The sequence below is a fragment of the Paraburkholderia diazotrophica genome (genome assembly GCF_900108945.1).
In the GTDB taxonomy this organism is placed as follows: domain Bacteria; phylum Pseudomonadota; class Gammaproteobacteria; order Burkholderiales; family Burkholderiaceae; genus Paraburkholderia; species Paraburkholderia diazotrophica.
In genome coordinates this window covers 173,014-229,476 of sequence record NZ_FNYE01000009.1, presented here as the reverse complement: position 1 = coordinate 229,476, position 56,463 = coordinate 173,014, and the positions used below count along the sequence as shown (strand labels likewise).

53 protein-coding genes (1 of these 53 only partly in view) are annotated in these 56,463 nt (G+C 63.7%); 18 read left to right on the top strand and 35 right to left on the bottom strand.

The window, feature by feature from the left end; translation table 11 throughout:
• Window positions 1-146: 146 nt before the first annotated feature.
• The 3 genes from BMW76_RS14690 to BMW76_RS14680 all read left to right on the top strand — a co-directional run bounded on the left by BMW76_RS14690 (window position 147) and on the right by BMW76_RS14680 (window position 4,775).
• On the top strand, window positions 147-2,888 hold the full coding sequence (locus tag BMW76_RS14690) for an MGH1-like glycoside hydrolase domain-containing protein (protein ID WP_090866068.1): 2,742 nt from the start codon (window positions 147-149) through the stop codon (window positions 2,886-2,888).
• 101 nt (window positions 2,889-2,989) lie between these two features.
• Window positions 2,990-3,541, top strand: a complete 552-nt coding sequence (locus BMW76_RS14685) for a thioredoxin family protein (protein WP_090866066.1) — start codon at window positions 2,990-2,992, stop codon at window positions 3,539-3,541.
• A 178-nt stretch (window positions 3,542-3,719) separates the two neighbouring features.
• Entirely contained in the window at window positions 3,720-4,775 is a 1,056-nt protein-coding gene (locus tag BMW76_RS14680; RefSeq protein WP_090866063.1) for an NAD(P)/FAD-dependent oxidoreductase, read from the top strand.
• Window positions 4,776-4,814: 39 nt separating this feature from the next.
• Here the strand turns inward: BMW76_RS14680 and BMW76_RS14675 are convergent, their stop codons facing one another.
• The 12 genes from BMW76_RS14675 to BMW76_RS14615 all read right to left on the bottom strand — a co-directional run bounded on the left by BMW76_RS14675 (window position 4,815) and on the right by BMW76_RS14615 (window position 18,588).
• Complete coding sequence (locus BMW76_RS14675) at window positions 4,815-5,768, bottom strand: dimethyl sulfoxide reductase anchor subunit family protein (RefSeq protein WP_090866062.1); 954 nt, start codon at window positions 5,766-5,768, stop codon at window positions 4,815-4,817.
• 28 nt (window positions 5,769-5,796) lie between these two features.
• The gene (locus tag BMW76_RS14670) at window positions 5,797-6,528 is read right to left on the bottom strand and encodes a 4Fe-4S dicluster domain-containing protein (protein WP_090866061.1); all 732 of its coding nucleotides are present in this window, start codon (window positions 6,526-6,528) and stop codon (window positions 5,797-5,799) included.
• A gap of 43 nt (window positions 6,529-6,571) precedes the next feature.
• Entirely contained in the window at window positions 6,572-9,508 is a 2,937-nt protein-coding gene (locus tag BMW76_RS14665) for a molybdopterin oxidoreductase family protein (protein WP_090866059.1), read from the bottom strand.
• 233 nt (window positions 9,509-9,741) lie between these two features.
• Entirely contained in the window at window positions 9,742-10,722 is a 981-nt protein-coding gene (gnd, locus tag BMW76_RS14660; protein WP_090866057.1) for a phosphogluconate dehydrogenase (NAD(+)-dependent, decarboxylating), read from the bottom strand.
• A 6-nt stretch (window positions 10,723-10,728) separates the two neighbouring features.
• Window positions 10,729-12,828 carry a transketolase gene (gene tkt, locus BMW76_RS14655; protein ID WP_090866055.1) on the bottom strand — a complete coding sequence of 700 codons (2,100 nt, stop codon included), beginning with the start codon at window positions 12,826-12,828 and terminating at the stop codon, window positions 10,729-10,731.
• Between the two features lie 326 nt (window positions 12,829-13,154).
• The gene (locus tag BMW76_RS14650) at window positions 13,155-14,027 is read right to left on the bottom strand and encodes a LytR/AlgR family response regulator transcription factor (RefSeq protein ID WP_245763232.1); all 873 of its coding nucleotides are present in this window, start codon (window positions 14,025-14,027) and stop codon (window positions 13,155-13,157) included.
• 64 nt (window positions 14,028-14,091) lie between these two features.
• Window positions 14,092-15,213, bottom strand: a complete 1,122-nt coding sequence (locus tag BMW76_RS14645; RefSeq protein WP_177200384.1) for a sensor histidine kinase — start codon at window positions 15,211-15,213, stop codon at window positions 14,092-14,094.
• Window positions 15,210-15,587, bottom strand: a complete 378-nt coding sequence (locus tag BMW76_RS14640; RefSeq protein WP_177200383.1) for a DUF2306 domain-containing protein — start codon at window positions 15,585-15,587, stop codon at window positions 15,210-15,212. Before BMW76_RS14640 ends, BMW76_RS14645 begins: the two co-directional genes overlap by 4 nt.
• A 219-nt stretch (window positions 15,588-15,806) precedes the next feature.
• Complete coding sequence (locus tag BMW76_RS14635) at window positions 15,807-15,998, bottom strand: hypothetical protein (protein WP_090866047.1); 192 nt, start codon at window positions 15,996-15,998, stop codon at window positions 15,807-15,809.
• A 151-nt stretch (window positions 15,999-16,149) separates the two neighbouring features.
• Window positions 16,150-16,599, bottom strand: coding sequence for an ester cyclase (locus BMW76_RS14630; RefSeq protein ID WP_090866045.1), 450 nt, complete (start codon window positions 16,597-16,599; stop codon window positions 16,150-16,152).
• Between the two features lie 363 nt (window positions 16,600-16,962).
• Window positions 16,963-17,709 carry an SDR family NAD(P)-dependent oxidoreductase gene (locus tag BMW76_RS14620; RefSeq protein ID WP_090866132.1) on the bottom strand — a complete coding sequence of 249 codons (747 nt, stop codon included), beginning with the start codon at window positions 17,707-17,709 and terminating at the stop codon, window positions 16,963-16,965.
• Window positions 17,710-17,898: 189 nt separating this feature from the next.
• A complete protein-coding gene (locus tag BMW76_RS14615) occupies window positions 17,899-18,588 on the bottom strand; it encodes a CBS domain-containing protein (protein ID WP_090866040.1) in 690 nt (229 codons plus the stop codon).
• Between the two features lie 185 nt (window positions 18,589-18,773).
• On the opposite strand from BMW76_RS14615, the gene BMW76_RS14610 reads away from it, so the two are divergent.
• A complete protein-coding gene (locus BMW76_RS14610) occupies window positions 18,774-19,733 on the top strand; it encodes a universal stress protein (RefSeq protein ID WP_090866038.1) in 960 nt (319 codons plus the stop codon).
• Between the two features lie 69 nt (window positions 19,734-19,802).
• Here BMW76_RS14610 and BMW76_RS14605 read toward each other — a convergent pair whose 3' ends face one another.
• The 3 genes from BMW76_RS14605 to BMW76_RS14595 form a co-directional block, all read right to left on the bottom strand.
• Window positions 19,803-20,267 (bottom strand): universal stress protein, encoded by a 465-nt coding sequence (locus tag BMW76_RS14605; protein WP_090866036.1) that lies wholly within the window; start codon window positions 20,265-20,267, stop codon window positions 19,803-19,805.
• A gap of 117 nt (window positions 20,268-20,384) precedes the next feature.
• On the bottom strand, window positions 20,385-20,912 hold the full coding sequence (locus BMW76_RS14600) for a flavodoxin family protein (protein ID WP_090866033.1): 528 nt from the start codon (window positions 20,910-20,912) through the stop codon (window positions 20,385-20,387).
• Between the two features lie 147 nt (window positions 20,913-21,059).
• Window positions 21,060-21,530, bottom strand: coding sequence for a universal stress protein (locus tag BMW76_RS14595; RefSeq protein WP_090866031.1), 471 nt, complete (start codon window positions 21,528-21,530; stop codon window positions 21,060-21,062).
• Window positions 21,531-21,803: 273 nt separating this feature from the next.
• Here BMW76_RS14595 and BMW76_RS14590 point away from each other — a divergent pair, with 273 nt between their 5' ends.
• The 3 genes from BMW76_RS14590 to BMW76_RS14580 all read left to right on the top strand — a co-directional run bounded on the left by BMW76_RS14590 (window position 21,804) and on the right by BMW76_RS14580 (window position 24,154).
• The gene (locus BMW76_RS14590) at window positions 21,804-22,208 is read left to right on the top strand and encodes a response regulator (protein ID WP_090866029.1); all 405 of its coding nucleotides are present in this window, start codon (window positions 21,804-21,806) and stop codon (window positions 22,206-22,208) included.
• Window positions 22,209-22,225: 17 nt separating this feature from the next.
• Complete coding sequence (gene fnr, locus BMW76_RS14585) at window positions 22,226-22,999, top strand: fumarate/nitrate reduction transcriptional regulator Fnr (protein WP_090866027.1); 774 nt, start codon at window positions 22,226-22,228, stop codon at window positions 22,997-22,999.
• 474 nt (window positions 23,000-23,473) lie between these two features.
• Window positions 23,474-24,154 carry a hypothetical protein gene (locus BMW76_RS14580; protein WP_090866025.1) on the top strand — a complete coding sequence of 227 codons (681 nt, stop codon included), beginning with the start codon at window positions 23,474-23,476 and terminating at the stop codon, window positions 24,152-24,154.
• Between the two features lie 83 nt (window positions 24,155-24,237).
• Here the strand turns inward: BMW76_RS14580 and BMW76_RS14575 are convergent, their stop codons facing one another.
• The 3 genes from BMW76_RS14575 to BMW76_RS14565 form a co-directional block, all read right to left on the bottom strand.
• Entirely contained in the window at window positions 24,238-24,723 is a 486-nt protein-coding gene (locus BMW76_RS14575; RefSeq protein WP_090866023.1) for an aminoacyl-tRNA deacylase, read from the bottom strand.
• A gap of 211 nt (window positions 24,724-24,934) precedes the next feature.
• Entirely contained in the window at window positions 24,935-25,909 is a 975-nt protein-coding gene (locus tag BMW76_RS14570; protein WP_090866021.1) for a cysteine synthase A, read from the bottom strand.
• An 89-nt stretch (window positions 25,910-25,998) separates the two neighbouring features.
• Window positions 25,999-26,847, bottom strand: a complete 849-nt coding sequence (locus BMW76_RS14565) for a LysR family transcriptional regulator (RefSeq protein ID WP_090866019.1) — start codon at window positions 26,845-26,847, stop codon at window positions 25,999-26,001.
• A gap of 143 nt (window positions 26,848-26,990) precedes the next feature.
• Here BMW76_RS14565 and BMW76_RS14560 point away from each other — a divergent pair, with 143 nt between their 5' ends.
• Window positions 26,991-27,695, top strand: coding sequence for a haloacid dehalogenase type II (locus tag BMW76_RS14560; protein WP_090866018.1), 705 nt, complete (start codon window positions 26,991-26,993; stop codon window positions 27,693-27,695).
• Between the two features lie 40 nt (window positions 27,696-27,735).
• On the top strand, window positions 27,736-28,530 hold the full coding sequence (locus BMW76_RS14555) for an aldolase (RefSeq protein ID WP_090866130.1): 795 nt from the start codon (window positions 27,736-27,738) through the stop codon (window positions 28,528-28,530).
• A gap of 54 nt (window positions 28,531-28,584) precedes the next feature.
• On the opposite strand, the gene BMW76_RS14550 is transcribed toward BMW76_RS14555, so the two are convergent.
• The 5 genes from BMW76_RS14550 to BMW76_RS14530 form a co-directional block, all read right to left on the bottom strand.
• The gene (locus BMW76_RS14550; RefSeq protein WP_090866017.1) at window positions 28,585-29,352 is read right to left on the bottom strand and encodes a DeoR/GlpR family DNA-binding transcription regulator; all 768 of its coding nucleotides are present in this window, start codon (window positions 29,350-29,352) and stop codon (window positions 28,585-28,587) included.
• Between the two features lie 114 nt (window positions 29,353-29,466).
• Window positions 29,467-30,465, bottom strand: coding sequence for a 4-hydroxythreonine-4-phosphate dehydrogenase PdxA (pdxA, locus tag BMW76_RS14545; protein WP_090866016.1), 999 nt, complete (start codon window positions 30,463-30,465; stop codon window positions 29,467-29,469).
• A gap of 50 nt (window positions 30,466-30,515) precedes the next feature.
• Window positions 30,516-31,787 carry a four-carbon acid sugar kinase family protein gene (locus BMW76_RS14540; protein ID WP_090866014.1) on the bottom strand — a complete coding sequence of 424 codons (1,272 nt, stop codon included), beginning with the start codon at window positions 31,785-31,787 and terminating at the stop codon, window positions 30,516-30,518.
• Window positions 31,784-32,782, bottom strand: coding sequence for a 2-keto-3-deoxygluconate permease (locus tag BMW76_RS14535; protein WP_090866012.1), 999 nt, complete (start codon window positions 32,780-32,782; stop codon window positions 31,784-31,786). The genes BMW76_RS14540 and BMW76_RS14535 overlap by 4 nt, the downstream gene beginning before the upstream one ends.
• Before the next feature lie 329 nt (window positions 32,783-33,111).
• Window positions 33,112-33,891: an alpha/beta fold hydrolase gene (locus BMW76_RS14530; RefSeq protein ID WP_090866010.1), complete on the bottom strand. Its 780-nt coding sequence runs from the start codon at window positions 33,889-33,891 to the stop codon at window positions 33,112-33,114.
• A 139-nt stretch (window positions 33,892-34,030) separates the two neighbouring features.
• On the opposite strand from BMW76_RS14530, the gene BMW76_RS14525 reads away from it, so the two are divergent.
• Complete coding sequence (locus BMW76_RS14525) at window positions 34,031-35,515, top strand: HD domain-containing phosphohydrolase (RefSeq protein WP_090866008.1); 1,485 nt, start codon at window positions 34,031-34,033, stop codon at window positions 35,513-35,515.
• 61 nt (window positions 35,516-35,576) lie between these two features.
• Here BMW76_RS14525 and BMW76_RS14520 read toward each other — a convergent pair whose 3' ends face one another.
• Window positions 35,577-35,909 carry a DUF2322 family protein gene (locus BMW76_RS14520; protein ID WP_090866006.1) on the bottom strand — a complete coding sequence of 111 codons (333 nt, stop codon included), beginning with the start codon at window positions 35,907-35,909 and terminating at the stop codon, window positions 35,577-35,579.
• 272 nt (window positions 35,910-36,181) lie between these two features.
• On the opposite strand from BMW76_RS14520, the gene BMW76_RS14515 reads away from it, so the two are divergent.
• Genes BMW76_RS14515 through BMW76_RS14505 form a run of 3 tightly spaced genes read left to right on the top strand, consistent with a single transcriptional unit; the run spans window position 36,182 to window position 39,030 of the window.
• On the top strand, window positions 36,182-37,972 hold the full coding sequence (locus tag BMW76_RS14515; protein ID WP_090866128.1) for a nitrite/sulfite reductase: 1,791 nt from the start codon (window positions 36,182-36,184) through the stop codon (window positions 37,970-37,972).
• Window positions 37,969-38,388 carry a DUF934 domain-containing protein gene (locus BMW76_RS14510; protein WP_090866004.1) on the top strand — a complete coding sequence of 140 codons (420 nt, stop codon included), beginning with the start codon at window positions 37,969-37,971 and terminating at the stop codon, window positions 38,386-38,388. The genes BMW76_RS14515 and BMW76_RS14510 overlap by 4 nt, the downstream gene beginning before the upstream one ends.
• A gap of 45 nt (window positions 38,389-38,433) precedes the next feature.
• The gene (locus tag BMW76_RS14505) at window positions 38,434-39,030 is read left to right on the top strand and encodes an aminotransferase-like domain-containing protein (protein ID WP_245763227.1); all 597 of its coding nucleotides are present in this window, start codon (window positions 38,434-38,436) and stop codon (window positions 39,028-39,030) included.
• Between the two features lie 225 nt (window positions 39,031-39,255).
• On the opposite strand, the gene BMW76_RS14500 is transcribed toward BMW76_RS14505, so the two are convergent.
• From BMW76_RS14500 to BMW76_RS14490, 3 genes are all read right to left on the bottom strand, one after another.
• Window positions 39,256-41,067 (bottom strand): SulP family inorganic anion transporter, encoded by a 1,812-nt coding sequence (locus tag BMW76_RS14500; protein WP_090866003.1) that lies wholly within the window; start codon window positions 41,065-41,067, stop codon window positions 39,256-39,258.
• A gap of 125 nt (window positions 41,068-41,192) precedes the next feature.
• The gene (locus tag BMW76_RS14495; protein ID WP_090866002.1) at window positions 41,193-41,624 is read right to left on the bottom strand and encodes a YeeE/YedE family protein; all 432 of its coding nucleotides are present in this window, start codon (window positions 41,622-41,624) and stop codon (window positions 41,193-41,195) included.
• 1 nt (window position 41,625) lies between these two features.
• Entirely contained in the window at window positions 41,626-42,060 is a 435-nt protein-coding gene (locus tag BMW76_RS14490) for a YeeE/YedE family protein (protein ID WP_090866001.1), read from the bottom strand.
• A gap of 286 nt (window positions 42,061-42,346) precedes the next feature.
• Here BMW76_RS14490 and BMW76_RS14485 point away from each other — a divergent pair, with 286 nt between their 5' ends.
• Both BMW76_RS14485 and BMW76_RS14480 read left to right on the top strand, forming a co-directional pair.
• Window positions 42,347-43,282, top strand: coding sequence for a histone deacetylase family protein (locus tag BMW76_RS14485; protein WP_090866000.1), 936 nt, complete (start codon window positions 42,347-42,349; stop codon window positions 43,280-43,282).
• A 76-nt stretch (window positions 43,283-43,358) separates the two neighbouring features.
• Complete coding sequence (locus BMW76_RS14480) at window positions 43,359-43,568, top strand: hypothetical protein (RefSeq protein ID WP_143062260.1); 210 nt, start codon at window positions 43,359-43,361, stop codon at window positions 43,566-43,568.
• A gap of 50 nt (window positions 43,569-43,618) precedes the next feature.
• On the opposite strand, the gene BMW76_RS14475 is transcribed toward BMW76_RS14480, so the two are convergent.
• The 3 genes from BMW76_RS14475 to BMW76_RS14465 all read right to left on the bottom strand — a co-directional run bounded on the left by BMW76_RS14475 (window position 43,619) and on the right by BMW76_RS14465 (window position 46,662).
• Complete coding sequence (locus BMW76_RS14475; RefSeq protein WP_090865998.1) at window positions 43,619-44,284, bottom strand: ankyrin repeat domain-containing protein; 666 nt, start codon at window positions 44,282-44,284, stop codon at window positions 43,619-43,621.
• Between the two features lie 15 nt (window positions 44,285-44,299).
• Complete coding sequence (locus BMW76_RS14470; RefSeq protein WP_245763226.1) at window positions 44,300-44,842, bottom strand: c-type cytochrome; 543 nt, start codon at window positions 44,840-44,842, stop codon at window positions 44,300-44,302.
• Window positions 44,843-44,928: 86 nt separating this feature from the next.
• Window positions 44,929-46,662 carry a pyrroloquinoline quinone-dependent dehydrogenase gene (locus tag BMW76_RS14465; protein ID WP_090865994.1) on the bottom strand — a complete coding sequence of 578 codons (1,734 nt, stop codon included), beginning with the start codon at window positions 46,660-46,662 and terminating at the stop codon, window positions 44,929-44,931.
• Between the two features lie 751 nt (window positions 46,663-47,413).
• Between BMW76_RS14465 and BMW76_RS14460 the strand changes: the two genes are divergently transcribed.
• Both BMW76_RS14460 and BMW76_RS14455 read left to right on the top strand, forming a co-directional pair.
• On the top strand, window positions 47,414-48,580 hold the full coding sequence (locus BMW76_RS14460) for a porin (protein ID WP_090865992.1): 1,167 nt from the start codon (window positions 47,414-47,416) through the stop codon (window positions 48,578-48,580).
• Window positions 48,581-48,687: 107 nt separating this feature from the next.
• Window positions 48,688-49,371, top strand: a complete 684-nt coding sequence (locus BMW76_RS14455) for an HAD family hydrolase (RefSeq protein ID WP_090865990.1) — start codon at window positions 48,688-48,690, stop codon at window positions 49,369-49,371.
• Between the two features lie 105 nt (window positions 49,372-49,476).
• Here the strand turns inward: BMW76_RS14455 and BMW76_RS14450 are convergent, their stop codons facing one another.
• Both BMW76_RS14450 and BMW76_RS41860 read right to left on the bottom strand, forming a co-directional pair.
• Window positions 49,477-50,943 (bottom strand): HDOD domain-containing protein, encoded by a 1,467-nt coding sequence (locus BMW76_RS14450; protein WP_090865989.1) that lies wholly within the window; start codon window positions 50,941-50,943, stop codon window positions 49,477-49,479.
• Between the two features lie 367 nt (window positions 50,944-51,310).
• Entirely contained in the window at window positions 51,311-51,859 is a 549-nt protein-coding gene (locus BMW76_RS41860) for a hypothetical protein (protein WP_245763225.1), read from the bottom strand.
• 22 nt (window positions 51,860-51,881) lie between these two features.
• On the opposite strand from BMW76_RS41860, the gene BMW76_RS14440 reads away from it, so the two are divergent.
• On the top strand, window positions 51,882-52,910 hold the full coding sequence (locus BMW76_RS14440; protein WP_090865987.1) for a helix-turn-helix transcriptional regulator: 1,029 nt from the start codon (window positions 51,882-51,884) through the stop codon (window positions 52,908-52,910).
• Window positions 52,911-52,934: 24 nt separating this feature from the next.
• Here BMW76_RS14440 and BMW76_RS14435 read toward each other — a convergent pair whose 3' ends face one another.
• From BMW76_RS14435 to BMW76_RS14425, 3 genes are all read right to left on the bottom strand, one after another.
• Window positions 52,935-54,224 carry an MFS transporter gene (locus tag BMW76_RS14435; protein ID WP_090865986.1) on the bottom strand — a complete coding sequence of 430 codons (1,290 nt, stop codon included), beginning with the start codon at window positions 54,222-54,224 and terminating at the stop codon, window positions 52,935-52,937.
• A gap of 456 nt (window positions 54,225-54,680) precedes the next feature.
• Complete coding sequence (locus BMW76_RS14430) at window positions 54,681-55,802, bottom strand: cytochrome D1 domain-containing protein (protein ID WP_245763224.1); 1,122 nt, start codon at window positions 55,800-55,802, stop codon at window positions 54,681-54,683.
• Window positions 55,803-55,991: 189 nt separating this feature from the next.
• Window positions 55,992-56,463, bottom strand: the 3' portion of a protein-coding gene (locus tag BMW76_RS14425) for a DUF3280 domain-containing protein (protein WP_245763223.1). It continues 44 nt past the right edge of the window; only the last 472 of its 516 coding nucleotides appear in the window; the start codon falls outside the window, past its right edge — the gene reads right to left on this strand; the stop codon is at window positions 55,992-55,994.

Genomic DNA, 56,463 nt, shown 5'->3' with positions numbered 1-56,463 from the left:
GACGCCTATCATCAAGGTTGCGTCCGTCAGCGGTCCGTTGTGCGCCTCAAGATACCTGCCGCGCACGCGCCGCTGCTCGCGACGCGAAAGCACAGACGTTCACTCACTGATCGTATCGCAGGGTCGATTTCGGGCCGGGAGGTTCCATGCCACCGCTACGCGCAATCCATCTGCTGCAATCGAAGGAAGGCTCGCGTCTGCACGGTCCGGACCTCGACGGGTGGCGCCGCTGGGGACCGTATCTGAGCGAGCGTCAATGGGGCACGGTCCGCGAGGACTACAGCGAATACGGCACTGCATGGGACTACTTTCCGCACGACCATGCGCGCAGCCGCATGTACCGCTGGGGTGAGGACGGCATCGCGGGGTTCGGCAACGATCCGCTCGACTGGTGCATCTCGCTCGCACTGTGGAACGGGCACGATTCCATCATCAAGGAACGCCTGTTCGGACTGACGAACGCGCAAGGCAATCACGGCGAGGACGTGAAGGAGCTTTACTTCTATCTCGACGGCACGCCGACGCACTCGTACATGAAGATGCTGTACAAGTACCCTCACGACGCGTACCCGTACCAGGATCTGATCGACGAAAACGCGCGGCGCGGCGCCGACCAGCCCGAATATGAAATCCTCGATACGGGCGTGTTCGACGATAACCGCTACTTCGACGTGTTCGTCGAGTACGCGAAGCACACGCCCGACGATATCGTGATGCGCGTGACCGTCGAGAATCGCGCGTCGCGGCGCGCAGCGCTTCATGTACTGCCGCAGTTCTGGGCGCGCAACCGATGGGCGTGGTCCAGCAAATCCGGCAAGCCGTCGCTCGTGCTACAGCCCGATGCGGACGAAGGCGCACGCGTCGTCGCGCACAACCCATCGACGGGCACGATGATCGTGACGGCTTCGGCGCGGCAGCCCGTCGAATGGCTCTTCTGCGAAAACGAAACGAATGTGCGCCGCATCTTCGGCATCGATGGTGCGGGACCATTCAAAGACGGCTTCAACGACTATCTCGTCGCGGGCGACGAACAGGCGATCCGACGCGACAAGGGCACGCGCGCCGCGGCGCACGTGTATCTGCAATTCGAGCCTCACGAGCGCTCGGTGCTGTATCTGCGCTGGCGTCCCGAAGCGGCGCGCGGTACCGTGCCGCTCGACATGGAGGCCCTCTTCGCGCGCCGGCAAGCGGAGGCCGACGAGTTCTATGCGGCGCTTCAGCACGACATCGACGACGCCGATGCGCGGCTCGTGCAGCGTCAGGCATTGGCTGGCATGTTGTGGACCAAGCAGTACTACCAGTTCGACGTGACGCGCTGGCACGACGGCGACCCCGGCCAGCCGGCGCCGCCGAAACCGCGCAGGCACGGCCGCAATGCGGACTGGCGGCACATGTGCAACGGCGACATCGTGTCGATGCCCGACAAGTGGGAGTACCCGTGGTACGCATCGTGGGATCTCGCGTTTCATGCCGCCGCGTTCGCAATGATCGACCCCGACTTCGCGAAGAAGCAATTGCTGCTGCTCGTGAAAGAGCGCTACATGCATCCGAACGGACAGCTGCCCGCGTACGAATGGGCGTTCGGCGACGCGAATCCGCCCGTCCACGCATGGGCGACGTGGCGCGTGTATGAACTCGACCGCGAGTTGACGGGCGTCGGTGATCACGCGTTTCTCGAAGTGATGTTCCACAAGCTGCTGCTGAACTTCTCGTGGTGGGTCAACCGCAAGGACGCCGACGATCGCAACATCTTTCAGGGCGGTTTTCTCGGGCTCGACAACATCGGCATCTTCGACCGCTCTTCGCCGCTGCCGACGGGCGGCCGCATCGATCAGGCCGATGGCACCGCATGGATGGCGTCGTATGCGCTCGACCTGATGCAGATCGGCCTCGAACTCGCGATGACGAACGATTCATACGTCGAGATCGCGGTGAAGTTCTTCGAGCACTTTCTGTATATCGCGGAAGCCGTCAGTTGCAACGAAGGATGCAACACGGGCCTATGGGACAACGAGGACGAGTTCTTCTATGACGTGCTGCACCTTCCGGACGGAACCCGCGTGCCGATGCGCATCCGTTCGATCGTCGGGCTGATTCCGCTCTTCGCCGTCCACGTGCTCGAAGAACGTGTGCATGGTCATTTGCCCGGACTGCGCGAACGACTCGCATGGTTTCTCGATCACCGGCCGAATCTCGCGAAGCTCGTGTCGCGCTGGACGGAACCCGGCAAGGGCAACACGACACTGCTGTCCTTGTTGCGCGGACATCGAATGAAGGCGCTGCTGCGCCGCGCGCTCGACGAAGCCGAGTTTCTCTCCGATCACGGCGTGCGGGCGCTATCGCGCTTTCATCTCGACGAGCCGTACCTGTTCGATCGCGACGGCGTGAGCGTCTGCATCCAGTACCAGCCGGGCGAATCGGATTCGCGCGTATTCGGCGGCAATTCGAACTGGCGCGGCCCCGTGTGGATGCCCGTCAACTATCTGCTGATCGAATCGCTGTACGAGTTTCATCGCTACTACGGCGATGAGTTTCGGATCGAATATCCGACGGGCTCGGGCCGCCATCTTTCGCTGAGCGAGATCGCCGACGATCTCGCGCGCCGCATCGCCACGCTCTTCATGAAGGATGCACAAGGCGTGCGGCCCGTGATGTCGGCCTATCCGATGCTGCAAGCCGATCCGCTTTCGCGCGATCTCATCCTGTTCCACGAGTACTTTCACGGCGACAACGGGCGCGGCGTCGGCGCTTCGCATCAAACGGGATGGAGCGGGCTCGTCGCGCTGCTGCTGCAACCACGCCTGATGAAGCTCTCGCATGTGGCGCCCGATGAAGAACCTGTGGCTGCGAGCGTCATCGAAGATATAGCGGCCGTGATCGCGCGTTAGCGTTTCGGCTGCCTGTTTCGACTGCGCGTTTCGGCTACTGCAAGACGAATCACGAAGAATGCACGAACATGTACTGGACCTCAACATTCAAGGAGTGACCGATGGCTACCGAATCTCCCGCAGGCGAACTCGGCGTCGCCGCGCCCGCGTTCTCGCTGCCGGCAACGGACGGCAAGACTTACACGCTCGACGACGTGCGCGGCCCGAACGGACTCGTCGTGATCTTCATGTGCAACCATTGTCCGTACGTGAAGGCCGTCTTGCCGCGCATCGTGAGCGAAGCGCGTGAACTGGCGGCACTGGGTATCGGCACCGTGGGTATCAACTCGAACGATGGCGCCGCGTATCCGGAAGATTCGTTCGAGCGCATGGGCGAACTCGCGTCCCAGTTGCAGTTGCCTTTCCCGTATCTGTACGACGAGACGCAGCAGGTCGCGCGGGCCTATGGCGCCGTCTGCACGCCGGAGTTCTACGGCTTCGACGCCAATCTGCTCTTGCGCTATCGCGGCAGGCTCGACGCTTCGCGCAAGGAGCCCGTTGCGGACGCGCGCCGCGAACTGTTCGAAGCGATGCAGCAGATCGCGCAAACAGGCATCGGCCCCGACACGCAGAATCCGGCGTTCGGATGCTCGATCAAGTGGAAGATCGAGTAGCGCGATCGCATTAGCGGCGCACATGGAAGGCATGATCGCTCGCACGTGCAGCGGCCTGCGAGTGCATGCACGGCATAACGTACTTATCCATTCCCGCCGTGATGACTTCGTTGCCGAGGCGTGCTCGTGTCTGTATCGTGAAAGCTTGAATAGCCGCCGACACGCATGAGGAGCACGCATGACATCGCAAGCAGACGCGCCCGCCGCCGCACCCTTGAGCACCGACGTACTGATCGTCGGCGCGGGACCTGTGGGCCTCTTCGCTGCATTCGAGGCAGGCGTGATCGGCCTCTCGTGCCGCATCGTAGATACGATCGAACGCATAGGCGGACAGTGCATCGAACTGTATCCGGACAAGCCGATCTACGACATCCCGGCAATACCCATCTGCACTGCGCGCGATCTCGTCGATCGGCTTGTCGAGCAATGCCGTCCGTTCGATCCGCCGATGCATCTCGGCCAGTGCATCGACTCGATCGAGCGCCTCGATAACGGACACTGGCGCGCACGCACGGACAAGGGACTGACGTTCGACGCCGCCGCTATTTTGATCGCGGCGGGCAATGGCTCATTCGTGCCGCAACGATTGACGCTCGACGAAGCGGTGCCGCTCGAAGATCGTCACGTGCATTACAGCGTGCGCAAGCAGAGCGATTTTGCAGGCAAGAACGTGGTGGTGGCAGGCGGAGGCGACTCGGCGCTCGACTGGGCGCTGGCGCTGCGCTCCGTCGCGAAGCGCGTGACGCTCGTGCATCGTCGCAACGGCTTCAGCGCAGCTGATTCGAGCGTGAGCAAAATGCGCCAGTCGGTCGAGGCGGGCGAAATGGACTTCATAGTCGGATCGATTGCCGCGTTGAACGCGCCCGGCGGGACGCTCGAATCGATCGAGATTCGCCAGGTCGGCAGCTCGATGCAACTCGATGCGGACCAGTTGCTCGTGCTATACGGGCTCGTCGCCGATCTCGGCCCGATCGCGAAGTGGGGCATCGACATACAGGCGGGGCGCATCGTCGTCGATACATCAAACTACGAAAGCTCGTGCCCCGGCATCTTCGCTGCGGGCGATATCGCGGGCTATCCGAACAAACAGAAGCTGATTCTCTCCGGATTCCACGAGGCATCGCTTGCGCTTCGCAAGGCGTACAGCTACGCGTTCCCGGACAAGAAGCGCGTGCACGTTCATTCGAGCTACGACGCCAAGCTGGCCGAGCGCGTGCAGGCGAGTCACGTGTAGTAGCGGCCACGTACGCGTCTACGTACGCCTCTACGCACGTCACGCCTGACGATAGTAAAGATTCTGCGGATGCCGCGCTTCCGCGAAAAAGAACCACCGCTCGGCCACGAGGCCCGCATACTGGATCACGGATGCCGCGCACAGCAGCACGAACGAAAGCCCGATCGAGCGCACGCTTCCGCCCGACGCAATCAGGCAGAACGGCACGGCGAACGCGGCGATCAGAAACGTCCACTTGATGTGCTTCAGCGTCCGCGGCGTCTTCCCATGGAAGAACTCGCGCAGATTGAACGCGCCCGCCGTGAAGCCGCGCGACTTCTGCTCGACGCGCGCGCCGCGAATGCCTGTCGCGCTTTGCACCGTCGATTTCGGTCTGAGCCGCGCATTGCGCGTCAACGACGCGACGCGCGACGCGCATCCCGCAACCGTCACCCCGCATGCGCCGACCGCGAGCGGCCCGATCAGCGCAGGAGCGAACCACGCGGCGCACGCGGTTGCAAGCGTAAAGCCCGATGCGCAGCCCAGTAGCACGAAATTCACGAGCGTCAGCGGCGTCGCCCATTCCTGCAGGAAGCGCAGACACGCATAGATCATCCCTGTGCAGATGAACAGCAGCCCGCTAGCCACCACCGCAACGAGGCCGATCTCCAGCGTATAAGTCGATGCCAACGCATGCGCGACGCCATAAGCAAACGTGCACGCAAGAAACGCGGGCAAGCACAGACATTCTCTCGACAGCCATGACGTGCGCCACATTGCGATCGCACGCCACGCGCGCTCGGGATGGCCCAGATGAAAGAACGACGCAAGCAGCCCCAGCGCGCCGAGCACGCATGAAAGCCCGGCGCCGACGACATAAAACATCTGCGGCACGGCAGCCGCATCGCCGAAGCCGAGCCGCGACGCCGCCTCGACGCCGACGAGCGCGATCAGCAGCCCCTGGCCCGCGCCGCTCAGCGTCGTGAGGAACACCACTGAAAATGCCGGATTCATTTCGTTCTCCCGTTTTCGATCCGTTCACTCACACGCGCGTCGCAATCGACGCGAGATGAAGCTCGCCGCGTTCCGCCTGCGTTTCGACGGACGCCGCTTCGTTACCATCGGATGTCTTGCACGAACATGCGCCGCCGCACGACGTCACTTTCTGGCGCGGCAGATAGTGATTCGACGGCCGCGTGCCCCATTCGGGCATCAGCTGATAGCCGCCGCGCTCGCGAATCGCCTTCGATACGACCGACTCCGGATCGTGAATGTCGCCGAAGAGCCGCGCCGATGTCGGGCACGCGAGCACGCACGCAGGCTTGCGGTCGCGCTCGGGCAGCGCTTCGTTGTAGATGCGGTCCGCGCACAGCGTGCACTTCGTCATCTCCTTGCGCTCTTCGTCGATTTCGCGCGCGCCGTAAGGGCACGCCCACGCGCAGTACTTACAGCCGATGCAGCGGTCGTAATCGACCAGCACGAGGCCGTCTTCCTTGCGCTTGTAGCTCGCGCCCGTCGGACAGACGGGTACGCACGGCGGGTCCTCGCAGTGCAAGCAGGACTTCGGAAAATGAATGGTGTCGGCGAGTGGAAACTCGCCGGCTTCGAACGTCTGCACGCGGTTGAAGAACGTGCCCGACGGATCGGCGTCGTACGGACGATGATCGGACAGGCTGCCCGCCTCGCCCGACGTGTTCCATTCCTTGCAGCTCGTCACGCAGGCGTGGCAGCCCACGCAGACGTTCAGATCGATTACGAGCGCCATCTGTGTCATCGATGCTCTCCGTTCGCGTTGCACCCAGTTCCACTCAGTTCCATCAGCTACGCTCGGCCGCCTTGCGCAGACGCGCGGCGAACTCGCCGCGTCCCGCGAAATACGTCTGCACGATGCGCTGAATCATGCCGCCCGCCGCCCCGCCGACGACGCCCGGCAGCGCGGGCATCGGCGCGAACTGCGGCAGCGTATGATCGGCGTCCGCTTCGGCGGGATAGATGCGCACGCGCACGTCGTACCACGCGGCCTGGCCCGTGATGGGATCGGAGTTCGACGTGCGCGGGTGATTCGCACTGTTGACGGGAATCTCATCGGCGATCAGGTGGTTCAGCAGAAAGCCGCGCTGCGATTCGTTCGCGTCGGGCCCGAGATTCCACGCGCCCGCCGACTTGCCGATCGCATTCCATGTCCAAACCGTCCCCGGCTCGACGGCTTCGCTGTAGCGCGCAAGGCAGCGCACCTTGCCCCATTGCGATTCGACGTAGATCCAGCCGCCGTCGTCGATGCCTTGCGCCGCTGCCGTACGCGGATTCATGTACAGATAGTTCTCGCCATGTATCTGACGCAGCCACGCGTTCTGCGAGTCCCACGAGTGATACATCGCCATCGGCCGCTGCGTGACGGCCGCGAGCGGATACTGCGCGTGATCGGTCGTGTCGTGTTCGAGCGGCGGATACCAGTATGGCAGCGGATCGAAATACTGCTCGATGCGCGCGCGCAAATGATCCGGCGGCTGACGTCCCTTGGTCTTGCCCTGCGCGGCGAGCCGGAACTTCTGCATCACATCCGAGTAGAGCGCGATCACGATCGGCTCGTTGAACTTGCGAAAGCCCTTCTCGACCGCGAACGCCAGATACGGCCCGTTGCAGTTGCGCATGTACTGCAACGACTCGGGCAACGTGTAGTGATAGACGCAGTTGTGCTTCGCGTACTCTTCCCACTGCCGCGGATTCGGCTCGCCGACGAGCGCCTTGTCGCCGTCCTTGCCGCGCCATCCGATCAGAAAGCCCACACCCGAGCCCGGCGCCGTCTGGTGATTGACGATGAACTCCGGATAGTCGCGATACTTGCGCTTGCCTTCCGGCGTCGTGAACGCGGGGAACTTGAGGCGGCTCGCCAGTTCGACCAGCACTTCCTGGAACGGCTTGCATTCGCCCGTCGGCGGCACGACGGGCACGCGCACGGAATCGACGGGGCCGTCGAATTCGGAAATCGGCCTGTCGAGCATCGACATCGCGTCGTGGCGTTCGAGGTAGGTGGTGTCGGGCAGGATCAGATCGGCGAAAGCCGTCATCTCCGACTGGAACGCATCGCACACGACGATGAACGGAATCTTGTACTCGCCGTTGTCGTGTTTGTCCGCGAGCATCTTGCGGACCTCGACGGTATTCATCGACGAGTTCCACGCCATGTTGGCCATGAAGATCAACAGCGTGTCGATCGGATACGGATCGCCGCGCCACGCGTTCGTAATCACGCTGTGCATCAGGCCGTGCACGGCGAGCGGATATTCCCACGAGAACGCCTTGTCGATGCGTACGGGTTCGCCGCTGTCGTCGATGAACAGGTCTTCGGGCGCGGCCGGCCAGCCGAGCGGACCGCTCGAAAGCGGCGAGTTGGGCTTCACGTCGTCGGGACTGTTCGGCGGTTTCGCCGATGGCGGCACCGCGCGCGGATACGGCGACTTGTGCCGGAAGCCGCCCGGCCGGTCGATCGTGCCGAGCAGCGACATCAGCACGGCCAATGCGCGTATCGACTGAAAGCCGTTCGAGTGCGCGGCGAGCCCGCGCATCGCGTGAAAGGCGATCGGCGCGCCCGTCACGTTCTCGTGTGTTTCGCCCCATGCGTCGGTCCATCGGATCGGCAGCGTGATCTTGTGATCGCGTGCGACATCGGCCATTTCGCGCGCAAGCCGGCGGATCGTGTCGGCGGGAATGCCTGTGATCTCCGACGCCCACTCCGGCGTGCAATCGGCCACCTGTTCGCGCAGCAGCTCGAACGACGGCGCAACGGACGTGCCGTCCGCGAGCGTATAGCGTCCTTCGAGCGCGGGCCGCACGCCCGGCGTGTGATGCAGCACCGCGCGCTGGCTCCCGGCGTCCCACCACAGATGATTCTGCGGGAAGAGAGGATTGCTCACGTCGGCCGCTTCGTCGCGCACGAAAAGGCCATACGTGTCGCTGTCGGGGCGCATGTCCAGCAGTTCGCCCGCGTTCGTATAGCGCTCGACGAACTCGCGATCATACGCATTGCTTTCGATCAGCTCGCGCATCAGCGCCATGAAGAGCGCGCCATCCGTGCCGGGGCGGATCGGCACCCACTCGTCGGCGATGGCCGCATAGCCGGTGCGGATCGGATTGATCGCAATGAAGCGGCCGCCCGCGCGCTTGAACTTCGAAATCGCGATCTTCAGCGGATTCGAGTGATGGTCCTCGGCCGTGCCGATCATGAAGAACAGCTTCGCGCGATCCAGATCGGGGCCGCCGAATTCCCAGAACGAGCCGCCCATCGTATAGATCATGCCCGCCGCCATGTTCGCCGAGCAGAAGCCGCCGTGCGCCGCATAGTTCGGCGTGCCGAACTGCTTCGCGAACAGGCCCGTCAGCGCCTGCATCTGGTCGCGTCCCGTGAAGAGCGCGAACTTTTTGGGGTCCGTCGCGCGCAGATGGGCGAGACGCTTTTCGAGCATGTCGAATGCCACGTCCCACGAGACGGGCTCGAACTGCGCGCTGCCGCGTGGCGCATCCTGTTTGCGCAGCAGCGGTTGCGTGAGGCGCGCGGGCGAGTACTGCTTCATGATGCCCGACGAGCCCTTCGCGCAGATCACCCCCTGGTTGAGGGGATGCTCCGGATTGCCGTCGATGTAGCGCACCTCGCCATCGCGCAGATGCACGCGGATGCCGCATCGGCACGCGCACATGTAGCAGGTGGTCGTCTTGACTTCGAGCTTTTCGTTCTGGGTGCGAGCTTTGTGCTCCATCGATGCCTCCCTGTGATTGCCCGGTGGCAACGGCGCGAACACGAAGACGAACGCGCAATGACGACAGCCGCTGTACCCGTTGCCGGATTCACTACCCTGTCAATGCTAAGAGCGCCTGGTGCAAATTAAAAATCGCGATTTCGAATTCGAATCATCGCGGCAGCCGATAGAAAAGCCCGCGACGGATGTCGCGGGCTTCGCTTCACAGCTTCACATTCGCCTGCCTTTGCCGCTTATTTGACGGGAAATTCCTTGTGCCCGCCAAAGCCGAACCGCATCGCCGACAGCATGCGTTCGGGGAACGACTCGGCGTCGCGCGAACGGAAGCGCGTATAGAGCGCCGCCGACAACACCTGCGCGGGCACCGCTTCCTCGATCGCGGCCTGGATGGTCCAGCGCCCTTCGCCGCTGTCCGCGACTTCCGTCGAAAAGCCATCGAGCTGGCCGTCCTGCGCGAGCGCGCCCGCCGTGAGGTCGAGCAGCCACGACGACACCACGCTGCCGCGCCGCCACACTTCGGCGACATCGGCGAGATCGAGCGTGTAGCGCTCGCTGTCGGGCAGCTCGGGCAGATCCTTGTGCTTCAGGATGTGAAACCCTTCGGCATACGCCTGCATCAGCCCGTACTCGATGCCGTTGTGCACCATCTTCACGAAGTGTCCGGAGCCGACGGGGCCCGTGTGCATATAACCGTTCTCGACGCGCGAATCGCGTCCGTCGCGATGGGGCGTGACGGGAATCTCGCCGCGCCCCGGCGCCAGCACGGAAAGGATCGGATCGATGCGCCGCACGATCGCATCGTCGCCGCCGATCATCATGCAATAGCCGCGCTCCAGTCCCCACACGCCGCCCGACGTACCCACATCCACGTAATGCACGCCGATCTCGCGAAGCTGCGCGGCGCGGCGGATATCGTCCTTGTAGAAGCTATTGCCGCCGTCGATCACGACATCGTCGGCCGTGAGGATGCGCTGCAAGTCGGTGAGCGTGTCCTCGGTGATCTTGCCCGCGGGCAGCATCAGCCACACGACGCGCGGCGCATCGAGCTTCGCGACGAGATCGCCCAGATCGCTTGCGCCCGTTGCGCCTTCTTTCGCGAGCGCTTGCGTCGCTTGCGGATTGTGGTCGTAGACGATGCACTGATGACCGCCGCGCATCAGCCGCCTGCCGATGTTGCCGCCCATGCGGCCCAGTCCCACGATGCCGATCTGCATGATGTGTCACTCCTTGACGTTGCCCGACTTGCAACGCGCGATCTGCTTCTTCGCCTCGTCCGCGACACGCTCGGGCGTGAAGCCGAACTTCGTCTTCAGCGCCTTGAGAGGCGCCGACGCGCCGAACGTATGCATCACGATCTGCGAGCCGAGACGGCCGACGTAGCGGTCCCAGCCGAGCGTGGCGGCCTGCTCGACGGCAACGCGCGGGTGCACGTCGGGCGGCAGCACGGAATCCTTGTACGCGTGGTCCTGCTGCTCGAACACGTCCCACGACGGCATCGACACCACGCGCGCATTGATGCCCTCGCCCTTCAGCGCCTCGTAGGCGTCGATGCACAGCGACACTTCGCTGCCCGTCGCGAGCAGAAGCACGTCGGGCTTCTTGCCGGCGGGCACGTCCGCTAGCACATAGGCGCCGCGGCGCACGCCTTCGGCGGATGCATACTTCTTGCGGTCGAAAGTCGGCAGCGGCTGGCGCGTGACGACGATGCACGCGGGCACGTGCGGATGCGAGAGCGCGACGCGCCAGGCCTCGGCGACTTCGTTCGCGTCGGCGGGACGCAGCGTCGTCAAGCCGGGGATGCCGCGCAACGACGCTAGCTGTTCGATCGGCTGGTGCGTGGGTCCGTCTTCGCCGACACCGATCGAATCGTGTGTGAACACATAAATGACGGGCACTTCCATGATCGCCGAGAGGCGGATCGGCGGCTTCATGTAATCGCTGAAGATCAGGAACGTCGATGCGAACGGCCTCAAGCCCGACAGCGCGAGACCGTTCGCCACGGCCCCCATGCCGTGCTCGCGGATGCCAAAGTGCAGATTGCGCCCGCCATAGTTGTCATGCTCGAAGCTGCCCGTGCCTTCGAACTTCAGGTTGGTCTTGGTCGACGGCGCGAGGTCCGCCGCGCCGCCGATCATCCACGGCACGCGCTGCGCAATTGCGTTGAGCACCTTGCCCGACGACTCGCGCGTGGCCATGCCCTTTGCGTCTGCATCGAATACGGGGATATCCGCGTCCCAGTCTTCCGGCAGCGCGGACGACTGCATCTGGTCGAACTCCTTCGCAAGCTGCGGATACTTTCTCGCGTACTCGGCGAAGCGCTGCTTCCACACGTCGTGCGTGGCCTTGCCGCGCGCGCCCAGGCCTTGCGCGAAGTGCTCGCGCACGCCGTTGGGCACGAGAAATTGCGCATCCTCGGGCCAGCCGTACGCTCGCTTCGCCAGCTTGATTTCCTCTTCGCCGAGCGGCTCGCCGTGCGCCGATGCCGTGTCCTGCTTGTTCGGCGCGCCCCAGCCGATGATGCTCTTCACGACGATCAGCGTCGGCCTGTCGGTCACGGCCTTCGCTTCGTTGATCGCGGCTTCGAGCGCGTTCGCGTCGTTCGCGTCGTCGACGTGCAGCGTGTGCCAGTTATAGCCGCGAAACCGCGACTCGACGTCGTCGCTATAAGCGAGATCGGTATGGCCTTCGATCGTCACGCGGTTGCTGTCGTATATCCAGATCAGGTTCGAGAGCCGCAGATGCCCCGCCAGCGAAGCGGCTTCGTGCGATACGCCTTCCATCATGTCGCCGTCGCCGCACAGCGCGTAGACGCGGTAATCGAAGAGCGGCGCATCCGGCTTGTTGAAGTGCGCCTCGTGCCAGCGCGCGGCCATCGCCATGCCGACACTGTTGCCGAGCCCCTGGCCGAGCGGACCCGTGGTCGTCTCAACGCCCGTCGTCATCCGGTACTCCGGGTGGCCGGGCGTCACGCTGTCGAGCTGACGAAACTGCCTGATGTCGTCGAGCGAGACGGCGGGCTTGTCCAGCGGCTTGCCGTCTTCGTCGACGGCCTTCACGCCCGCGAGATGCAGCAGCGAATACAGCAGCATCGACGCATGCCCCACCGACAGCACGAAGCGGTCGCGATTGGGCCACAACGGCGCGTCGGGGTCATAGCGAAGATGGTTCTGCCAGAGATGGAACGCGACGGGTGCGAGCGCCATCGGCGTGCCGGGGTGGCCGGAATTGGCCTTCTGCACGGCGTCCATCGATAGCGTGCGGATCGTGTCGATCGCAAGTTGGTCGAGATCGGACGTGGACTTCGGTGTGACTTGTGACATGAGCGACGACTCCTTTGCAGAGTGTGCTGTGGCACGACGGGTGCCGCAGCGGGCGACCTGGTCAATTGAGCAAGTGTAGTGCCTCAAGCGCGGCGCTGCAGGTGAGCGTCGCGGTCGACGGAGCTTGATGCGGGAAGGCGCGGCGGGAAGGGTTTCGATCCGCTTTCGCCGCCGATGCGGAACGCGACCGATGCGCGGGAGACTTTGCAACCAGCTTACGCCGGTGGCTGCACAACGATCCGATGTGCGTGAAGGCGCCTGATTTCCAGGCGCAATCGCGCGGCGTTAGCATGAACCGGGCCGCGGCTTCGGTGGCGTCGGGGCTGTCACATCTGCCGGAACAGATGCGCGTATTGCTTGCTCACCGCGACTGCGCGAGCGTAACCGCGCAGCTTCAGCGACATTTTCCCCAATGTGCTGACGCTCGCGCTTTCCACCTGATCGACGTTCACGACGGTGCTTCGATGGACTTGCCAGAAACGCGCCGGGTCGAGTTGCGCGCACAGTTCCTTGAGGCTCGTGCGAATCAGCAGTTCGTCCGTGCGCGTCGTGACGACGACGTATTTGTCGGCGGCTTCGAAGTACAACACGTCTTCGACGGGCACGATCCGGATGTCGCTGCCGCTCGATGCGCGCAGATAGCGCAGCGGCGCGGTCTGCGCGGCTTGCGCGGTTTGAGCGTATTGCGCGTTTTGCGCACTTCGCGCGCTGTCCTGCAAGCGGCTGTCGAGCTGGACGCTGCGCGTGATCAGCTCCAGCTGGCCGAGCACGCGTTGCAGATCAGCGTGCACGTCGGCGGCGGGCGCAGCGTCCATCGGCGAACGCGCAAGCGGCGCACGCAGACGCTCGACCGTGCGCGCAAGCCGCGACGCATCGACGGGTTTCAGCAGATAGTCGATGGCGGCGGCATCGAACGCGTCCAGCGCGTACTGGTCGTAGGCCGTCACGAACACGATCTGCGGAGGCGATGCGAGGTCCGCGCATGCACGCGCGACATCGAGGCCCGTCGCGCCCGGCATCGAAATGTCGAGAAACGCGATGTCCGGCTGCAATGCGCCGATACGCTCGATCGCATCGCGGCCGTTATCGACTGTCGCGACGATCTGCAACGCGGGCCATGCCGCCGTCAATTCCCGTTGCAGCGCAGCGGCAATGGGCGGCTCGTCTTCGGCGATCAACGCAGTCGGCACGCGACGCATCTCCGGCGCATGGCGTTCGTCTGTGTTCGATGTGGCTGTACGTGGCTGGCGCGTCTTCATCGATTCAAACCCTCTCGCGTCGTTCGGCATCGTCGAGCGGAAGCAGCACCCGCGCAACGATGCCGTGCGGCACATTTTCGATGAGCGTCAGCGAAGCGCGTTCGCCATACAGCGCCGCAAGCCGGTCGCGCACGTTCGCGAGTCCGATGCCCGTGCCCTGCGTAGCAGGTGTCGCGCCGAAGCCCGGACCCGTATCGGTCACGGCGAGTTCGACGTTGGGCTCGATGCGCCTCGCGCGCACCTCGATCCGGCCGCCCTCGACGGCAACCTGAACGCCATGCTTCAACGCGTTTTCGACGAGCGGTTGCAAGAGCATCGGCGGCACGGAAAGGCTCGCGCAATCGGCAGGCAGATCGAGCGAATACGCAAGCCTGGGACCGAGCCGCATCGCATGCACGGCCAGCATCGAATCGAGCACCGCGAACTGATCGGCAAGCGTTTCGCTTTCGGTACGCGATGCTTCGAGTGTCGCCCGCAAGAAACGGTTGAGACTGCCGAGCAGTTCGCGTGCGCGCGGCGGATTGGACACGATCAGGCTGTCGAGGGTCGCGAGCGTGTTGAACAGGAAGTGCGGCTCGATCTGCGCCTGCAACGCCTGCAAGCGGGCGCGCAGCGCGGTCTTTTCGGCGGCCTCCTGGAGCCACGCGGTGCGCGCGACCTGCTCGCTCAGTCCCGCGATGCGCGCACGCGACCAGCCATACCAGGTGACGAGCAGCGTCGCGACGAGCGCGATCCAGCCCGTCGTCGCGATCTCTTTGGCCGCAAATGTCTTGCCGATGTCGAGCCCCAGCAGTGCGCTCGCGATCACCCGCCCGAGTGCTGCGCCCGCGACGATCGAGACCACCATCGCCACAGCGAGCTTCGGCGCGGTGAGCGCGTTCCTGCGCTGGAGACGAAAGCGCGCGGCATGGAGCAGCAGCATGATCGACAGACCGATTGCCTCGCTGAACACGAGGTTTTCCGCCAGGCCTTTCCCCATGCCGACGACAGTCAGGCCAGCCGCGATCATCGCGTTGCCGATCACGACGATCACGGATTCGCGCGCATATTCGGCCAGCAGCTGTTTTGCGGGTGCGGGCGCGCCGGCGTACGCATCGGGAAATTTGACGTTACTGCCAGGAATCATGCGAACCATCCCGTCACGATGACATTCAGCAGACGATGCGGCGTCGCCACTGCGGCGAGTCCCGCCACGACAAGACCGATGAACGACCCGCGCATCGCGAGCCGATGGCCGCGGACGTCGCCTTGCCGTATCGCCCAGATCGCTCGTCCGACACTGACGAACGTCAGCAGCGACAGCCCATGCACCCATGAAAAATGTCCGGGGTTCAGTTCGCGGATGTCGAACGAACTGAGTGCGGTCGCGAACATCGCCGCCGCCCACAGACGGCCGAGCCACTTGTGGCGCGCGGTTCCCTTCTCGGCGAAAAGCACGGTTGTTCCGAGTATGACAGAAAGGATGGCCGTGGCGACATGCACGGCGATGATGACAGGCATGCTGGCTCTCCGCGACAGGATGAGCGAACTCGATGACGGCAGTCTGCGCGGCGGACGGATGGCGTTCGACAGGCATGCGACGAAACGTGCGGATTGCGTCGCGAAGGGTGCTTTGGACGGCGCGAGGGACGAAGCTTTGGTCGCGAAGTCGGATCGCCGCATCCGCTGTTCGCGGATGCAGCGATCCGGGGTGTGAGTCTGGAATCGTGCGCGGGTTAGTCAGGCATCGGAAGCGCTTGCAACGGAATCGACGGGCTCTTCGTCGTTGTTCGCAGAGGCGTCGTCGGGTTCGATGCTGGCGCGAAGACACGGCTCGCTTCCGGTGTGACGTTCGAGCAACGCAAGAAGCTCCGGGCGCAGTCCATCACCACATTGAGCCGCGAGAGCGTGAAGCGCGAGAAATGGCAGCATGGTTCACTCCTGTCGGGAAGGCATGCCAAATTTCCCGCAGCCGATGGACAGACACACTCCGTTTCTTGCTGTCTCATCGAAGCATTTGACGCGAGCGATCTTTATCGTGGCGCACTGCCAGTCCACACCGGCGGCGCCCGGCCACGCGCGTTCAAACGGTCTTGATGAGCCCCAGTTGCGTGAGCGCAGTCACGCCGTCATCGAGGCCGACTTCTTCGACGATCTTGCCGTTCTTCAGACGCAGCACCGTGGTGCCCGTGAAGTGCATCTTGCGGCCCGATGCCGGTGGCAACGTTCCCGCGAGGAAGTCGCCGAAAGCGGGGCCCGTATGCGTGCCGCCCCCTTCCCAACGACCGACGACGAAGTCGCCTTCAGCGATGAGATCGGCGGCGCCCCAGAAATTGAGGTCCGGGAACGCGTTGCGAAAACCGGTCATGAACGCCTTGATGTCTTCGCGGCCACGACGCGGCTCGTGCAGCGAATACTTGAGCAGCATGTCCGGCGCGGCGAGCTCGTCGACGACGCTGAGATCGCACTCTTCGCCCCAGAAGCGGGTGAACCAGCGGCCTACGATCGCCTTGTTGTCATCTTCCTTCGACATGTTCGACTCCTTGCTGAGCTTGATTACGGAGAAGCAGGATTGCTTCGCCTGGATACGAACATATCGAGCGCCCTACCTCGCGGCCATCCGATTCTTGCTGCAACATTCGATTGCGCTTTTTGTGGCGCTCGTTCGAATGCGGTCTGATGGTGATTCGGGAAACGCAACGTTGGAGTCGCGGCTTTGACGTCACAGCGAAATGGTTTGGGCACAACGTCAAAAGCCAAAGGACGTGTGTGTCCTTTGGCCTGACAGTGCTTCGATGATCTACGTGAAATGAAAGCTGATGCAGCCTCCCGGCCGGACCGCAATCGCGGTCGCCATCCCGGTCAACGCCGGGCAACGGGCCTGCACGGCAATCGCTCAGCGCATGCCGCCGCTTGCGACCAGATGTTCGCCCGTTAGCCAGCGCGCGTCGTCAGAAGCAAGAAACACGGCGACGGATGCGATATCGTCCGGCTGGCCCGCGCGGCCGAGCGGCGTCTGGCTGAGCGCCATTGCTTCGAAATCCGAGCCGACGATGCCCGCCTCGTGTGTCCCTTCAGTGACGACGAAGCCGGGATTGATCGCGTTGACGCGAATCTTCTTCGGACCTAACTCGCGCGCGAGCACGCCTGTGATCGCGTCCACGGCGCCTTTCGTGCCGCTATACACAGCCGTTTCGGGAGGCGTGATGCTGCTGGCCACCGAGCTCACGTTGATGATGCTCGCGCCTTCGCCGAGATGCTTCACGGCCGCCTGCGTCGTCAGCAGCAGGCCGAGCACGTTCGTATTGAACTGCTTGTGGAAATGCTCTTCCGTGATCGCTTCGATCGGCGCGAACTCGTAAATGCCTGAGTTGTTGACGAGGATATCGAGTCGCCCATATGTCTCGATGGCGGCATCGACGATGCCTTGCGCGTCCGCCGCTTTCGACACGTCGCCGCGAACGGCGACTGCCTTGCCGTTTGCCGCCGCGATGCCGGCGACGACGGCATCGGCGGCCGCCTTGCTGCTTGCGTAATTCACGACCACGGAAGCGCCCTCTGCCGCCAGCGCTTTGGCGATACCCGCCCCGATACCCTTCGATGCGCCCGTGACCACTGCGACCTTACCTGCGAGCCTGCTCATATCGTCTTCCTTCAAGTTGTGCCATACCCAGGGACGGGACGGGCGGTTTCGATAACCGTCCGCCCCGGCGATGGAGCAAATCTAAACACCCCATGTCCCGCGATAAAGCGGCTCAATACGAATTGACTGGCAGGAATCGCCGAACAATCGGCAAAGCACGCAGTGGCAAACCGCGGCAGACCGTACTCGTCACATCAATGGCATGACGTTCGGATAGCTCAGATGCGCTCGCGCTTCCTTCACGCCCTTGACCTCGAGCGCCGCGACGCAGATCGCTCTCTCCTCGTCTTCCGACTGGATTACGCCCCACAGATGCGCGACGCCATCCTTGACGATCACGTTTTCCTTCGACAGCGCCCAGCGCTTGTCGCGCAACGCGGCGACGATCGCTTCGGCGATTTCGCGATCGTTGCTCGCGGACCCTGTCTGTGCTGGCACAGGCGCGCTCGCGAGCGCACGGATCAGATTCGCGCGGGTCACGATGCCAACGAGCTTGCCGTCCCTAAGCACGGGAACGCGCTTGATGCGGCGCTTTTCCATCAACTCGGCAATGCCGCCGACGGGCGTCTTTTCGTCGACGACGAACACCTCGGCGCTCATCACGTCGCTCACCAGACGTCCGTGCTCCTTGACAAAAGCACTTGCCAGATTGCGTGTCGACGAGAACAGTTCGAGCCAGCTCGACCGCCTCGTTTCCGTGCCGGTTTCAACGCGGTGCAACAGGTCTCCCTCGCTCACGATCCCGACGAGCGCGCCGCTTTCGTCGACGACGGGCATGCCGCTGATCCTGTTTTCGACGAGACGTTTTGCAGCTTCTTGCACCGTCATATCCGGTTGCGCGCAGATCACCGACGGCGTCATGACATCGATTGCCAACATGATGTTCTCCTTGGTAGATGTCTCCACTATGTGCGGCCCGACGCTCCACGGCTTGACTGAGGTCAAGCCGTCCGCAGGCGGCGGCGCCCGATGCGCACAGGAAGCGCGTTAAACATGAATCAACCCGGCAACGCGGATCGGTAGCACAATCGGCCTGTATCGCGTTTGCCAACCCGGAGAGCGCCATGATCGATCCCGTTGATTCGAATCCCCCGCCGGGCCGTGCGTTTCAGCGTGTGCTGGTGGCCGTCGACAGCACCGAAGCATCCGTGCGCGCGGCCGAGTATGTGCGTGCGCTGTTCGCCGGCGAAGCGCAAATCGCGCTCGTGTCGGTCGTACAAAGTCCGCACACATTGTTTCCACTCGGCGCGACGGCACGGAACGTTCTGGCCGCTGCACGCGACGAACTGCTTCAGGACGCGCGCACTGCGCTGCATGAAATCGAGGCGATGTTTTCAGGCACCCAGCCGGAAACCGAACTCGTCGAGCTATCGAAGCGCACTGGCGATACGGTTCAAGCGCTGCTCGACGTCGCGGCGCGCTGGCGCGCGGATCTCGTCGTGATGGGCGCGCGGCATCATCATGGGCTGTCGCGCTGGGTCGAAGGAACGGTGTCGGAGCCCGTCACGCAGCGCACCGATTGTTCGCTGCTGCTCGTACCCGAGAACAGCCGCGTGCCGACCAACAGGCGTCCCGGGCGAATCGTCTTCGCGCTGGACGGCAGCGTGCATTCGCTCATTGCATTGCGCATGGGCCTTCAGTTTGCCTCGGCGGATACGGAACTGCGTGCCGTCTACGTACTCGATCGCGCGGTACATCTATTCGATTTCGCGCCCGTCGACATGCTCGAAAACGCGTTTCGCGAGGAAGGACAAACGGTGCTGGAACTGGCCACGCGCATCTTCGATGAACATCAGTGGTCGGCCAACACGGCCTTGATCGAGACGAACCGCGCCAACGACGATGTGCCGCATGCGATCGTGCGCGATGCGCAGCGCTGGAACGCGGATCTGCTCGTCGTCGGCACGCATGGACGGCGCGGCCTCGCGCGCTGGTTCATGGGCAGCGTCGCGGCCCGTACGCTGCGGCTCGCCGATACGCCTGTTCTGCTCGCCCGCGCGCCCGAGATCGAACAGGCGCCGTAAGTCGGAGACGCGCGGGCTTACGTATCTTCAGCGCTCAGGCTCGCGCCATCACATCCGTCGCGAGGACTTTCACGCTTCGTCTTCTTCTTCGCTGCCGCGAACGAGCAGCACGGGACACTGCGAGAACCGCACAAAGCGTTCGGCGACGCTGCCCAGCACGATCCGCTTGACGCCTCGGCGGCCGTGCGTCCCGAGCACCACGAGATCGGCGCCGATACGCTCGGCGCAACGTTGCAGCGTCTGCGAAACGTCGTCGCTCAGGCGTTCCGTCTCGATCAGTTCGACGGCGCATTCGACATCCGACTGCTTGCACGCCGTTCTGGCGCCGTCGAGCGCAGCGGCGCCGTCCTTGCGCAACGCTTCCGTCAACGCGACGGGATCGTAATAGCCGGCGTAACTGAAGAGCGGCGTCGTATCGACGACATAGACGGCATGCACGGTGCCATGCGTCAGCGCCGCCATTTTCACCGCCTCCTGCAGCGCCTCTTTCGACGTGTGACTGCCGTCTACGGCAACCAGAATCTTCTTGTACATGGTGAACCTCCTTGATGTGCTCGTGGACGTTGAAAACGTGACGACCTGCCGATAAAAAATTGACGCAATGCGACGACCGCTCCGATCGCTCATTCAGCGCGTTTCCCCATGCGCGATTTAAGCCATCCATTCGGCCTCGTGCAGTTTCGCCAGCCTGTGCCTGATCTTCTGCCCAAATCCCTGGCGTTTCGTGCCGTCGATGCGCCGCTGCAAATCGCGAGCCGTAATCGCGCAAGTGGCCAGCGGCGATTTGCCCGCTGCCTTCGCCATCTGCTCCAGCGCGGACTCGCTGCCGCTCCCGCCCAGCGAGCAGAACAGCGCGAGATGCCGGATCGCCGTGCCATGTTGCTTGAGCCACGCGAGCGCAGGCGCGGAAGCATGGCTCGCCCACACGGGAGAGCCGACGATGACGGCATCGTATGCGGACAGATCGTGTATGCGCGGCATCACCTTGACCTGCCGGTGGCACAGCACGTCGATCAGCGAGCGCACATAGCCGCGCGCCCCCGCACGCGCCGCAAGTTCGCCCGGCTCGCGTATCGCCTCGAGGTCGGCGCAGAGCTCGGATGCAAGCAACTCCGCGATGCGCTGCGTCGTGCCGCTGCGCGAGTAATACACCACGAGAATCCTGCATTGCGCGGACATGGCGGTTCTCCGTTCAGGCGCATTCCGAGGCGCCATCTGCATTCAGCTTAAGCGCCTCGCCCGATGCATTCGTGATCCAGATCAATCGCGTACGCGCGGTGTCACTGCCGCGGTGTCACTACGCGGCGGCCCGCCAGGTCGCCCACTTCAGGTCTGCGACGGCGATTGCTCGGAGGAATCGTGGCGCACGATGAGCACGGGTATATCCGTCGAGCGGACCAGCGATTCCGCCACGCTGCCGAGCAGAAAACGCTGCACGCCGCGCCGCCCATGCGTGCCCATCACGATGAGATCGGCTTCGCATTCGTCCGCGACCCGCGCGAGCACGGCGGACACGTTTTCCGCATACGCATCGATGGCCCGCACGCTGCCGCGCACGCCCGCTTCCTCGAACATCCGCTCCGCGACGGCGAGCGCTGCGGCGGCCGCGTCGTTCGCGAGCCCGGCAGGCGCGGGTTCGGCGTTGAGCGGATTCGCTTCAGCGGGCCATTTGCCGCGATCCAGCACGCACAGCGCCTCGATCGTGCCGTTCGACAGTTGCGCGAGCTTGACGGCTTCGCCCAGCGCGCGTTCTGCGCTCGGACTGCCGTCGATCGCAACCAGTATTCGTTGATACATGATGACCTCCCCGACATACGCACGCGTTGCCCGACATGGGCAATGTCGCCCACGTGCGACCACAGTGTCCTTCGGCGACAGAATTCCCGATTGATACAGGTCAACGCCATTCAGACCAGCATACGCTCATCGCGACGGCATGGACTCGCGGTCCACAGGAGCGGGCGCGTCGTTCGGCTTGTAGGAATATTCCTATAACGCCTGCCGAACCTCCTAGGCGCGGTTAAAGCGCCGCCGATACTTTTTTGAGATACGACCGTCGATACTGATTGCATGGATGCCGCCACATCAACCACCGTATCGAAGGTCTATCTCGTCGACGACGCGATCGAGGTCAGGCGACGCCTCGCGCGCCTGCTCGGCGCGATTGCCGGCGTCGAGATCGCGGGCGAAGGCGAAGATGTGGACGAAGCGCTGGAAGGCATCCTGGAGTCGCACGCGGATATCGTCGTGATGGACGTGCGCCTCGCTGGGGGAAGCAGCCTTGCGCTCATCGAAGCGCTCTCCCGCGCTCGACCCTCCATCATCAAGATCGTTTTGACGAACCACACTGCGTGCGCATTTCGCGATGCGTGCGCGGCGGCAGGCGCTGACCTCTTCTTCGACAAGACAGCCGAATTCGATGCAGCCTGCCGCGCCATTCAGGCCATTGCACAGTCGCGCCGCGCGCGCGCGTGAATGAACAGGAGCTGACCATGCTTGCCGCAACCGCTCAAGTATCCGACCACCCGCTGACGCGCGCCCCCAAGATCGTGCCGATCCGGCCCGTGCAGCCGGCGCCCGTGCGCGCGACCCGCTGCTCCGCCTGTTCGATGCGGGCCGTCTGCATGCCTCCGGAGTTGACCGCCGACGAACTGGCCAGACTCGATTCGATCATTTGCTCGACGCGTTCCGTCAAGCGCGGCGAGACGCTCTATCGCTCCGGCGATGCGTTCCAGAGTATCTACGCGGTGCGCGCCGGCTCGTTCAAGACGGTCGTCATGCATCGCGATGGCCGCGAGCATGTGACGGGCTTCCAGATCGCGGGCGAGTCGCTGGGCCTCGACGGCGTCTGCGCGGGTCATCACAACTGCGATGCGATCGCACTGGAAGATAGCGTCGTCTGCATCATTCCGTTCGCGCAACTCGAAGTGCTCTGCCACGAGATGAAGTCGATGCAGCATCACATCTATCAGATGATGAGCGGCGAGATCGTGCGCGAATCGAGCCAGATGATGCTGCTCGGCACCATGACGGCCGAGCAGCGCGTCGCGACGTTCCTCCTCAATCTGTCGCGGCGCTTCAAGGCACGCGGATTCTCGGCTGCCGAATTTCATCTGCGCATGACGCGCGAAGAAATCGGCTGCTATCTCGGGATGAAGCTCGAAACCGTGAGCCGCATGTTCTCGAAGTTCCAGCGTGAACGGCTCGTCAACGCGAACGGCAAGACGATTCGCATCGTCGATGCCGAGGCGCTGGCGCGGGTTTGATCGCCTTGCGCGGTCCTGTGTATCGCTCACGCTCGCGGCGGCGTCCTCTTGCCGTATCGATTGCCCGAGCGCGTCGGCATGGTTGCACTGTCGAAGACATGGCCATGCCGAGCGCGCAGCGCACTCCAGCCATCCTTCCATCCGCGCCTCGCGCCGTGCAATGCGGCACGCCCGTACAGCATTTCCCGCTTACGCGCGCCTCGCTTTCGACAGCCGAATATCTGAAGCGCTATGTGTGCTAAAGCGCATCTCGCGCGCGTGAATGCTGGCAAGTTAAGCCACATCATGCTGACCGTCCGATGAAGCCAGGCCCGATGCGGCGCCTGGTGGAAGTCCTGATAGTGCAACTACGAGGGCGCAGCATGAAGCGTTTCGGGATGTTTCCGCAGGGAGGCGGAATGCGATCGGGGAGCATAACGGGACATTGGCATTGACTTGCGTTTGCCGTGTACGACCACAGGCGAGGTAACAACCATGAGAATCAGGACATTGCTCGGGTCCGCGGCGTTGACCGCGACCCTGGTGCCGGCCCTGCTGTCCGCTACCGCGTGGGCCGATGGACCGAAGTCGGCCTATGACAATGGGGGCGTCAGCAATGCATCGCTCGATCCGGGCGAGGAGCAGATGACTGCCGACGACGAAAACAAGGCGCGCATGAAGGATCTGAGCGATGCCTATCACAACGGCTACAACGCCCGCGCCAAGGAGGATGCCGAGACGTATGCGTCGTTGAAGGAACAGCTGAAGCAATCGTCGAAAGCGTCGGTGCAGCAGCCTCCGCCCTTGCCGTCCGGTGCGCCCGGCGACGACGCAGCTCAGGTGAGACGCGTCAGTCAGCCGCGCGTCGCCCAGCAGCCGCTGCAAACCCAGCCGGCGTATGACGACGAAGCAGCGCCCGTGCAGTATGCGCCTGCGCCGCGGCCGCGCTATCGGCCCGCGCCCATGTATGCTCAGGCGCCCGTCTACGACGAACCCGCCGAAGAACCGGGCACCGTCGTCTTTCAGCCTTATCAGCCGCCCCCGCCTGTGCAGTACGTCCCCGTCTATCAGCCCGTCTACGTGAGTCCGCCTGTCGTGCAGCAGGTCGTGCCCGCGCAGTACGCGGCTACGTGGCCCGTTTATCGGCCGCGCTATTACGGGTATGGCTGGCGATGAAAAGATAGACGCCGATCAGCGGCTGGCCGCATAGCCAGCCGCGTACGGCGAACCGACATCCATCGGCCCCGGAGGGCTTGCGCTCACACGGTCATCCCGTGCATCCGGCGTCCGAAATGCGCGCGCTCTGCGCTGTCCATCAGCGCGAGGAACTGCTCGGCGTCCATGTGCACCAGTTCCTCGTGATTGCCCGCCTCGAAGTAGACGTCCGGCTGACGGGCCAGGCTTTCGTCGAGATAGGTTTTCATGCCATAGGCGGAACATACGGGCGGCAGCGCGCCGTATTCGCAGTCCTTGAACAGTTCGCGCAGATCGATTTCTTTGGCGAGCGACAGACGGCGTCCCGTTTTCGACCAAAGCTCGGATAGCCTCACCGCATAGGTCGACGGCAGCACGGCGGCGATATAGCCTTGCTCGTCTTCGAACAGCACGGTCTTCGCGAGACGATCGCCGGGAATATGGGCGGCCGCCGCCGTTTCCATGCTGGAATGGCTGTACGGATGGCGCAGGATTTCGTACCGGGAGCCCTTGTTGCGCAGGCAGTCCTCGAGCGTTGCAGACATTGACATGGCGCACCTCCTTTCGAACACACGGAGAGAGGGAAATAAGTTCGGCTGCATCCTTTCAGGATAGTTCGCTCGCGGGTGAAAAGCAGGTTGGCGTCGGTATGACGCGCGGCTGCATGCCTGTGCGCCGCCAGCCGATGCCCGCATCGCTGCACATCCGGTTGCATCGCGTTGCGTTGCGTTAGGTTGCCTCTTCGCGAAGCGCACCAGGCGCTCAGCCGGGCGTCAGTCCTTTCTCCTTCAGCCATTCGAGATTGAACAGCCGGCTGCGATACAGCTCGCCGCGATCGCACAGCAGCGTCACGATCGTATGACCCGGCCCCATCTGCCGCGCGAGCGATACGGCGGCTGCAACGTTGATGCCCGTCGATCCGCCGACATACAGCCCTTCCTCGCGCAGCAACCGGTACACCATCGTCACGCACGACGGGTCGTCGATGCGGCACGCGTCGTCGATTGCCGTGCCTTCGAGGTTCGCCGTGACACGCGATGAGCCGATGCCCTCGGTGATCGAACTGCCTTCCACCTTGATTTCCCCCGTCTTCACGAAGCTGTAGAGCCCGCTTCCGTGCGGATCGGCGAGCACGATCCGCACGCCGGGGCTCTTTTCCTTCAGAAAGCGGCTCACGCCGGCGAGCGTGCCGCCCGTGCCCGTCGAGCACACGAACGCGTCGACCTTGCCCGCCGTATCGCGCCAGATTTCCGGGCCCGTCGTCTCGTAGTGCGCCTGCCGGTTCACGAGGTTGTCGAACTGGTTGGCCCAGATCGCGTTGTCCATTTCCTGCGCGAGACGGCCGGCGATCTTCTGATAGTTGTTCGGGTCTTTGTACGGCGCAGCGGGCACGGGCCGCACTTCCGCGCCGAGAACGCGCAAAAGCTCCATTTTCGCGGGCGATTGCGTATCGGGAATCACAATTACGCAGCGATAGCCCCGCGCCGCGCAGATATGCGCGAGGCCGATGCCCGTATTGCCCGCCGTCCCTTCGACGACCGTGCCGCCGGGCTTAAGCGCGCCGCGCCGCTCGGCGTCCTGGATGATGTAGAGCGCAGCGCGGTCTTTCACGGAACCGCCCGGATTGAGAAATTCGGCCTTGCCGAGAATCTCGCAGCCGGTCTCCTTGCTGAGCGCCGCGAGCCTGATGAGCGGCGTATTGCCGATGCATCCGACGAAACCTTGCAGTACGGCCATGAGCGTCCCCTTTCAAATCGTCGGCAGACATGACCTGCCATACGAAAAGAATAGGCGAAGCGCTCGCGAGGTCGTTTCGCCGCAAGCGGCTAGATCGTCACCGCTTCGCGCAGGAAGTCCACCAACGCGGACTGCGTAGCATTCATCGTGCCGCCCGCGCCGATCAATGCAAGCTCCGTCGGCGGCAGACGCGGCAACTCGAAGCACACGCTGTGCTCGGAAAGAACGGCCGTCGTCGGCAGCACGGTGATGCCCAGACCGGATGAGACCGCCGCCTGAATGCCCGTCAGGCTGTGACTGCCGAACGCCACGCGCCAGCTGCGCTGCGCCTGGTCGAGGCAGCGGATCGCGCGCAGCCGGTAGACGCAGCCTTGCGGAAAGAGCGCGAGCGGAATCGGCTCGCCGCCCTCGTCGGGCACTTCGATCTCGCGGCCGCGCACCCACACCAGCGACTCGGGCCATGACGCAAGACACTGGCCGCTTCCCGGCTCGCGCTTCACGAGCGCAATTTCGATCTCGCCGCCCGACAGCTTGCGATGCAGATCCGCGCTCATGCCCGCAACCGTTTCGAGCCGCGCTTCCGGCCTTTCCCTGACGAAGCCGGAAAGAATCGACGCCATGCGCTTCGCGTCGAAATCTTCCGGCACGCCGATGCGGATCGGCGTGCGCCACGCGTCGCTCGCGAGCGCGTCCTGTGCTTCCTGCGACAGTGCGATTAGACGCCGCGCGTATTGCGCGAGCAGTTCGCCGTGTTCCGTTGCCGTGACCTGATTGCCCGTGCGGTCTCGCAGAAGCAGCGTGCGGCCCACCATCTCTTCGAGACGCCGCACCTGCTGGCTGACGGTCGATTGCGTGCGATGCACGCGATCGCCGGCCCGAGTGAAACTGCCTTCGTCGACGACGCACACGAGCGTGTTCAACAGATCGAGATCGAGCATGGCGGGCGCCTCATATTTACGTTTCCACTGACACTGGCATTTTAATTTAATTTCCCAATAACGGTCGCGCGGCTTAGTCTGCTGTTCATCCTTTTTTGTTCATCCCTGTTGTTCATCTCGACGCTTCAGCAAAGGAACGAATCATGTCGCTCGACAACACGCCTCGCCCTTCGTGGCTGACCTTCGACTGCTACGGCACGCTGATTCAATGGGACGAAGGCTTGCAGGCCGCCGTCGCGGAAATACTCGCCAGCAAGGGCGCGTCGGCGATCGATCCGCGCGAACTGATCGCCGTCTATGACAGGCACGAGCATGCGCTCGAACAGACGCCGCCTCATCGCAACTTTCGCGAAATCGCGGGCGAAGCCCTGCGTATCGCGCTCGGCGAATTCGGGCTGCGCGTGGACGATCACGATATCGGCACGCTCACCGATCACATCTCCGCGATGCCGCCGTTTCCCGAAGTGGTCGAGTCGTTGCGCGCGTTGAAGGAAAAGGGCTATCGTCTATGCATCGTGTCGAACACGGACGATGACGTGATCGCCGGCAACGTCGCGCAACTCGGCGGCCATATCGATCGTGTGATCACCGCGCAGCAAGCGGGCGCGTACAAACCGGACCGCCGGCTTTTCGACTATGCTCACGCACAGCTCGGTGTATCGCGCGACGACGTGGTGCATATCTGCGCGAGTCCGCATCTGGATCATGCGGCCGCGCGCGATATCGGCTTTCGTTGTGTGTGGATCGATCGCGGCACAGGACGCAAGCTCTTGCCCGACTACACGCCCGACGCAATCGTGCCGACGCTCGGCCGCGTGCCGCCGCTCTTCGCATCGTTCGGCTGGTGAATATCGGCTGGTGAACATCAAAGGCAAGGGATCGTTCTTCATGGCTCATACGCTCAACACGCTCAACGTCGGGACCACGGCCGTCTCGCACCGCGCGCCGCTCGACCCGGACGCCGTGCACGCCGCTCGCGTCGAACTCGCGGCCTGCTTTCAACTGGCTGCGCAATACGGCTTCGAAGAAGGGGTGTGCAATCACTTTTCCGCTGTCGTGCCGGGGCACGATGACCTCTTCTTCGTCAACCCGTACGGCTTTGCGTTTTCGGAGATCACGGCGTCACGGCTCTTGATCTGCGATTTCGACGGCAACGTGATCGACGGCGACGGCCAGCCCGAGGCGACTGCCTTTTATATCCACGCGCGCCTGCATCGCGCGATGCCACGCGTGAAGGCCGCGTTTCACACGCATATGCCGAACGCGACCGCGCTGTGCCTGATCGAAGGTCCGCCGCTGTTGTGGCTCGGACAAACCGCGCTGAAGTTCTATGGCCGCACCGCTGTCGACGAGCAGTACAACGGCCTCGCGCTCGACAATTCGGAAGGCGATCGCATCGCGCAGGCAATGGGCGACGCGGACATTCTCTTCCTGAAGAACCACGGCGTGATGGTGGCGGGCGCGAGCATCGCCGAAGCGTGGGACGATCTGTACTATCTGGAGCGTGCCGCCGAAGTGCAGCTCAAGGCGATGCAGAGCAATCGCCCGCTCAAGGCCGTGTCGCACGACGTTGCGCAACGCACGTACGAGCAGATGAGGCTGGGCGACAAGGAAAGCGGGCGTGTGCATCTGGACAGCGGAATGCGTCGCTTGCGCGAAACGGGGAACCGGTTCGAGTTGTGAGTGCCTGCGACGGCGGCGTGTTCCGTTTTCATATGCCCGTCGCGGGCATCGCTTTCACGCCACTTCGACGGTCACTTCGGGCAGCGCGCGAAACGGCGCCAACAGTTCCTCCGTCGCCGTCGCGGAAGTAATGAGCCGCCAGTCGCGCTGAATGGGCGTCCAATGCTGCTGACGCGCGCGCCCTAGCTTCGCCGAATCCGCGAGCACGATGATCTCGGCTGCGCGGGCCACGATGCACTCTTTCAGGTAAGCCTGCTGAGCCGTCGTCTCACACAGGCCGAAACCCGCGACGACGCCGTCCGCGCCGAGAAAGGCGCGATCGACGGTCAAGCGGCTCAGGATCAGTTCGGCGAGCGGCCCGAGCGTGCTCATGCTCGACCCGCGCAACTCGCCGCCGATCAGCGTGAGCCGCACGCCCGGTGCATTCGCAAGCGACGTCACCGCGAGCAGATTGTTCGTCACCACATGCAGGTTTTCTCGCGCGCTCAGATGACGCGCGAGCCCGGCACACGTCGTTCCGCCGTCGAGCAGCACCGTGTCGCCCTCGCGGACATGCGCGGCCGCCGCTTGCGCAATCGCTTCCTTCTGCTCGCTCTGCGCGGCCTTGCGTTCTTCGAGCGACGCTTCCGGCTCATGCACGCCGACCAGCGCCGTCGCGCCGCCATACGTGCGCACGAGCCGCCGCTGTTTCGCGAGCGCGGTCAGATCGCGCCGGATCGTCGCTTCCGATACACCGAGCGCGGCGCACAACTCTTCGACGTTGGCATCGCGCGTACGAACGAACTCAAGAATCGCCTGATGACGGTCAGTCGTTTTTTTCACATCGGCAGCAGCGTGAGAAAGGGTCTCGATCTTACACCAGCGATGCGCGCGAACAGCATCGAGGCCATACGTAACGCGCTTCGCTTCGCTTCGATTCGCTTCGCTTCGAGTGGGTTAACGGCGCGTCGCCAGTTCCGCGCCCTGGCGCAGCGCTTCGAGCATGCTGCCTTCATCGACGATGCCCTTGCCCGCGATATCGAACGCCGTGCCGTGATCGACGGACGTGCGGATCACTTCGAGCCCCACCGTCACGTTCACGCCCGCTTCGAGACCGAGCACCTTCACGGGACCATGGCCCTGGTCGTGATACATCGCGACCACCAGATCGAAATCGCCGCGGCCCGCGCGGAAGAACAGCGTGTCGGCAGGCAGCGGGCCCGTGACGTCGAGGCCGCGCTCCTGCAGCACCTCGATGGCGGGAATGATCTTCTCCTCTTCTTCGCCGTAGCCGAACAGGCCGTTCTCGCCCGCATGCGGATTGATCCCGCACACGCCGATGCGCGGCTTCTCGATGCCCGCCTTCACGAGCGTCGCGTGACCGCGTTCGATGGTCCGCTGCACGAGACCCGGCTCGATCTTGCGGATCGCGTCGATGATGCCGATATGCGTCGTCACGTGAATCACGCGCAGTTGCGGCGCGACGAGCATCATCGACACTTCTTCGACGCCCGTCAGATGCGCAAGCATTTCCGTGTGGCCCGGATACTTGTGGCCGCCCGCATGCAGCGCTTCCTTGTTGAGCGGCGCGGTGCAGATCGCATCGATCTTGCCCGCCTGCGCGAGTTCGACGGCGCGCTTGATGTACTGGTAAGCGGCGTCGCCCGCCAGCGCCGACAGCTGGCCGAACGGCAGGTCGTCGGGAATCAGGCCGAGGTCGATGCAGTCGATCGTGCCCTGCTCGTAGCGCGCTTCCGATGCATCGCCGATGCGGCGAATCTTCATCTCGCCGCCGACGATCTGATTCGCGCGTTCAAGGCGCTTCGCGTCGCCGATTACGAGCGGACGGCATTGCGCGTAGACGGACGAATGCGCGAGGCTCTTGACGACGACTTCCGCGCCAACGCCGGCTGCATCGCCCATCGTGATGCCGATTACAGGAAGATAGTTGCTCATGATGTGATCTCGTCAGGCTTCAAGGTTTGATTCTGGTTCATGCACGGACGTCAATGCGGGACGACGTCCGGTTCCGTTTCCGGTTCGATTTCGTTACGCAGCGTCAGCCACGCGGCGAACAACGCGTGATCGGTGCCGAATGCACCCGCCTTCGTCACGACGCCGGGGCAATGCGTGCTCGCGGTGCCAAGCGGCCGGCCGACGGCCACGCCCGCTTCGACTTCCGCCAGCAATTGCAGGCTGCCGATGCGCGCGGCCGTGAGCATCGCGCGGGCCGTCTCGCCGCCCGTCGCGATCACGCCGCCCGTCTTCGTGAAGTGCGGCTCGACAAGCGCCGCGAGCGCCGTCGAAAGTTGTGCGCCTTCGGCAGGATTGAATGCATCGTCGCGGCCGATTCGCAGCAGCAGATCGACGCCCGCCTGCAACGACACGCCGATCTGTTCCCGCAACGCGTGCCAGTCGCGATGGCTCGTGCCTTCTCGCAACACGGCAGGCGGCACGACCAGTTCTTCGACGCCGCCACGTTCGCGCAGCATCGCGCACTGCCGCTCGCTGACAGCCGACAGGCTGCCGACGAGAATCAGGATCGGTCCGCCGGGAAACGGCGCAACGTCCGGCTTGCGGCCGGCTGCGCCGTTGCGCGGATTCAGCGCGGCGATCTCGCGCGCAAGACCGCCCGAACCGACCCAGAAGAACGGCGCATCGCTGTGCAGCGTCGCTTGAGCAAGCGCACGCAATGACTGCTCGCTCTGCGTATCGACGATCAGCGCCTGCACGCCTTTCGCGGCCATCGCGCCGATGCACACCGCGAGTGTCTGCGGTTCGTCGCGCAACGCTTCGGCGTCGAGCCGGTCCGTTTTCAGACCGGCCGACTCGAGTTGCGTCGCGATATCGGCGGGCAGTCCCGCGTGTTCGAGCTTCCACGTGGCCGTCTCTTCGAGCGGCTCGCCGTACACATAGACGCAGCCGCCGCGCACCGTGCGGCCCGTCGCGGGGAACGCGGGCGCGACGATCGCCATGCCCGCGAGCGCTTGCAGACCCGCGACTTCGGCGGCCCAGTTGCCGCGCAATGTCGAGTCGATTTTCTTGTAGAGGCGCTGGTCTCGCGCGCTCATTTCCGCATAGGCGGCCGACGTGCGCGCCGCCGCATCGTGCGGCGCGAGACGGCGCGTGTCCGTATCGATGGCGATCGTGTCGGCGCCGTCATGAGCTTGCGTGCGCGTCGCCTCGAGCGTGACGACCGTCCGATGGCCGGCGCTCGCGAATCCGATCGCGCAGTCCGCGGCACCCGACAGGTCGTCCGCAATGATCAGAATCTTCATCGTGCCAGCCCTTGGCGATTCTCCGTGCGCGCGCGTTCGTTGCGCTGCTGATAGCGCTTCGCGATCGCCGACGTGAGGATCGGCGACAGGATCGCCGTCACGACGACGCACGCGGCCACCAGCAAGGTCGCGCTCTTCGCCGCTTCGTTGTACACGGGGTTCGCCGCGGCGACGAGCGCCGGCACGGCGGCCGCATTGCCCGCCGTGTTGGCTGCGGCCACGCCGGCGACACCCGTGCCGCCCGTCAGGCGGTCGGCGAAATACAGCGGAATGCCCGTCACGATCACGACCGCGATACCGAGGCCGATGCCCAGCAGCCCAGCTTGCCATACCTTGTGCAGATCGAGACCGGCGCCGAGCGCCAGCGCGAAAAACGGAATCATCACGGGCACGGCCTTCGCGAGGAAGTCGCGCATCTCGCGGTCCAGATTGCCGAGCAGCATGCCGAGCGCGAGCGGCAGAATGCTGCCGACCAGCGTCTGCCACGGGAACGCCGACAGACCCGCGACGCCCAGCGTCACCATCGTCAGGAACGGGCCCGATTCGAGCGACATCAGCGTATAGGCGCCGACGTCTTCCGAGCGGCCGTACTGGCCCATCAGCGCCATGTACAGGCCGCCGTTCGTGTCGTTCATCGCGGCGACGACGGCCAGCGTCGAGATGCCCGCGAAGAGCCCCGCCGAAACCGGCTGCTCGCCGATGATGTGCCCGAGAATCACGCCGATGATCACAGCCGCGCCCACCTTCGTGACCAGCAGCGCGCCGCCCTTTTTCATCAGATACGGCGTCGCCTTGATGTCGATGCCCGCGCCCATGCAGACGTAGAACACGGCGAGGATCGGCAGCGCGCCCGTAAAGAGCGCGCTGGTGAACGAACCGAAGAATTTAGGCATGCCCGGCAGGAACGTCGCCACTAGCGCGCCGATGAGCAACGGCACGATCATCATGCCGCCGGGAACGCGCTCGATCGAGCGCTTGATGGGAATCTGAACCATGCGAGTCTCCTTCCTGGCTTTATTTGTCGCGTCTAAGCCGCGATTTTGATTGAAACAGTCACCGTTAGATCAAAACGATCAGTCTGCAGTGTAGTGCGTTCTGGATGATTGCGCAAATCGGTCAAACTGCTTGATCGAATCGATCATTTTACTTGCGGGGAGCAGAAGAAGACGTGAGCGCCCGATGCAGCGAAGATGCAGTGCAAATGCGAAAAGACAGGCGGCCCCGTCACCAGGGCCGCCTGTCTTTATTTAACGATACGGTTTGTCGAAGCAACCGCGCGCGCTCCGTGATCGCGGAGGCTAATGCAATCGCCCGATGTCCGGCATCACTGTGCGCGGCTCGCCGCGGCGATGATCGCGTCCGCCACCGCTCGCGGCTGGCTCAGCATCGCGACATGACTGGCGTCGACGTGCGTCACGTGCGCCTTTATCTGCGCTGCCATCGCGTCCTGCAAACGCGGATCGATCATGCGGTCCTTGTTCGCGACAACGAAGTACGAAGGCTTGTTGCGCCATGCCGCGTCGGTCACTTTGTCGTCCGTGCATCCCGCGAACCACGGGCCTTGCGTCGCGGCCACGACACGTTTTTCCGCTGCATTCAGGTCCTGCGCGAAATCGTCGTCGATCGCTTTCGACGATAGCTTCAGGAAGTTGCCCGAGTCCTTTTGCAGCTCGCTCGCCCATGCGGGAGCGGGCTTGCCCTTGATCATGTCGTTGAGCGACTGCCCGCTGTCGGGCGCGAAGGCGGCGACGTAGACGAGCGCCTTCACCTTTTCGTCGTTGCCCGCCTCGCTGATCACGACGCCGCCCCACGAATGTCCGACCAGCACGACGGGACCTTGCTGCGCGTCGATCGCACGCTTCGTCGCGGCGGCATCGTCGGCGAGAGAGCTCAACGGATTCTGCACCGCGACGACGTGCAAGCCGCGCGCTTCGAGCAACGGGATCACCTTGTCCCAGCTCGAACCATCGGCGAACGCGCCGTGCACGAGCACGACGTTCTTGCCCTTCAGATCCTGCGGCTGAGCCGCGTGCGACGCCTGCAACGACAACAGGCCCCCCGTCAGCATCACTGCGGCGAGGCACTTCCTGATCAGCGAATTCATCTTCGATCTTCCTTAAGTGGTCAACATGGATCGAAGCATCGCCGAGGGCCGCGATAACGGGTATCGGTCAAATGACCGACCTCGCGTTTCGCGTCGCGCGGGTATAGTAGGCCCGACAAGGAAATCTGAAGCGTGGACCATGCACACATCGACGGACACTTTGAGCGGCCCGGCCGTTCGCGTATTCGATGCCGTCAAGGCGCTCGCCTTCATCGGCGACCTGAGCATGGGCCAGCCGACCGATCATTCCGTCCGCACCGCGTGGCTCGCGCTGCGGTTGGCGCAGGCGGCAGGGCTCGGCGAAGCGGACATCGTGGCCGCACGCGAAGCGTCGCTGCTGCGCTGGTCGGGCTGCACCGCGAACGCATCGGGTTTCGCCGAGGCGCTCGGCGACGATGTGTCGAGCCGCGAAGCGATGCTCGCGCTCAAGCCGGATTGGGCCGGCCCGCCCGACATGCAAGGCAACATCGGCACCGTCATCACGCCGCTCGCGCGGATTCATTGCGAGGTGTCGGGTGAAGCGGCGCGAATGCTCGGACTCGAAGGCGGCACGGAAGCGACGCTGCGCCATGTGTTCGAAACGTGGGACGGCAGCGGCACGCCGGATGGTCTGTCGGGCAGCGAAGTGCCGGAAGCCGTGTTCGTCGTCGCGCTCGCGGGCGAGCTGGAAATCTTCGCGCGCATCTACGGTATCGAACGCGCGCAATCGTTGATCGGCCATCGCGCCGGCTCGCGCTATCCGGATCATCTCGCGAAGCTGGTGATCGATCATGCGGCGCAATGGCTCGACGAACTCGGACGCGCGGACGCATCATCGCTCGACGACGCGCTGTTGACGCCTCGCATGAACGACGTCACGCCGATCGAGCTGATCGCCGACATCATCGATCTCAAGCTGCCGTGGATGGTCGGGTATTCGCGCGGCGTCGCCGCGGCGGCCGCAGCGTGCGCCGCCCGGTTCGCGCTCGACACGAATGCGCAGAAGCGTCTCTATTGCGCGGGACTGATTCACGGCATGGGACGCGCAGCCGTGCCGAATCCGATCTGGAACGCACCCGCGCGCCTTTCGCAGGCCGCATGGGAGAAAGTGCGCCTCGTGCCGTACTGGACATCGCGTGCGGGCAAGCAGACGGGCACGCTCGCCGATGCAGCCGAACTGGGCTCGTATGCGTACGAGCGCGTCGACGGCTCGGGCTATTTTCGCGGCGCTTCGGGCAGCGCGTTGTCGTTCGAAGCGCGTGTGCTCGCGACTTCGGCCGCGTGGGTGGCATTGCGGGCGGCGCGTCCGTGGCGCGATGCACTATCGGCCGACGAAGCCGCGAAGCTGTTGCGCGACGAAGCAGCACAGGGACGCTTCGATCGCGACGTCGTCGATGCATTGATCGACGCGGGGCCGTCGCAACGGCGCGTCGTGAATCCTCGCGCGCAGTCGGCGCGGCTGTCCGCGCGTGAGGTCGACGTATTGCGCGAAATCTCGCGCGGCGCGAGCAACAAGGAAGCGGCGCGCGAGCTCGCATTGAGTCCGAGCACCGTGCGCACGCATGTCGAGAGCGTCTTTCGGAAGCTGGAGTGCTCGACGCGTGCAGCGGCGACGCTCAAGGCGTTGGCGCTCGGACTGATCTGACGCGATGGGGCTTCAGTTCAAGCGGAATCGCCGGTCTCACACTCCTTCACACCATTAGCGCTTACGCGGCCGCAATCACGTCGATACGCAGCGCTTCGCCACCCGCCGCGATGTCCAGCAGGCGATCGACATTCGGATGTGCGCCCGGCCGATTGCGCGCATCCGCTGTGTGCTCGGCGAACACGGCGAGCCCATGTTCCGCGGCCTTCGCATCGAGCGCGCCGAATGCCTGCCGCAGATAGTGATAGACGGCCAACGAGCCCTGCTTGCCCGGCTTGTTCTCGATGCTCGCCACGACGGCGCCCTTGCCGTCGACGAGGTCGATGCGCTCGATACCGTCGATGCCCGGCAGTTGCGCGAGATTGTCCTTGAATACGTTGCCCGGTTGAATCACTGAATACGCTCCGTCGGTTGGGGAAATAACGTGTGGGCCCGCATTTTATCCGATCGCTTTTATCCGATCGCGTCGAAGCGGAATCGTCGGCGGAGAAGTCGTGACGTATTGCACACGCAGTTTTTCTCATCTGCTGCTATCGATTTCGCGTCATCTGCGTCTTGTCCGTCAATGCATCGGCCAGTAGATTCGAAAGCACATTTCACATTGGGACAGTCGTGTTCCGCATCGCCGGACGGCGGCGCGTGAAGCGCATGCCCTCGACATCAGCCATGTATCAGTACAACGAGTTTGACAAAGCCTTCCTGCTGAATCGCGCCGCGCAGTTCCGCGACCAGATCGAACGCTGGCAGGACGGCCGATTGAGCGAAGACGCATTCCGTCCATTGCGCCTGCAAAACGGCTGGTATGTGCAGCGGCACGCGCCGATGCTGCGCGTGGCCGTCCCTTATGGCGAGTTGTCGAGCGCACAGCTTCGCGTGCTCGCACGCGTCGCGCGCGAATACGACGCGCCTGAAGAAGACGTCTACCGACGCGCGCTCGACACGCAGCGCAAGCTCGGCACCGTTCGTCTTCCCACGCATCATGCGCACTTCACGACGCGCACCAACGTGCAATTCAACTGGATTCCGCTCGCGAAAGCCGCCGATGTGATGGACCTGCTTGCGACCGTCAACATGCACGGCATCCAGACGAGCGGCAACTGCATCCGCAATATCTCGTGCGATGAACGCGCGGGCATCGCGCCCGATGAAATCGCAGACCCGCGCCCTTTCGCGGAAATCATGCGCCAGTGGACGACGCTGCATCCCGAGTTCGCTTTTCTGCCGCGCAAGTTCAAGATCGCGATCACGGGCGCAAGCGACGACCGCGCGGCGACGGACTGGCATGACGTCGGGCTGCGCCTTCGCTACAACGAAGAGGGCGAACTCGGTTTTCGCGTGATGGTGGGCGGCGGCATGGGACGCACGCCTGTCATCGGCACAGTGCTGCGCGAGTTCCTGCCGTGGCAGCACATCATGAATTACATCGAAGCCGTCGTGCGCGTCTATAACCAGTACGGACGACGCGACAACAAGTACAAGGCGCGCATCAAGATTCTCGTGAAGGCGGAAGGCCAGAAGTACATCGACGAGGTGGAAGAAGAGTTCCGCCAGATCGTCGAGCATGACGGCGGACCGCATACGATTCCGCACGAGGAACTGGAGCGCGTCAGTGCGTATTTCGTGCCGCCTGCCGTTTCGTCCGTTTATCGGATGTCGAATGACAATGCGCATGAACAACTGCGCGATGCCGCTCGTCAGCATCCGCAGTTTGCCCGCTGGCTCGAGCGCAACGTCGCGCTTCACAAGGATGCGTCGCTGAGGATCGTCACGTTGTCTTTCAAGCGTCTGCTACAGGCACCGGGCGATGCATCGGCGGATCAGCTCGATCGCGTCGCGGATCTCGTCGACCGTTTTTCAGCCGGTGAAGCGCGTGTGACGCACACGCAGAATATCGTGCTGCCGTGGGTCCACGAAAACGATCTGCTCGCGTTGTGGGAGGCCGCGCGCAGCGTGGGTCTCGCGAGCGCGAACGTGCATCTGCTCACGGACATGATCGCGTGCCCCGGCGGCGACTTCTGCGCGCTTGCCAACGCGCGCTCGCTGCCCATCGCAGAGGCGATCATGGAGCGCTACCAGGACCTCGACGAACTCGAAGACATCGGCGAAGTCGATTTGCACATCAGCGGCTGCATCAATTCGTGCGGACATCACCATAGCGGACATATCGGCATACTCGGCGTCGACAAGGACGGCGCCGAGTGGTATCAGGTCACGCTGGGCGGGTCCGATGGATCGCACGCGAGCGGCGATGCGCAGCCTGGCAAGGTCATCGGCCCATCGTTTTCGGCACATGAAGTACCCGACGTGATCGAAGCGGTGCTACGAACCTATGTCGAACACAGACGCGTGGACCGCCTGCACCGCGAGACCTTCATCGAAACTGTGCGGCGCATGGGCCTCGATCCGTTCAAGGCCGCGGCGAACGCGGCGCGCACACCGATGGAGCTTTCGGCATGAACGGCAATACACGCATCCGGCTTCTCGACGCGGCGGCGCACCTCGCGGATGCCGTCGATCGCATCGTTGCGCTCGATAACGACGCCGATCCGCTCGATCATCGCGACGCGATTGCGCAGGCGCAGCGCGTCGAACTCCACTTCCCGAGCTTCACGGACGGCAGGGCCTTTAGCCAGGCGTATCTGATACGGCGACGGCTCGGCTTCACGGGCGACCTGCGCGCAACGGGCGACGTACTCGCCGATCAGTTGATCCAGATGGAGCGGACGGGTTTTTCAAGCGCGGTGCTCAGGGAAGGCGTCGATTCAGGCGATGCGCAACGGCAACTCGATCGCTTCGCGTCTTTTTATCAAGGCGACGTGGTTCGCGATGCGCCGTTTCGGCGTCACGAGCAGGAAGTGACAGCGGACGGTTGAACATCCGGTGCGCATTAGCGCGGTCTTTGAATACAAGTTGCCGCGATGCGCATCCACGCATCACGGCAATTTTTTATTTTCTTCGGCTCCACACATCAGTCACGCGCGAGCGCACGCTCGATCGTGATCTGCGTCGGCTCCACGCTTTCGAAGTGCATTTCGCCGGGACTGCGTGCCGCCTTTCTCGTGTTGCCTTCCGCCGAAGGACAGGATGCGTTTCTGAAGGCATTGAGATCGCTTTCGCTGATGTCGCCGCCGCTTGCCACATCGCTGGTCACGCAGTGGATTGTCGACGGCACGGCGTCGGAAGTGCTGGCGGGCATCCGGAAGGAGTCGCGCGAACGCCTGCTCGCGGCCAGTCAGGTCCTGTCGCCCGTCAGCGGTTCGAAGACGAGCGGCGGCATTCATATGTGGCAGGCGTTGCCGCAGCACTGGGCCGCGCAGAGTCCCGCCGATGCGGCCCGCAGGGAAGGACTCGTCGTTGCGCCGGCTTCCGCGTTTTGCCAGGGCGGCGATGTGCCGAATGCGATCCGTATCTCGCTTGGCGGCTGCACGCGGCGCAGCGAATTGACTTCGGCATTAAGAAAGCTCGCTGCACTGCTGGAACGCAAGCCAACTGCCGACGATCGGCTGCTGATATAGCGTTAGAAAGAACTGCTGCGATCGAATTGAAGAGAACTGCTTCTATACTAAAGTCCGGCGCACGCGAATAATTCCGTCAACGCTGCTCCGAACACTTCCTTACTCCTTTTATCGTTCGAAGCGCGCCGGGATCACTGCGCGAGTGCCCGCGGCCCACGCCCTTCAACCCGCAGAGCTTGCAGCTATGTAACATATCGAGCGTGGCAGGCACTAAACCTCGGCACCTTATGGCGCCGAGGTTTTTTTATCGTCTGCCGTTCCTTGCCTGGGCTCTGCGCCATCGTCGTCCCAGTCGTGCCAGTCGACGTCGTGATGCTCCAGATACTTGTCCACGGCAACGCCGAGCGTGGGAAAGAAGGTCTCCCCGCCCAATCTGTCGAACATCTCGTACTGCCGCAGCATGTCCTTGACGGGGCCTTTCATCTCCGCAAAGCAGAGTTCGATTTGCCGTTCGCGCAAGCGCGCACGCAAGTCGGCGAGTGCTTCAGCGGCCGTGATGTCGATGTCCGTAATCGGCTCTGCGGCGACCACAACCCATTGCGCGGGCGTCATTGTCGACGCAATCGCGCGCTGCACATGCTCGCGAAAGATCTCCGCATTGGCGAAAAACAAAGGCGCGTCCCAACGAAAAAGTACTAGCCCGGGGATCGTTCGCGCTTCGGGATGCCGCGAAATGTCGTGATAGCCCTTGCGTCCATCCACGCGTCCGAGCACGGCATCGTAAGGGCGCCATGCGCGCCACACGAATGCCATCAACGCGAGCCCCACTGCGATGAAGATGCCTTGAATGGGACCGATCAGCGCGACGCCCGCAAAGCACGCGATCGATTGCACGAACTCGCTTCGACGCAATCGCCGCAGACGAATCACATCACGTACCTCGAAGAGCGCGAGACCCGCCGCGACGACCACTGCGCCGAGCGCGGCGGCGGGCAACGTGCGCAACAGCGTCGGCGCGAAGATCAGCAACGCCGACACGCACAGCGCCGCGACGATGCCCGTTATCTGCGTCTTCGCGCCCGCCGATTCGGCGACGGGCGTTCGCGACGCACTGCTCGTCACGGGAAAGCCCTGAAAAAGCCCCGTGACGATATTGGCCGCACCGAGCGCGACCAGTTCCTGATCACGGTCGACGCTTTCGTGGTGGCGTTCGGCGAATACGCGCGAAAGCACCGCGATATCCGCCAGCGAAATAAGCGCGATCGCGATTGCGCCGGGCAGCAACGCCACGATTTCATCGAGCGAGACCAGCGGAACGGACGGCAACGGCAATCCTTGCGGAACATTGCCGACGACGGCCACACCCGCTCGCCGGTCGAGATCGAACAGCGCAACGGCCAATGTCGCACCGACGACGGCGACAAGTATCCCCGGGACGACCGGCAGCCAGCGCTTGAACCCGAAAATCACCAGCAGGCACGCAACGCCGATCAGGCAGGTCACGCTGTTCAACTGCCCATTGAACACGCCGTGAACGAGACCAGCGGCTTCTTGCACCAGATTGCTGCCCGCGACATCGAAGCCAAGCAGCTTGGGCGTCTGGCTGATGATGACGGTGAGCGCGACGCCGTTCAGATAGCCCTGACGAATCGGCCTCGAGAGCAGATCCGTGACGAAGCCGAGACGGCACACGCCCACGGCGATGCAAAACACGCCCGACAGAATCGCGAGCATGCTGGCCAGCACCAGCAGGCGCTCGGTGTGCGCACCGGCCAGCGGCAACACGATCGATGCGATCAGCGCAGCCAATGCCGAGTCGGGGCCGAGCACCAGAATGCGGCTCGGCCCGAACAGTGCGTACGCGACGATTCCAGCCACGGTTGCGTATAGCCCGGAAATAGCGGGCAGGCGTGCCGCCTCCGCGTAGCCCAACCCCGCGGGGACGAGCACTGTCGTGAGCACCAGGCCCGCAACGACGTCGTGTGAAAACCAGGCACGCTGATAAGACCGCAGCGTCGCAATCCCCGGCATGCGCCGCAGCAATCGATTGAGCGAGCCGACGTCGGCGCCGCTCGAATTGCTGGTCATTCGACTCATCGCGCACCTCTTGAGTCAAATTTGCAGAGCCCCGCTTTAGCTTTATAGACGGAGCCGCGCGAAATGGACTGGAATAAAGCGAGTGCTCTCACTCTTCGATTTGGTCGAAGCTCACAACAACCCGTTCATGCATGCTGCCGGCGGCGTTGCAATCGCTCGATCAGTTCGAACACGGCCATTCCGCCCAGCATCGCGGCGACGAAACCCCAAGCCTTCGGATATCCGGCGCCGAGCGCGACCAGCGCCGGCCCCGGACAGAATCCGGCGATGCCCCAGCCCACGCCAAAAGCCGCGCTTCCGAGAATAAGCCTTGTCGTTACGCTAGTGCTAGCGGGTATTTGCATCGGCAGCCCCAGCAGCGATTTTGCACGGCGTTTTGCGAGCAGAAAAGCAACCGACGCGATACCGATTGCACCAATCATCACGAATGCAAGCGACGGGTCCCATCGTCCCGCGATGTCGAGAAAGCCGAGTACTTTTGCCGGATCGGCCATGCCCGACACCATCAGGCCGATACCGAACAGCAGCCCGGCCACTAACGCAGTCAGCACGTTCAACTCAGCCTCCCACCAGATGCCGCAGCACGAACACCGTCACGAAGCCCGTCGCCATGAACGTCGCCGTCGCGGCCAGCGAGCGGATCGATCCGCGCGAAATGCCACAGACGCCGTGACCGCTCGTGCAGCCGCTCGCGTAGCGCGTGCCGACGCCCACGAGAAAGCCGGCGACGATGATTTCGCCCCATCCTGCCTGGATGTCAGGCGATATCGGCTGGCCCAGCGCGCTCGCCAGAATGGGCGCGCCGATGAGTCCCGCGATAAACGCCGCGCGCCAGCCTGAATCGTCGCGCGACGCGCCCAGCAGGCCGCCGAGAATGCCGCTGATACCGGCGATTCGTCCGTTGAAAAGCACTAGCACGGCCGCCGCCATGCCGATGACGATACCGCCCGCAAGAGAAAAGAATGGAGTGAAGCTCTCCACATCAATCGACACGACGCCTCCTGATTTGCATTCGCATAGAACCGTTATAGAGCACGGTTACAAGTGCAATTGTTTGCCGGGTCAGCCGCGAATGGAAGAACAGCCGGTCTTGCGCCATAAACGAAAGTCTATAACCTGCCAAAGTTTCTTTTATTGTTTCGCGCGACAGACGCGACCTTACACTTAGCGAACCCCTACCGAACCATAAAGAGCCGGCGAGACTCGAAACGCCAGCTCTGTCCACGCGAAAACACCAATCAAAAGGAGACGATGCCCGTCCTGCCGAGCATCAGCACCTATGCCTTCGACCCTCGTCTACACGCATTCCGCCTGCCTGAACCATCAGCCGGGTCCGCATCATCCGGAGTCGCCGGAACGTCTGAAGACGGTCCTGAATACGTTGCGCGCGCCCGAGTTCGCCGCGCTCGAATGGCGCGACGCGCCGATGGGCACGCTCGAACAGGTGCGACTCATCCACGAGCAGGACTTCATCGACGAAGTTGCGGACATCGCGCCGACACACGGCTACATGCCGCTCGATGGCGGCGATACCGTGATGTCGCCGGGTTCGTGGGAAGCCGTGATGCGCTGTGTGGGTGCGGCATGCGCGGGCGTCGATGCCGTGCTCGGCGGAGAAGCGCGCAACGTGTTCTGCGCGACGCGTCCTTGCGGACATCACGCAGAACCGTCAAGAGCGATGGGTTTTTGCATCTTCAATCAGGCTGCAATTGCGGCTGCATACGCTTATGACGTGCACAAGCTCGAGCGCGTCGCGGTTGTCGACTTCGACGTCCATCACGGCAATGGCACGCAGGCCGCGTTCTACAGCCGACCCGAACTCTTCTATGCATCGAGCCATCAGTCGCCGCTCTATCCCGGCACGGGCGCGGCGGCCGAAACGGGCGTGAGCCATAACATCGTCAATGTGCCGCTGCCTCCCGGTTGCGATTCCGCGTTGTTTCGTACACGCATCGAAGCCGAAATGTTGCCGGCCATACGTCACTTCGAGCCCGAACTGATCATCATCTCCGCCGGCTTCGACGCACATCGGCTCGATCCGCTTGCCGCATTACGTCTCGACGATGGCGACTTTCACTGGATCACCCGCGAGCTGACGCGCATCGCCGACGAAACATGCGACGGGCGCATCGTGTCGATACTCGAAGGCGGGTACAGCACAGAGGGACTTGCGGGCGGCACGCGCGCGCATGTGCGCGCACTGCTGGGTCTTTGACGCGTATCGAGATGCTGCATGCGGTACGGAGCTTGCGCGCGCTGACGACCTTGCGCGCATCGCGTGTAGCGACAACGTGCGAGCCTATTTGCGCTGGCTCGGGCAGCGCAGCCGCGCGGAACAGCGCAGCGAGCGATCGCGCGAGGCGACGGGCGCACTGGCGGCGATGATCGGTGGGATGGTTCTTGCGCGCGCCACTGAAGACCCCGCTGAAGCGCGAAAGATTCTGACCGCCGTGCGTGGCTTCGTGCGAGGCGCGTTGAAAGCGGATAAGGGCGCGCGTTAGCACCGTCGAGTGCGCCTGGCAGCACGACAGCCACGACAACTGCACGACGACTAGTGCACGGACAACAAGCCCGCGACCTGATTCGACTTCGTCTGCGCGGCAATGTCCATTGCCGTCATTCCGCGATTATCCTTGAGCGATACATTCGCGCCGCGCGCGAGCAGCAGCTTCACGGTGTCGGCGCGGTCATAGCCGGCGGCCCACATCAACGCGGTGAGTTCGTTCTTGTACTGCCGGTTCACGTCGATGCCGGCGTCGAGCAACTGCTTCACTACCTGTGTCTGTCCCTGGCCGGCTGCGTATTCCATCGCGGTCTTGCCGACGCGGTCCGTCGCCATCGGATCGGCGCCGTGCGCAAGCAGCAACGCGACGATCTCGTCATAACCGCCATACGCGGCCGCCATCAAAGCCGTGATGCCCGGTGCGTCTGCATGCTTCACGTTCGCGCCATGTTCGATCAATGTGCGCACGATGGCGACGTCGCCCTTCTTGCACGCAGTGATCAGAGCCGTGTCGCCGATCCGGTTTTCCGCATCGACGGATGCGCCGCGTCCGAGCGCCGCATCGACGCTCGCGCGGTCGCCGTCTTTCGCGGCAGCAAGCAGCTGGCGGTTCGTTTCGCCCTGGTCCTGAGCGAGCGCCGGCAAAGGCAGCGCCGATGCCAACGCGCACGACACGAGCAATGCACGTGCAACATATCCGACCGTCTGTTTCATTTCGCCTCCGTTGCGCTACTGCAGATTCGCAATGTAACTGGCGAGGTTACGGATATCGTCGTCGGTCAGATTGCGCGTGACGCTCGCCATATTGCCCGCGTCATTGGTGCGGGTGTGCGAGCGAAAGTCCTGCAACTGCTTGACGATGTACTGATACTGCTGACCCGCGACGCGCGGTATCTCGTTCTGTCCGGAGAAGCCACCCAGATGGCACATCGTGCAGAGTACCTCGGCCGACTTCTTCGACCCTGCCGCAACGGCCGCGCCATCCGCCTTGAACGCGATCGGCGCGGGCTTTTGCGCGGCGAAATAGTCGGCGAGATCCTGCATATCGTCGCGCGACAGGTTCGCGGCCATCGGCGACATGCGCGGGTCCTTGCGGCGTCCGTCCTTGAAGTCCTTAAGCTGGAGGTACATGTATCGCGCGGTCTGCCCCGCGAGAACGGGATACTGCGGGTCGGTCGAATTGCCCATCGGCCCATGACACGCCACGCACGTTTGCGCCTTCGTCTTGCCGGCTTCGGCATCCGCATGCGCATCGGTGAGCGGCCACAGCATGCCGCTCACGCCAAACAGGACGGCGCACGCGCGACGCGCCAGGCACCCGCCGCGCCGCGCGAACGGAACCTCCCGCGCGCCCCTCATCACGGCAGCGCGAAGACAAGCACGGTGTTGCCGCGCTTGTAGTCGAGTTGCGTATTGCCGCCCGCCGCGACGGCAATGTACTGCTTGCCGTGCACGCTATACGACACGGCCGGCGCATTCACGCCCGCTCCGCACTGGAACTCCCACAGCTTCTTGCCTGTCGATGCGTCGAACGCGCGGAACAGGCCATTGCCCTCGCCGTTGAACACGAGACCGCCCGCCGTCGCGAGCACGCCGCCGATCAGCGGTTGCGCCGTCTTGAAGTCCCACACGACCTTGCCCGTGTCGACGTTGACGGCCGACAGCTTGCCCCATTGCTCTTCGGACGGAATCACCTTGAACGCGCCGCCGAGCCACAGCTTGCTGCCGCCCGGATAAGGCGTCTCTTCAACCTGATACGTCATCGGCTGATGCAGGTTGGCCGCGTACGCCAGACGCGTTTGCGGGTCGAACGCCATCGGCGACCATTCGACGCCGCCGTTCGCGCCCGGCAGCATCCGCGCGCCTTGCGGCGTCGGCAGCGTCCACATGTTCTCCTGCGGAATCATGGCCTGCGAATAACGGATCAGGCGCCCCGTCGCGCGATCGTGCACATACACGTGCCCCGTCTTGCCCGCATGGATCACGCCCGGAATCATCTTGCCGTTGGTATCGCGCACGTCGATCAGGATCGGCGAACTGACGGCGTCGAGGTCCCACACGTCGTGCGGCACATACTGGAAGTGCCATTTGTATTGGCCCGTTTCCAGATCGATCGCGACGAGCGAATCGGTATACAGGTTGTCTCCCGGCCGGATCGCGCCATACAGGTCAGGCGACGGATTGCCGACGACGAAGAACATCGTATGCGTCTTGCGGTCGATAGCAGGCGCCATCCATACGCCGCCGCCGAGCGTCTTGTAGAAGTCGCCGCCCTTATCCGCGAGCTGCTTCTTCTCGGCGTCGATATCGCGATGCTCGTCGCGCCCCGTTGCGTCCTTCGTCGCCCATACGCCTTCGTGGCCCTTTTCCGGAATCGTATAGAACGTCCACAGCAATTGACCGGAGTTCGCATCGAACGCCTTCACGAAACCGCGAATGCCGTATTCGCCGCCGTTCGTGCCGATCAGCACCTTGCCGTCGACGACGACGGGCGCCATCGTTTCCGAATAGCCGAGATCGGGATCGGCGATCTGGCTTTGCCACAGCACGTTGCCCGTCTTCGCATCGAGCGCGACCAGCTTGGAATCGAGCGTGCCCATGTAGAGCCTGTCACCGGAAATGGCCACGCCGCGATTGTTGGGCCCGCAACAGAATGTCGTCACGGAACCCATCTTGTGCTTGTAGTGCCAGAATTCCTTGCCCGTGACGGCATCCAGCGCGTACACGTGATTGAACGATGTCGTGATGAACATGATGCCGTTTTTCACGATCGGCGCCGTTTCCATCGACTCGTTGACAGCCGTCTGGAAGATGAAGACGGGCCTCAGCTTCGACACATTCGACTTGTTGATCTGCGTGCCGGGATAGAACCGTGTCTGCGCATACGATCCGTTCGAATGCAGCCAGTCGGATGAATTGCTGGCCGCGCCGTCGAGCTGCGCCTGATCGACGGACTGGAACGTCGAAGGCACGGGCGCCGAGGTCGTGGTCGCGGCGTTCTGCACTTCGTCGGCGCCATGCGAGGCAACGGGCGCGAGCGCTGCGACGAGCAAGGGAACGAAGACGGCGAAGTACCGGGGCGATGTGGGCATGAGCGTCTCCTCCGCTTTTTATTGCTTGAGAATTGCGGGCGCTCGAATGCGTCGTTCTTCCACACCTGAAACGGCGTGCACAGGCACGATCGCGCAACCCTTTTCAAACAACAAAAGCTTAAAAATTAAAAGCGTTGATTGCTTCGTCGGAACGGTCGGCTGCGCAAAATCAGGGGGAGAACCGTGACGCCTTTTCTCGCCCCGGAGGCCGGCTCTATTAAGCCTAGGCCAAGCGATGCGGATTTACCAGGCGCATATGAAACTTGCGTTTCGTTGCGCCGCAATAGAACTTCGATTCACATATGAGGATTCCGACTGAATGCGCGCGCAGCGAATTACGGCGGCACAGGTAGCCGTTCTTTGGTAGGCCATTGCGAGCTCTGTGGACAAAAGACTACAGCTCGCTCGTCAGCGTTTACTGCTCGCTAACGAGCCAATATATTCGCCTCGCTATAGCCATACGGGCAGATCCCCGGATCGGTTCGGCGCTCTATTCATCCCTCCGCTCCCACCCGCGGCGGTCTCACGGCGCGCCGCTCCAGCAGGTACACACAGGCATCGAGACAAATCGTCGTGCGCGCGCATGAGGCCCTCGCACGGCCCGACGTTTCGATCCCGTGCATGCAGTCGATGCGGTCAACGCGGATATGACAATCGAAGCGGATAACAAAGCGGCAGCACATTCTCATCACCGACATCACGCGTATTTCGTCAGTCGGGACGCGTGCGTCCACAACAAGAAGGAAGAAGAATGAAGAAGACCCTCCTGGCCGTCGCGGCCCTCGGGTGTTTCGCCACGGCAGCGCACGCGCAAAGCAGCGTCGCGCTGTACGGGCTGATCGATGCGGGTATCACGTATGCGAACAAGGTGGCGACCTCGACGGGACACGACAGCGTCGTCAAATACGGCGACGGTGTCGCTTCGGGCAGCCGTTGGGGCCTGCGCGGCGCTGAAGACCTGGGCGGCGGAATGAAGGCGCTGTTCGTGTTGGAGAGCGGCTTCAGCAGCGGCGACGGCACGTCGGGCCAGGGCGGCGCGTTGTTCGGCCGGCAAGCGTTCGTCGGCGTGTCGAAGGACGGCATCGGCGCGCTGTCGTTCGGTCGCCAGTATTCGTTCTCGACGGAGTACATCGGCGGCAGCTACACGATGGGCAGTCAGACGCCTGCCGGCAACTACGCGTACCACATCAACGATCTCGACCAGCTGGTGTCGAGCCGCATCAACAACTCGATCAAGTTCAGCAGCGCGAACTTCGCGGGTCTGACGTTCGGCGCAATGTACGGCTTCTCGAACTCGACGCTGTTCGCCGGCACGCCGACGACGACCGTGGGCACGACGACGACGCAAGGCTCGTCGAGCGCGTACAGCTTCGGCGCCAACTACGCACAGGGACCGTTCGGCATCGGCGCGGCATATACGAACATCCGTTATCCGAACGGCGCAACGCCTGCATTCAGCGTGAGCATCGCAAACATCAACACGGGCGGACTGCGCGATCTGGAGACGTTCGGCGTCGGCGCGCGCTACACGATCGCCGCTGCCCTCGTGTGGGCGAACTGGACGCACACGAAGTTCGAGCCGCTCACGGGCGCATCGTCGAAGCTGAACAACTACGAAATCGGCGGCCGGTACGCGTTTACGCCGGCGCTCTCGGCAGGGCTCGGCTATACGTTCTCGAAGCTCGACGACCGGTTCGAAGGCAAGTGGCATCAGATCAACAGCGCCGTCGACTACGCACTGTCCAAGCGCACCGATGTCTACGTGCTCGCGATCTATCAGAAGGCGTCGGGCAGCAACACCGTCGCAGGGCGCAACGTGCCCGTGCAGGCGGAGATCGGCTCGTCGTCATCGTTCATCGGCAATGCGGGCGCGAACACGCAGTTCGTGACGCGCATCGGCCTGCGCCACAAGTTCTGATCGTTCGATGCGGCCGCTGCGCCCACGCGGCGTGCGGCCGCTTTTGCAGCGGACTGTCCCGACTCGCGGTACCCTTGCGGGTTTTCACCGACCCACAAGGGACAACGATGTCTGCTTTTCCGTTTGATGCCGTGCTATTCGACTGCGACGGCGTGCTCGTCGACTCGGAGACGATTACCACCGCCGTGCTCGCGACGATGCTCGGCGAGCTTGGCTGGCATCTGAGCCTCGACGACGCGATGGCGATCTTCATCGGCAAGACGGTCATGGACGAAGCGCCGCTGATCGAAGAGAAAACGGGCGTCAGGATCACGACGGCATGGATCGAATCATTCCGCGCACGGCGCAATGCCGCACTCGAACGCGATGTCACGGCGATCGAGGGCATCGCCGCGACGGTCGGCGCACTGCACGCGCGGCTCGACGGACGCATCGCCGTCGCATCGGGCGCCGATCGCCACAAGGTGCGCCTGCAACTGGCGAAAATCGGCGTGCTCGATCACTTCGAAGGGCGCATCTTCAGCGGCCATGAAACGCCGCGCAACAAGCCGCATCCGGACGTGTATCTCGCGGCGGCGGCAGGTCTGGGTGTCGATCCGTCGCGCTGCGCGGTGATCGAAGACACGGTGACGGGCGCCACGGCTGGCCGTGCGGCGGGCGCGACCGTGTTCGGCTACAGCCCCGGCGAGAAAGGTCATAGCTCGAAACAGGCATTGCGCGCAGCCGGTGTCGCCGACGTGTTCGAAGACATGGCGCAATTGCCGGCGCTGCTCGCTGGCTGGGCCCGCTGATTTGCGCTAACGGTTCATCGCGCGCCGAATGCGCGCATCGGCAAAGGGATGCGAGGCCACTGCATTCGCAAACCGTCGATCACGCGCATCGCGGCCAGCGCGCGCTCAAAGCATGTCGACAGCTTCGAGGTTGGCGCCGGAAAAAAACCGGCTCAACTCACGCGTCAGCTCGTTGAGAATGGCCATCTCCGGTTGCGTGATCTTGTGCAAGGGCTGCGTCTGCGTCCAGTCGCCGTACAGAAGCGCGACCGTCGTGTCCTTCGCCTTCACGGGCAGCAGCACGAACGCCCGGGCGTCGGCGAGATGCGCCTTGAACCAGTCCGGCAAGCGCGCCTCCATCCGCGGTTCGCGCGCGTTCTCGATGAAGATGCCCACCGGGTTCGCAATCGCAAGATGAAACACGTCGGGCTGAAACCCCGCGCCGAAGTTCAGCGTCGGCAGCATGTGCTCCATGTCGTGTCCGAAACCGATGCGCGCGTGATACCGCGCGTCGGCCTGGCGCACGAACACGAGCGTGCGCGAAAGCGAGAGTCCTGCCAGAACCGCTTCGGAAGCGAGCGTCAGCACGGGCGCGAGCGTCTTGCTGGACGGCAGCGCGCGCAGGTCTTCGAGACCCGCGCTCAGGCGCGCATGCGCGGAGTTGCCGGTGCTCACGATCGCATCGGCGTGCGCGCGCAGTTCGGCGATTTCCTGCATCAGGCCTTCGCTGCTCTCTTCGTCGATCAACGCGGCGCTCAGCGCTTCGAGCCTCGGCGCATCGACCTTAAGCTCGTCGCTGTAGCGGACGGCAAGCTCGGTGAGCAAGGCTTCCAGGCCGTCGCCCGGTTCGTGGGCCGCGAGTGCGTTGGCCGCTTCCGTCGAATAGCTGTTGACGGCCCGCAGCCAGCGCACATGGTCCGACGCAGGCTCGTTGGACGGCGCGCCGAGCGACTGCATGCCGGCGAAAATCGTCTCCGGCAGACGCCAGCGGCGCGCGGCCTCCGCGCCGATGTCCTCGAAGCTCACGCCGAGCTGGCGCACGCACGCTTCGCTGTCGTCGATCTTTTCGCTCTCAGCCGTGCGGCGCAACTGCTCCCACTTGCCCTCCAGATAGAACGCGACCAGCAGTCTGCCGATCTGCCGCATCAGCGTGCAGACGACGGCCTCTTCGGCGATGCGCAGATCGACGCCCTCCGTGATGCACCGCGCGACCGTCCCGCACAGCAGCGCGCGGTTGAGCTCGAGCTTCGCGTCGATCCGATGTGGCACGCTTTGATGAAAGTGATCGACGATCTTCATTCCGACGACGAGATGGCCGACGGTATCCATGCCGAGCACCATCAGCGCGCGGGTCACGGTCGTGATGTTGCCGCCGAACGCGACATACATCGCCGAATTGGCAAGGCGCAGCACCTTTTGCGTGAGGCCGACGTCCGAGAGGACGACCTGCACGAGCGACGTGAAATCGAGGTTGTCGTCGCTCATCGCCGAAACGGTCGAGCGCAGCGCCTGCGACAGCAACGGGAAATCGCCGCGCTCGCTCATGCGGACCCACAATTTTTCGAGCAATTCTGATTTGACGACAGCGGACATCGGATGGGAGCTGGAAATCGGATACGTTGAAGACAGCAGCGGCAGGCGTGATTAAAACACAACCCGCCGTCCGTCATCGCGCGACGTACGCGCGAAACGCTGCAAGTCGCCGATTTGTGATGCGATTTCGCATCATTTGACAGTTGCTGGCGTGCTCTTCCCGACCGTCGCGACGGAATCAGGCGCCAGACTCGGCGTGCCCGTCGGGCGGCCGAGGCGCCCGCATCATGAGCGATGAAGCACTCGTGCCGCTATGTGACGACGCGGCGAAACGAGGCGAGATGAGATCGAAAGGTGCCGGCGCGCCGACGCAGCACGCGCGCGGCTCAGGTAGCGCGCTTCATCCCGTACGGCGAAGAAAATGCGCTCAGGCAGCCGTCTGGCGCGACCGGTACAGCATTTCGCGCTCGAGCAGATCCAGCAAGCCGATGATCCGCTGTCGTTGCGTCGCCACCAGATCGTGCGTCTGCGTCAGCGCGCGCAGGCGCTTGCCCCAGTATTCGAAGTCGAGCTGGGACGTGTCGTCTGCTGCTGTGCGGCGAACCACGTACTGCACCATCCGTTCGAGATGATCCAGTTCCACGTCCGCCAGGCTGGCCGACTTTCGTGACGCGACATCTGCCGCGCCTTCCGCTTTCGTGATCGTCATAGAGCCCCCGCTCTTCACCCCGTATGCCGTCAGACGGGTCGCGCTCGACTGTCCTCGGCGACAGCGGGGCTGCGCAGCCGCGCCCACGATGCCTCGATCGAAATCGAGGCAACGCCGCGCGACCCGTCCGGCCTTTTTTCTTTCAACGATAGCGCGACTTTTGAGAATGGCTTTACCATGCGTCTCAGTTCTCTGCAGCATCCATAGAAATTCCGGTGGCCCGTTGCGAGCGTCGATATAAGCGTCGATATAAGCGTCGAATCGCAACGCAGCACCGCCGCACCGAACCATGACCCAGCGCCCCGATCCGCACCGGCCGTCGCCCGAGGCCGAACCGCATACCTCGCTGCTGATCGACCGCTTCAGCACGCGCGCGCTCGCGCCCGATCAGCAGGTGCTGGCCTGGCGCACGCGGGTCGGACATGTGGTCGACGTGCCGCCTTCGCGGCAACAGCTGACGCAAGGGTTCGGCGCGCACATCGACCGCTACAGGGTCGGCGGCGCCCTCTTCACCGATTCGCAAACCGGCGCAATGGTGCTCGAACGCTCGATCGCGCGCGTCTCCACGGACACGCGCCGCGACTACGCGTTTCATCTGTACCTGGAAGGCGAGACGGGCCGCATCTCGGGCATGCACCGCAAACGCAGCGAGGCCGATTCGGTGCATGGCATCGTGGCGATGGACCTGAATCAGCCGTTTCGCGTCGAACGCCCCGCGTGCCGCGTGCTGACGCTGTTCGTGCCCCAGCATGCGATCGACGCGGGCCTGTCGGACGGCGAGTCGATCCACGGCCGGACCTTGCCGTTCGGCGCGCCGCTTGCCTGTGCGGCGCGCGATCATCTCGCCGTCGTAGCGGCAACGATTCGTGACGCGCAGCCCGAAGAAGCGGCGCGCGCGCTCGAAACGGGCGCCCAGTTGCTGATCGCCGCGTTCCGGCAGGACGCGACGCTGACGGGCGCGGGACGCGCCGCACTGCAGGCCGCCGTGCTCGCGCGGGTGCGGCGCTTCGTCGACGCGAATCTTCATCGGCCCGATCTGTCGCCCGCGAGCGTCGTGCAGACGCTGCAACTCAAGCGCGCGACGATCTATCGCTGGTTCGAGCACGAAGGCGGGCTGGGCGCGTACATACGCAACCAGAGGCTGCGCGAAGCTGCCAATGAACTCGTGCGCTTCCCGCAGCTTCAGGTGATGGACATCGCCTATGGGCTGGGATTCAACAGCGCGTCGGACTTCACGCGCGCGTTTCGCCGCGCATTCGACATGAGCCCGCAGGACTTGCGCACCCGCGCGCGCTCGCTGCAACGCGCGCGCGAGTGAGCGGCGCGCGTGGCGCGGCTGCCGTCATCGGCGTGTCGAGGCCGCTTGCGCGTGTTCGGGAAAGCGCGTCAGACCGGCTAGCGAGAGCGTCATCGCCGCGATCAGATACCACGCGGGCACCATCGGATTGCCCGTCGCGTCGATGAGCCACGTGACGATCAACGGCGAGAAGCCGCCGAACACCACCACGCCGACGCTGTAGATCACGGCGAGTCCCGCTGCGCGTCGGTGGCGCGGGAAAGCCTCCATCATCAGGACGGAGCCGGCGCCCGCGTTGTTCAGCGCGAACGCGACGAAGGCGGTGATGATGAGCAGCGCGGCGATATCGCTTGCACCGTCGAGCAGCGCCCGAAACACGGGCCATGCCGCCGCGATCGACACCGCGAGCGTCGCGTATTGCAGTGTCTTGCGGCTCGCGAGCCGGTCGGCCATGCGCGCGACGAGCGGCGTGATGACGAGAATCACGAGCCCGGAGATGCAGCCCGTCAGCAGACTGATCGCGGCGGGCCGGTGCAGCGTGCGCACGAGATACGACGGCATGTAGAACACCGTCACGTAGATGCTGACGGTGGGCGCGGCCATCATCAGGACGCCCCAGAAGAGCGGCCGCGCGTGTTCGGTGAAGAGGCGCGCCGACAGTCGCTCGCGCGCGGCCGGCGTTTCGGCGGCAGCCATCCGGCTGCGCAGATACCAGCCGACGGGTCCGATAAAGCCGCCCAGCACGAACGGGATGCGCCATCCCCAGGCCTGCATCGCCTCGTGCGACAGCAGCGCCGTGGCGCATGCGCCGATCAGCGCCGCCGCGAATGCCGCCGCGCCCTGGCTCGCGCCGCGCCAGCTGACCATGAAGCAACGATGCCGATAGGCAACCGACTCCATCAGCGACGCCGATGCCGGTCCGATTTCGCCGCCCGCGGCGAGCCCCTGCATCAGCCGCGCGGTGACGATCAGCACGGTCGATATGGGCCCGATCGTCGCGTACGTCGGCAGACAGGCGATCATCCACGTGCCGACGGTCATCAGGGCCAGCGATACGATCATGCCTGCGCGGCGGCCGCGGTTATCGGCGATATGGCCGATCATCAGCGCGCCGAGCGGACGCATGACGAAGCCCGCGCCGAACGTCGCAAGCGACAGCAGAAGCGATGAAGCGGGGTTCGCCGATGGAAAGAACAGACTGCCGATCAACGCGGCTGAGAAGCTGTAGACCGTGAAATCGTAGGCGACGAAGCCGTTGCCGATCACGATGGCGGCGATGGTCTTTGGGTCGAGGTGAGCGGCCTGGCGAGCCGGCTGGTCTTCGGGGCGAGGCATGAGTGGAGTCGCAGGTGCTGGAGATGCGTAACTGCGTTAACGGCTGTGTTGCGCAGGACTTTAGCAGCCGCGGTAGTACCTCCGATGGATTGCCCCTTCGATTACGTTCGACGGTGGGTTAGAACTGCATCGTCGCCTGGGCTCCAAGCGTCACGCGCGCGGTGGGGAAGGCGGCTGGTTTGTAGAGCGGTGTGCCTGAGCTCAACCGGCTACGTACTTGAAGCCGAAATTTCTCAGGATCAATTTCCGTACGTATCCGTCGATCGCGAGTCCTGGCTAACTGGCATTTGACCGTCCGCTGATTGGCATCCAATTTCGCACCGCGAGTGTCGACCCCGAATCGATACCCCCCATCCATTCCTCGAAGAACAACAAAAAAGCCCACCTAAAGTGAAGGCGGGCTAACTCGAACAGGGCAACGCTCAATCCACCTCAACCCACCACCCAAACCACCCCTCACCTTGAATCGATCGACCCCTGGCTCGGCGGCGACGTCACGATGCCCCACGCCAACGGCAAATCGCCGATCTGGCCGAGCGTCTGATAATTGTTCTTCGCATCGAGCACATAAACGGCATTCGAGCGACCGCACGCCATCAGCACTTTCGAGCCATCCGGCGTGAACGTGAAGTGCCAGCAGCGCTGGCCGACGGGTGCGTCCTTCACGTGCTCGTAGGTCTTCGCATCGAACACCTGCAAGGTCTTGTCGCGCGCGGCGGCGATCAGCAGATGCTTGCCGGACGGATCGAATGCGACGCCGTACGGTCCGAGCTTCGTACCGACTGTTTTTACGGTCTTCAGCGTCGCCGCATCGAGCACGACGAACTTGCTGGTGTTCTCCAGCGTGACGACATAGTGCTTGCCATCCGGTGTCGACTTGATACCGCGCGGCCGCGAGCCCTTGTCGAGTTTCACGGTGCGCACGGGCGCGCCGTTGCCCGTCCGATACACCGATACGGTATCGTCGCCCTCGTTGGTGACGAGCAGCTCGCGCCCGTCCGGCGAGAACTCGACGCCTTCCGTTTCGTGCCCGCTCTTCACCGAGCGGACCACCTTCATCGTCTTCAGATCGACGATGGCGACTTCGGCGGGCGGACTGTTTGCGTCGTCGTCGTCGTCGTGGCCTTTGCCCGCCTGGCCCTCGGGCTTGCCTTCCGGCTTACCTTCCGGCTTACCCTCAGGTTTGCCCTCGGGCTTTCCTTCCGGCTTGCCTGCTCCCTGAGCCTGCGGCGGCGGCCCGCTTTCACCGGGCTCGTAGGTCACGTATGCGTATCCGCGATGCACGCGCACGAACTCAGGGTTCTTTCCGATCTTCACTCGCGCGACGATCTTGTCCGTCGACGTATCGATCGCCGACAAGTCGCCCGTCTTGTTCGCGACCAGCAGCCGGCGGCCATCCGTCGTGAGGCTCAGCCCGCGCGGACCGTCGCTGCCCAGGCCGATCGTCTTCGTCAGCGTCATCTGGTCGAGGTCGATCACGCCGACGCCGTTCGTCTCGCTCGTCACATACGCGGTTGCCGCGAACGCCTGCTGGGCACCCGCGCCGAGCAATACGGCGAGCGCGACGGATGCCGCCATGCGTGTACGTCTTGTGCAATGCATCGATGTCTCCTGCGGTTGGTTGTTCGACGGGCCCGTTTGGGTCATTCAGGCCATCTGCGTTTTGCCGCAAGGGCGAATTCACCCACGCTCAAGTTAGCGCATCGCGCGGCCGGATGACAGCGCGGGCGCCGGGAGTTTTTCCCGAAATCGATGTGCGTGCGATGTTCAATGCGCCGCGTCCGGATCGGCGGCGAGCAGGCCGACGAGGGCATCCGTGCCGCGCCGCCAGGACTGATCGGTATTGCCGCGCATGTCGACCGAGCGTTGAAACACGATCTGTCCGCTCGCCGTATCTTCGATGCGCAAGTTGATGTTGAGAATCAGATTGCTGACTTTCTGCACCCAGCACACGCCGACGCGCTGAACGCCCAGCCGACGGCCAATCTCCAGTTCGCAGCCGTTGCATGCATTGAGGCTCTGCGTCGACTTGAATCCATCGATAAGCAACGCGGCCTGCCGATTGTCGGCGACCTTATAGAGCCCCTGCTGCTCCACCTGCGAGCGCAACCGTTCGCTGATCATCGCGGCACGCGCCTGCTCGGCTTGCACGGCGCCCAGCTCGCTGTATTGCGCGTTGTCGTCGATCACCGCGCAGTCGAGCAACGCCGCCGTGCGAGGCGCGGCGAACACTGTCACC

Excerpts from the sequence above, each read along its gene's own strand:
- BMW76_RS14690 (WP_090866068.1), top strand. The coding sequence starts at position 147 with ATGCCACCGCTACGCGCAATCCATCTGCTGCAATCGAAGGAAGGCTCG.
- BMW76_RS14685 (WP_090866066.1), top strand. The coding sequence starts at position 2,990 with ATGGCTACCGAATCTCCCGCAGGCGAACTCGGCGTCGCCGCGCCCGCG.
- BMW76_RS14680 (WP_090866063.1), top strand. The coding sequence starts at position 3,720 with ATGACATCGCAAGCAGACGCGCCCGCCGCCGCACCCTTGAGCACCGAC.
- BMW76_RS14675 (WP_090866062.1), bottom strand. The coding sequence starts at position 5,768 with ATGAATCCGGCATTTTCAGTGGTGTTCCTCACGACGCTGAGCGGCGCG.
- BMW76_RS14670 (WP_090866061.1), bottom strand. The coding sequence starts at position 6,528 with ATGACACAGATGGCGCTCGTAATCGATCTGAACGTCTGCGTGGGCTGC.
- BMW76_RS14665 (WP_090866059.1), bottom strand. The coding sequence starts at position 9,508 with ATGGAGCACAAAGCTCGCACCCAGAACGAAAAGCTCGAAGTCAAGACG.
- gnd (WP_090866057.1), bottom strand. The coding sequence starts at position 10,722 with ATGCAGATCGGCATCGTGGGACTGGGCCGCATGGGCGGCAACATCGGC.
- tkt (WP_090866055.1), bottom strand. The coding sequence starts at position 12,828 with ATGTCACAAGTCACACCGAAGTCCACGTCCGATCTCGACCAACTTGCG.
- BMW76_RS14650 (WP_245763232.1), bottom strand. The coding sequence starts at position 14,027 with ATGCGTCGCGTGCCGACTGCGTTGATCGCCGAAGACGAGCCGCCCATT.
- BMW76_RS14645 (WP_177200384.1), bottom strand. The coding sequence starts at position 15,213 with ATGATTCCTGGCAGTAACGTCAAATTTCCCGATGCGTACGCCGGCGCG.
- BMW76_RS14640 (WP_177200383.1), bottom strand. The coding sequence starts at position 15,587 with ATGCCTGTCATCATCGCCGTGCATGTCGCCACGGCCATCCTTTCTGTC.
- BMW76_RS14635 (WP_090866047.1), bottom strand. The coding sequence starts at position 15,998 with ATGCTGCCATTTCTCGCGCTTCACGCTCTCGCGGCTCAATGTGGTGAT.
- BMW76_RS14630 (WP_090866045.1), bottom strand. The coding sequence starts at position 16,599 with ATGTCGAAGGAAGATGACAACAAGGCGATCGTAGGCCGCTGGTTCACC.
- BMW76_RS14620 (WP_090866132.1), bottom strand. The coding sequence starts at position 17,709 with ATGAGCAGGCTCGCAGGTAAGGTCGCAGTGGTCACGGGCGCATCGAAG.
- BMW76_RS14615 (WP_090866040.1), bottom strand. The coding sequence starts at position 18,588 with ATGTTGGCAATCGATGTCATGACGCCGTCGGTGATCTGCGCGCAACCG.
- BMW76_RS14610 (WP_090866038.1), top strand. The coding sequence starts at position 18,774 with ATGATCGATCCCGTTGATTCGAATCCCCCGCCGGGCCGTGCGTTTCAG.
- BMW76_RS14605 (WP_090866036.1), bottom strand. The coding sequence starts at position 20,267 with ATGTACAAGAAGATTCTGGTTGCCGTAGACGGCAGTCACACGTCGAAA.
- BMW76_RS14600 (WP_090866033.1), bottom strand. The coding sequence starts at position 20,912 with ATGTCCGCGCAATGCAGGATTCTCGTGGTGTATTACTCGCGCAGCGGC.
- BMW76_RS14595 (WP_090866031.1), bottom strand. The coding sequence starts at position 21,530 with ATGTATCAACGAATACTGGTTGCGATCGACGGCAGTCCGAGCGCAGAA.
- BMW76_RS14590 (WP_090866029.1), top strand. The coding sequence starts at position 21,804 with ATGGATGCCGCCACATCAACCACCGTATCGAAGGTCTATCTCGTCGAC.
- fnr (WP_090866027.1), top strand. The coding sequence starts at position 22,226 with ATGCTTGCCGCAACCGCTCAAGTATCCGACCACCCGCTGACGCGCGCC.
- BMW76_RS14580 (WP_090866025.1), top strand. The coding sequence starts at position 23,474 with ATGAGAATCAGGACATTGCTCGGGTCCGCGGCGTTGACCGCGACCCTG.
- BMW76_RS14575 (WP_090866023.1), bottom strand. The coding sequence starts at position 24,723 with ATGTCAATGTCTGCAACGCTCGAGGACTGCCTGCGCAACAAGGGCTCC.
- BMW76_RS14570 (WP_090866021.1), bottom strand. The coding sequence starts at position 25,909 with ATGGCCGTACTGCAAGGTTTCGTCGGATGCATCGGCAATACGCCGCTC.
- BMW76_RS14565 (WP_090866019.1), bottom strand. The coding sequence starts at position 26,847 with ATGCTCGATCTCGATCTGTTGAACACGCTCGTGTGCGTCGTCGACGAA.
- BMW76_RS14560 (WP_090866018.1), top strand. The coding sequence starts at position 26,991 with ATGTCGCTCGACAACACGCCTCGCCCTTCGTGGCTGACCTTCGACTGC.
- BMW76_RS14555 (WP_090866130.1), top strand. The coding sequence starts at position 27,736 with ATGGCTCATACGCTCAACACGCTCAACGTCGGGACCACGGCCGTCTCG.
- pdxA (WP_090866016.1), bottom strand. The coding sequence starts at position 30,465 with ATGAGCAACTATCTTCCTGTAATCGGCATCACGATGGGCGATGCAGCC.
- BMW76_RS14540 (WP_090866014.1), bottom strand. The coding sequence starts at position 31,787 with ATGAAGATTCTGATCATTGCGGACGACCTGTCGGGTGCCGCGGACTGC.
- BMW76_RS14535 (WP_090866012.1), bottom strand. The coding sequence starts at position 32,782 with ATGGTTCAGATTCCCATCAAGCGCTCGATCGAGCGCGTTCCCGGCGGC.
- BMW76_RS14530 (WP_090866010.1), bottom strand. The coding sequence starts at position 33,891 with ATGAATTCGCTGATCAGGAAGTGCCTCGCCGCAGTGATGCTGACGGGG.
- BMW76_RS14525 (WP_090866008.1), top strand. The coding sequence starts at position 34,031 with ATGCACACATCGACGGACACTTTGAGCGGCCCGGCCGTTCGCGTATTC.
- BMW76_RS14515 (WP_090866128.1), top strand. The coding sequence starts at position 36,182 with ATGTATCAGTACAACGAGTTTGACAAAGCCTTCCTGCTGAATCGCGCC.
- BMW76_RS14510 (WP_090866004.1), top strand. The coding sequence starts at position 37,969 with ATGAACGGCAATACACGCATCCGGCTTCTCGACGCGGCGGCGCACCTC.
- BMW76_RS14505 (WP_245763227.1), top strand. The coding sequence starts at position 38,434 with ATGCGCATCCACGCATCACGGCAATTTTTTATTTTCTTCGGCTCCACA.
- BMW76_RS14500 (WP_090866003.1), bottom strand. The coding sequence starts at position 41,067 with ATGAGTCGAATGACCAGCAATTCGAGCGGCGCCGACGTCGGCTCGCTC.
- BMW76_RS14485 (WP_090866000.1), top strand. The coding sequence starts at position 42,347 with ATGCCTTCGACCCTCGTCTACACGCATTCCGCCTGCCTGAACCATCAG.
- BMW76_RS14475 (WP_090865998.1), bottom strand. The coding sequence starts at position 44,284 with ATGAAACAGACGGTCGGATATGTTGCACGTGCATTGCTCGTGTCGTGC.
- BMW76_RS14470 (WP_245763226.1), bottom strand. The coding sequence starts at position 44,842 with ATGCTGTGGCCGCTCACCGATGCGCATGCGGATGCCGAAGCCGGCAAG.
- BMW76_RS14465 (WP_090865994.1), bottom strand. The coding sequence starts at position 46,662 with ATGCCCACATCGCCCCGGTACTTCGCCGTCTTCGTTCCCTTGCTCGTC.
- BMW76_RS14460 (WP_090865992.1), top strand. The coding sequence starts at position 47,414 with ATGAAGAAGACCCTCCTGGCCGTCGCGGCCCTCGGGTGTTTCGCCACG.
- BMW76_RS14455 (WP_090865990.1), top strand. The coding sequence starts at position 48,688 with ATGTCTGCTTTTCCGTTTGATGCCGTGCTATTCGACTGCGACGGCGTG.
- BMW76_RS14450 (WP_090865989.1), bottom strand. The coding sequence starts at position 50,943 with ATGTCCGCTGTCGTCAAATCAGAATTGCTCGAAAAATTGTGGGTCCGC.
- BMW76_RS14440 (WP_090865987.1), top strand. The coding sequence starts at position 51,882 with ATGACCCAGCGCCCCGATCCGCACCGGCCGTCGCCCGAGGCCGAACCG.
- BMW76_RS14435 (WP_090865986.1), bottom strand. The coding sequence starts at position 54,224 with ATGCCTCGCCCCGAAGACCAGCCGGCTCGCCAGGCCGCTCACCTCGAC.
- BMW76_RS14430 (WP_245763224.1), bottom strand. The coding sequence starts at position 55,802 with ATGGCGGCATCCGTCGCGCTCGCCGTATTGCTCGGCGCGGGTGCCCAG.